Below are 57,671 nucleotides of genomic sequence, written 5' to 3'. Positions count from 1 at the left end.
CCAGGGCCCGGATTACCCGACCGAAGCGGAAATCATCACGCCGCGTGCCGACCTGCTGAAAATGTACGAAACCGGCAAGGGCTCGGTGCGCATGCGCGCCGTTTACCACATCGAAGACGGCGACATCATCGTCACCGCGCTGCCGCATCAGGTGTCTGGTGCCAAGGTGCTGGAACAGATCGCGGCCATGATGCAGGCCAAACCGTCGAAAGCCCCGCAAATCGCTGACTTGCGAGACGAATCCGACCACGAAAACCCGTGCCGGATCGTGATTATTCCGGGCGCACGCAAAAACTTTGACCACGATGCATTGATGACCCACCTGTTCGCCAGTACCGAGCTGGAGTCGAGCTACCGGGTCAACATCAACATCATCGGTCTGGACGGCAAGCCGCAGCTGAAAAACCTGCGTGCGCTGTTGGTCGAGTGGCTGGAATTCCGGGTCCAGACTGTGCGTCGTCGCCTGCAATTCCGCCTCGACAAAGTCGAGCGTCGCCTGCACCTGTTGGACGGTTTGTTGATTGCCTACCTCAACCTGGATGAAGTGATTCACATCATCCGTACCGAGGAGCACCCGAAAGCCGCACTGATCGCACGTTTCGCCCTGAGCGAAATCCAGGCCGACTACATTCTCGACACCCGTTTGCGTCAGTTGGCGCGACTGGAAGAAATGAAGCTGCGTGCCGAGCAGGATGAACTGCTCAAGGAACAGGCCAAGCTGCAAGCCCTGCTGAGCAGCGAAGCCAAGTTGAAAAAACTGGTGCGCACCGAACTGATCAAGGACGCCGAAACCTACGGCGACGACCGTCGCTCGCCAATCGTCGAGCGCGCCGAAGCCAAGGCCCTGACCGAGCACGATCTGCTGCCGAATGAGAAAGTGACGGTCGTCCTGTCGGAAAAAGGCTGGGTTCGTTCCGCCAAAGGTCACGAAATCGACGCCACCGGACTTTCCTACAAGGCCGGGGATGGTTTCAAGGCCTTGGCGCCCGGACGCTCCAACCAGTTTGCGGTGTTTATCGATTCCACCGGTCGCAGCTATTCGGTGGCCGCACACACACTGCCATCGGCCCGAGGCCAGGGCGAACCGCTGACCGGTCGTCTGACGCCGCCGCCAGGGGCGAGCTTCGAATGCGTGCTGATGCCGGAAGACGATTCGCTGTATGTAATCGCGTCCGACGCCGGTTACGGTTTCGTGGTAAAAGGTGAAGACCTGCAAGCCAAGAACAAGGCGGGCAAGGCGCTGTTGAGCCTGCCGAACAACGCCAAGGTGATTCTGCCGCGCCCAGTGGCTGATCGTGAGCAAAACTGGCTGGCCTCGGTGACCACCGAAGGTCGCCTGCTGATCTTCAAAATCAGCGATCTGCCACAATTAGGTAAAGGTAAAGGTAATAAGATCATCGGGATTTCCGGCGAGCGTGTTGCCAGCCGCGAAGAATATGTCACGGACATCGCTGTTCTGCCGGATGGCGCCACATTGGTGCTGCAGGCCGGAAAACGTACCTTGTCACTAAAAGCGGACGACCTCGAGCACTACAAAGGTGAGCGTGGACGTCGTGGGAACAAATTGCCACGTGGCTTTCAGAGGGTAGATGCGCTGCTCGTCGAAAACCTCAATTAAGCGTCCTAGAGCGCTCGATCTACGATTTAACGCGTAGATCGACGCTTTGGCGCTGGAGTCGGAACGCATATTCACGGATGATATGGCCTTTCAAGCGCCGGCGTGGCCGAGCGTTCTTCATATTTATTGAGTATTTTCACTGTGGTTAGCCTTGTGGCAACCACCTGGATGGGACGATGACTGCTCTGCGCCTTCCTTTTATTTTGATGCTCGCTGGCGTTCTTGGCCTGGCGGGTTGCAGCGTTCACCAGCCGGTGTCGCTGTATCAGCTGGACAGCGGAAGTCCGGCTCAGCCTGCGCAAAGCGCGGGCATGGCTGTACTGCTGGGTCCGGTTACAGTAGCTGATTACCTGCAACGCGAAACGTTGTTGCAGCGACAGCCGGATGGCAGCCTGCAAGCGTCGGCTGATGGTCGTTGGGCGGGTAGCCTGTCGTCGGATATCGATCAGTTGTTGCTGCGTCAGGTCGCCGGTCATCTGGACAGCCAGCGCGTGGTGCTGGCGCCAGCGACAGTGGGCTTCACGCCGGATGTGCAGGTTCTTCTGACGATTACTCGCCTGGACTCGGGTGAGGCGCAACCGGCGATCCTTGATGCGCAATGGCGTCTGATCGACCGTCGTGGCCAGGTTCGTGATAACCGCATCATTCACCTGCAGGAACAACATGCCGGTGGCACGGCGGCTCAGGTTCAGGCTCAGGGTGTGTTGCTGCAGCGTCTGGCCGAGCAGTTGTCGACGGCGCTCAAGCCGCTGGCTAATCAGCCGCCGATCGCCGAAGCACCGCGCAAACCGGCGTCTAAGCCTGTGGCACCTGCTGCCGAGCAGGACAAACAGCCGAAGATCCCGATGGCTTCGCCGATCAGGACCGATATGGAAGTGTTCAGGTTCTAAGCCTGGATTGATCCAAGAGCAAAGCCCGCCATGTGCGGGCTTTGTTGTTTCTGCGGGTTGGAGATCTCCTTTGCTGCTGAGGGCCTCATCGCGGGCAAGTCGGGTCGCCGCACCGCTTGCTCCTACAGGGTTTGTATCGTTCATGCGATTGGCGTACGACACCGAACCTGTAGGAGCAAGCGGTGCGGCGACCCGACTTGCCCGCGATGGCGTCAGTGAGGGCAACAAAAAAGCCCGCAGACAATCACTTGTCTGCGGGCTTTTTCATAACGGGGCTATTTACGCCCGTCGTTCGTGCATCCGCGCCAGTTGCCGCTCAAGCATCGACGGATAAGGCTCCATCAGCCGCTCTACGCAGCAAGCGCCTTCCGGGCTGGCGATCGGTCGGATTCGAGCGCGCTGACGGATCAGCGCGTCGTCACCGATCTTGCGCTCCACCAGCAACAGGTTGCGGCTGTGTTGCGACAGGGCCAGCGCATCCTGGGCGGTTTCGGTCAGCAGCAGATCAATCTGGCTCAGGCCGAACAGCTCGTCACCCAGGGTCAGGCCCAGTTGCAATTGCAGGGTGATGCCGCTGTCGGCGACTTCGATCTGCAACTGATGGCCCAGAGCCCGCAACAATTCACCGCAGCAGATGGCATTGGTCAGGTAGTCGTCGCCGCTGTCTTCGGTGTGGAACAGCATCAGCGTGCTGCCATCGTTCAGGGTGTGCAGCTCGCTCTGGTAGAGCGAGGCGGCCTGATCGAGGCAGTCGCGATAGCGTTTGAGCAGTTCTTCCAGGCGTGTGCGGGGCAGGCGACGCAGCTGATCCTGAGCGCCCAGTTGCACGGCCAGCACCGCGCTGTGCTGCGGCACGTTCGACAGTTGCGGTTTGGCTACCGGTTTCGGCGCAGTCGAAGCTGATTCATCACGCAAGTCGGCAAATGCATCGTCGTCCTCATCGTCTTCAACGGTGCTGACAATGCGCCGTGGCGCAGGTTTGAGGCCGGCCACAGGCTTGGTTTCATCGAAACTCGGGTCACGCAAATTGCGCATTTCGAAGGTTGGCTCGTTATCGTCGGCGTCTTCGTAGTCGCTTTCGTCGTATTCAGGCTCGGGAGCGGGCTCCGGCTCGGCGGGTTCTGGCGCGAAGTCGGCGTGCAGCTGACGAGCCAGATCGCCGATCTCATCCTGACGCTCGGTTGCCGGGGTGTGTTCGTCGATATGGCGCAGCCACACCCGCAATTGCAGCAACGGCGTGGAGATGTGCCGACCCAGGCGCAGGCTCAAGGCCAGGGACAGCGCCAGCAGAATCGCGCTCAAAATACCCATGCTTTGCAGGCTGATGGTCATCGGCTGCTGGAACTGATCCATGTCCAGGCTGATGCGCAGTTGCCCGGCGGTCACATCCTGGAAAGTGATCTTGCTCTGGTACATGCCTTCGGCTTCGCCCAGCAGGCTATGCTTGGGGCGCTGACCGGCTTCGGCGAGGATGCGGTTATCCACGCTGTAGATGGCCGCGTGAGCCACCAGCTTGTTTTTGGTCAGGTTGTTGAGCAGCACGTTGAGGCTGAGGATGTCGTTGGACACCAACAGCTCCGTAGCGGACGTGGCAGTCTGGGTGGTCAGGCTTTCGCCCAGCGCATCCGCCTGCTCGTGCATGGCCTGCTTGAACTGCAAACCCATCACGCAGGCATAGATCACCAGGGCCAGAGCGACCAGGATCACGTTATGGCTGGCAATGCGCAATGCAATCGGTACACGGCGGTGGCGCAGTGCACGGAAGATCAGCAGAAAGAAGTTATCGGTTTTTACTGGCGTGGGCCGGTTCACTTGAGCTCGGCTCTTTTGTCCGTGAAGTTGACGCGCAGTATAGCGACAGGCCCTAGACCGTCAAAGCGCTCACGGTGCCCGATGGTCACTGAATGTGGGTAGAATGCGGTTTTTTTCCACCTGCGGGGGTGCGCCTTGCGCGAAATCGTCCTGATAAACATCACGGGAGTCGACCGTCCGGGTCTGACTGCGGCCATTACCGGCGTTCTGGCCCAGGGTGGTGTGAACATTCTCGACATCGGTCAGGCGGTGATCCACGACACCTTGTCGTTCGGCATCCTGGTTGAAATTCCTGACACCGAGCAAGGCAAGTCGGTGCTCAAGGACATCCTGTTCACGGCGTATAAGCTCGATCAGCAGGTGCGTTTCACGCCGGTGTCCGAAGAGGATTACCAGCAGTGGGTTGGCAATCAAGGCAAGAAACGCCACATCGTGACCCTGCTGACCCGCAAAGTGACTGCCGGACAATTGCAGGCCGTGAGTTCGATCACCGCCAAATATGGCCTGAACATCGACCACATCGATCGTCTGTCCGGGCGCATGCCGCTGGACACCCCGGCCGATCAGGGCAAGGGCTGCATCGAGTTTTCCGTTCGTGGCGAAGCGGCTGATCCGCAAGCGCTGCGGGCCGAATTCCTCAGCGTCGCGCAGGAACTGAACGTCGACATCGCCTTCCAGGAAGATTCACTGTTCCGTCGTAACCGTCGCCTGGCGGTGTTCGACATGGACTCGACGCTGATCGAAGCCGAAGTGATCGACGAACTGGCCAAGGCTGCCGGTGTGGGCGATCAGGTATCTGCGATCACCGAGCGGGCGATGGCCGGGGAATTGGACTTCCGCGCCAGCTTCAAGGAGCGCCTGGCCTTGTTGAAAGGGCTGGACGTCAGCGTGCTGGATTCCATCGGCGCCTCCCTGCGTCTGACCGAAGGTGCCGAAACACTGTTCGCCGAACTCAAACGTCTGGGCTACAAGACCGCAATCCTGTCGGGCGGCTTTACCTACTTCGCCAAGCAATTGCAGGCCAAGCTGGGCATCGACTACGTGTTCGCCAACGAACTGGAAGTCGTGGACGGCAAAGTGACTGGCGTGGCGGTCGAGCCGATTGTTGATGCGCAGCGCAAGGCGGATCTGCTGAAGGAACTGGCGCACAAGGAAGGTTTGCGTCTGGAGCAGACCATTGCGGTCGGCGACGGCGCCAACGATTTGCCGATGCTGGCGATTGCCGGGTTGGGCGTGGCGTTCCGTGCCAAGCCGCTGGTGAAACAGTCGGCGAAGCAGGCGATTTCCACCCTTGGGCTGGATGGCGTGCTGTATCTGCTGGGCTTCCGGGATCGCGACGGGCAGCTCTAAGTCTTGTATTGACTGACAGGGCGCCATCGCGGGCAAGCCTTGCTCCTACAGAGGTCGTGTTGTTCAAACGATTAACGCTGAACCTGTAGGAGCAAGGCTTGCCCGCGATGGGGGCGCCACGGTCTTACAGATTCACCTTCAAAGTGTTTTCCACAACGAATCAAAATCCTCCTCAGCGCCGCTCACTGCGGCGTTGTCGTTTCTGGCTGTCTCCAGTGGACGGTAGGCGAACTGATTGAAACTGTTGGTGCTCGCCACCCGCCGCTCCAGCCCGACCCGACGTTCCTCGCCGTGGGTATTGATCATGACCTTGTTGCCCTCCTGAAAGGGTAAGCGCGGCGCGAGCAGGGTGGCCGGCACGTCGATGGCGCTGATTTGCGGCAGCAACAAACCGCGAAGGTATTGGCTGTGGTCATCACGGGTGCGCACCAGTTGCAGGCCGCAAGGCTCGGCGCAGGGCGCAACCTGCTCGATGCCCATTTGCGTGCCGCCGCCGCGCACCTGGCGGATCCAGCGCACCACCGCGATGCTCCAACCCTGACCGGCAGAATCCTCGATACCGACCATCTCACCCGCCTGCAACTCGGCCGGTACTGCGCCGGGCCAGGCCAGGCAGTAACCGCCGGGGCTGTGATTGATCACTGATAGAACATGGGTCGGGAAGTGCTGATTGCGGTCGGATGCTTCGTGGCTGTCGTCATTCTGAAGCTGCGGGTATTCGATCTCTTCGTAGGGCAACAGAGCGTCTGCATTGCCTTGGGGCGCGGCGTCGAAGGCCTCGTGCCATTGGTCCTTTTCCCGGCCAGTCGCTGACGTTACCGAAAATTGTGCAGGCCGGGCGCCGTGGTTTTTCAGGATGTCGCTGAATGAGCGTTGCCCACCCAGATAAAAGTGCAGCGCACTCATGCCTATGCACAGGGTCAACGTGCCTTGGCCGACGGTGCGCTGGAAACTGCGCTCGGCCGTCTGGCCCCAGGCGGCATGAAGGTGTTGCAACGTGTCCAGGCTTAACCCTGTCGACACGGGCAGTGGCGATGAACTGTCATTTTTTTGCAAATGAGCTTCAATTGCCGCGACCAACGGCTGCGGATCAAGCCCCAACAAGCTCTCCTGCTGCTCGGCGCGGAACTTGGTGCGGTAACGCGGTCCGGTGTCGAGGTCTGGCGCGACGGCGAACAGTCCGGTGGCCGGTTTGCCGGGTTGCAGCTTGATCCATTGGCTCCAGGGTTCCAGTACCTCGGCCACCCGGGCAATCTGGTGCTGACGCAGTTGGTTGCAGCGTGAGGCACCCAGCAACAAGGCGACCACGTACGTCTGTTCGATGCTCAGGGTTTGCGTCTGGCTGGCCAGCTCATCGCGCAGGCTTGTGTGTTGGAGCCGGTGCGTGCAGGCGATTCGGTAGAGCTGATGCAGCTCCAGCCACAGGCCTTCCGGCACCGGGCAATAGAGTTTGGTCGCGCGAATCAGCGGCCCGTTCAGGCCATGGATCGCCCGTTGCAGCGCCTGGGTCAGCAGCGGCGCACGGTCCTTGCTGAACTTTGGTGTGATGCGCACGACAATTTGTTTATAACCAATGGCCAAGTGACTTTGCAGCGCCTGGCAGAGGTTGGCGATCTTGCGGGAACGCTCGTCGAGGACAATCGACTGATGCAGGAAATGCTGCTCAAGGTGTTTGCAGACGTAATACACCTCCGGCCGCAGCAGTTCGAGCAATTGCAGGCGATTGTCACTGGGCGTGAACATCTGGTTGAGTTCGCTCAAGCCTTGATACAGCTGGCGAGCGGTTTCACCGATGTTGGCTTTGGGCAGATTGGCGATCCAGCGCTTGAGATCGCGCGGGGTGGCTTCACAGAACGACAGACGCACCTGCAGCGGGATCGGTGCGCGTAGCAGCAAGACAGGATTGGTCTCATTCATGCCGTAGACAAGCTCCGACCGGGAAATGGGCAGTGAATGACTTGACTGTAGCAGCTATGAACGCTGGAGGGAGTATCACGATATTTGCGTCACGCTTGCCTTCGTAGGAGCTGCCGAAGGCTGCGATCTTTTTTCAGCGCGCGCCGTAGATCAAGATCAAAAGATCGCAGCCTTCGGCAGCTCCTACAGAGGGATGCGCCGCCCGGAAGAAATCCTGGGCGGCGGCTCCGGGATCAAGCGCTTGGCAAGCCCATGCCCTGGCCCATCTGCACCGGCGAACCGGCCGCCAGCTCTTCAGCCCACTTGACTTGATCAGGCCCGAACAGCACGACAGCGGTCGAACCCAGTTTGAAGCGGCCCAGTTCTGCACCTTTCTCCAAATGGATCGGCGCACGGGCAGCTTCGTCGTAGCGGAAGGTTTTCAGCTCGCGTTTCGGCGGCGTGACCAACCCGGCCCAAACGGTTTCGATCGACGCAACGATCATCGCGCCCACCAGCACCACGGCCATCGGCCCGCGCTCGGTGTCGAAAATGCACGCCACACGCTCATTGCGGGCGAACAGTTCCGGAACGTTTTCGGCGGTGGTCTGGTTGACCGAGAAGATCCGGCCCGGGATGTAGACCATCTCGCGCAGGGTGCCGGCCAACGGCATGTGCACGCGGTGGTAGTCCTTCGGCGACAGATAAATAGTCGCAAAATCACCGCCCATGAACGGCGCTGCGTTGGCAGCGTCGCCGCCCAGCAATTCCAGCACGCTGAAGCTGTGGCCCTTGGCCTGGAACACGCGACCGTGTTCGATCGGGCCGAGTTGGCTGACCGCGCCGTCGGCCGGGCTGAGGATCGCGCCAGGCGTCTCATCCAGCGGGCGAGCGCCGTCTTTCAAGGCGCGAGTGAAGAACGCATTGAAGTGTTCGTAGGCAGTCAGGTCTTCGACCAGTGCCTGCGACATGTCCACCTGATAACGCTTGGCGAACCAGGCGGTGAAGGCGTTCTTGAACCAGCGCACGCGGCATTCGGCAATGCAGCCGGCCAGTCGCGACAGCAGGTGATGGGGCAGCAGGTATTGGCTGAGGATAAACAAACGCTTATTCATTAACTGTCCTTAAAAACCTTAAATCTCTACGGGGGTATCGGGGTGGTTGCCCCATTCGCCCCAGGAACCGGCGTAGCCTTTGACCCGCGGATAACCGAGGGATTTGGCCACCAGATAGGTGAAGCCAGAACGATGGTGTGTCTGGCAGTGGGTAATCACTTCTTTGTCTTTGCTGATCCCGAGTTTTTCCAGGATCTGCGGCATGTCGGTGCGGATGCGCAGGTTGCGCGCCTGATCCATGCCCGCGGTCCATTCGAAATTGACCGCGCCGGGAATGTGCCCGGCCTTGGCCGCCAGGACTTTCTCGCCGGAGTACTCCAGTGGCCCGCGTGCGTCCCAGATCGCCAGGTCGGCGGCACCGAGACGGCTTTGCAGGTACTCGCGGGTGGCCGTGGGTTCGTCGTGCAGGGTCAACGCAACCGGGCCGCCAACCGCTGCCGGGATCTGGATCGACATGGGCAAGCCTTCTGCCAGCCAGGCCTTCAGGCCGCCGTCGACATAGTGGTACTTGCTGTGGCCGATGACATCCAGCAGCCAGATAAAGCGCCCGGCCCAACCGCCGCCTTCGTCGTCATAGACAACGTAGACCGCATCGGGGTTGTGTCCCAGTTCACCGAACAACGCTTCGAGCGCCGCTTGCGGCGGCATCAGCCCCGGCGCTGGTGCGTGACCGAGTTGCGTGCGTTTCGGATCGACAAAGCGCGCACCGGGGATATGCCCTTCGGCATAGCGGGCGCTGCTGGTCAGGTCCACCAGAATCAGTTCGCGGGCGTCGAGACGAGGGAGCAAGTCGCTCGGCTCGATCACCAGCGGCAAGCCAGAGAAGTCAGACATGTGAGGTCTCCAGAGCACAAAAGGGAGGATTGTATAGCAGCGTCATTGGCCGCGCTGACTAAAGCTGTGCAGGGCTTTCTCGATGCACTGCGCGGTTTTACCGAAGGCTTGTACGGTGATTTCAGAGAACGGTCCGCCGCCCTGATCCGCCACCACAATCATGATCACCCGACCATTATTGACCAGTGAGCGCAGCAGCAAGTGTTCGCCGCCGAACTGTGAGCGCAGGCCGGCCGGTAGCATGGCCGAGAATTGTGCGTTGTTGGCCGGCGTCAGGCGTACCTGGGCCTGTTGCGAGAGCAGGCGTTGCAGCACGGTGCTCTGGCTGACGACGAAGTTCAGACCGGCCACTTCCTTTGGCAGCCCGGCCGTCTGATGCACCCGCAGATTGGCGTGAGTGCGGTCGGCCATCAGGATCATCACCCGACGCATGCCGCATGCGACCAAAGCGTCCCGGGCAGACGTGGTCAAGTGCATGGCATTGGTGAAGCGACTCGGCTCGACCAGCAACTCGGCACACTGGCTGCGCCATTTCGCCAGGTCTTCGGCCGTCGGCGCCGGGGCCGGCAGCAAGCCTGCGTGCACGCGGTTCATACCCCACGGCCAGATCAGTGAAACGGCCGGGTGCCAAAGGTCTGGCATGGCGTGATGGCGGGCGCTGTTGGCGGCCTGTTGGTGCAACTGCTGCTGCACCTCGTCCATCGGCATTTGCAGGTAAAGGCTGGTCAGGTATTGCCAGCGTTCACTGTGCGGACTGTCCCAGGCTTGTTGCGCCGACAGCGCCAGGCCGTTGGCCAGCAGCACCGTATTGGCCGGCTGATTGAGCCAGCGGCGCAGGGTCGGATCGTCATCGAGGCGGTTCTGCTGGCGCAATGGATGATCGCTGTCGCGCGCGATGCGCAGCACTTTCACCAGTTCACGCTGCTCGTTGAGCAGCAGCCGATAACCTTGCTGCACCCAGATCGGCAGGCGCCAGATGTCCACGAGCGCCAGGCAGATATCCAGCAGGCGCACGCCGAACAATTGCTTTTCGACTTTGCGCGCCGACTCACCTTTGTGGATGACCCGCAGCTCCCATTCTTCGAGCAGCTGCGGATGAGTCAACGCCATCGGCCAGAGCGGCGAGAGAAACAAAAGACTGCCCCAATGGATGTCCTGCCATAGCCGCGCCAGGCGACTGGCGAAAAAACCGTTGGCCTGTTGGGTCGCGTGCTGGCTGATCAGCTGCAGCTGACGCAGGGCGATCGGGATCTCCAATTGCGGCTGGGCAGGCAACCGGGCGAGCAGTTCTTCGGTGCGCTTCAAACCGAGGCGATTGATCGCCACCTCAAGGTTTTCTGCAGGCTCGGTCATGCTGCCGTGGGTGTGGCGATTGGCTTCGCGAATCACGCTCAAGGCCAGCGCCGGGCTGTCCTGAATCAGTTCGGCGATATCGCGCAGGGAGCTGCGACTGTTGGCGATGGCCTTGCAGACACGGTCATGACTGGCTTGCGGAACTGGCAGGCGCACGCCATCGAGAAGCTTGACCCAGCCTTCGAGAGTGGTCGGTTTTGGAGTTGGAACGTTCGTTTCGTTAGCCATGGTTGGACGCGATCATCGTCTGCATTACCTATGCCCGGAGCGGGCCAAATTGGCTTTTCGCCTGAACTGGCTATAGTCTGGCGCAGTTTTGCCGATAAGTAGAAGAAGAGATTTTTTAACTTCCGAATATGACCTTGAACCCGACTCAGTAAGTGCTCTCCTACCTATGGCTAAATTAATCGGCATCATCGTCGTATTCGCGAGCGTGCTCGGCGGATACGTGCTTTCCCACGGCAAAATTGCCGCCCTGATTCAGCCCTTCGAGGTGATGATTATTGGTGGTGCGGCACTCGGTGCGTTCCTGCAGGCCAACCCCGGTTACATGACCATGCACGTGCTCAAGAAATCCTTGGGCATGTTCACTTCGCGTTTCAACCACACGTTCTATCTGGAAGTGCTGGGCCTGATCTACGAGATCCTCAACAAGAGCCGCCGCGAAGGCATGATGGCTATCGAGGGCGACATCGAAGACGCTGCTGCGAGCCCGATCTTCGCCAAATACCCTGCGGTATTAAAAGACGAACGCATGACCGCGTTCATCTGCGATTACCTGCGCATCATGTCCTCCGGCAACATGGCGCCCCATGAGCTCGAAGGCCTGTTCGACATGGAGCTTTACAGCCTCAAGGAAGACCTCGAGCATCCATCCCACGCGGTGAACGGTATTGCCGACGCCATGCCTGGTTTCGGTATCGTCGCGGCGGTACTCGGTATCGTGGTGACCATGGCTTCCTTGGGTGAAGGCGATCAGAAATCCATCGGCCTGCACGTCGGTGCGGCCCTCGTCGGTACCTTCTTCGGTATTCTCGCGGCGTACGGTTTCTTCGGTCCGCTGGCCCATTCCCTGGCCCACGATGCCAAGGAAGAGCTCAACGTCTACGAAGCCATCAAGGCCTCGCTGGTCGCTTCGGCTTCCGGCATGCCGCCATCGCTGGCGGTAGAGTTCGGTCGTAAGGTTCTGTACCCGGCGCACCGTCCTAGCTTCGCTGAGCTGGAACAAGCGGTTCGCGGACGTTAAGTCATGGAAAATAACCAGCCGATAATCATCAAGCGCGTCAAGCGCATCGCCGGCGGGCATCACGGGGGCGCCTGGAAAATCGCCTTCGCCGACTTCGCGACGGCGATGATGGCGTTCTTCCTGGTGCTGTGGCTGCTGTCCACCGCAACGCCTGAACAGAAGATCGCCATCGCCGGTTACTTCAAGGACCCGGTCGGTTTTTCCGAAAGCGGCACGCCGTACATCATCGATTTGGGCGGCACACCGACCCTGGCGCCGGAGAACACCCTCAACCCCGAGGTGAAATCTCAGCCGCAGCCAGACAAGGTGACTATCGACGCCGAGCAGGTTGAAGGCATGGCCGAGCAGGTCGAGAAGGAACGTCTCGAGCTGTTGCTGCAAGAACTGCAGAACAAGGTCGAAGAGAACCCGCAACTGAAGAAATTCAAAGACCAGATCCTGTTCGAAATCACCCCGGACGGTTTGCGCATCCAGATCGTGGACGCCGAAAACCGGCCGATGTTCGACTCAGGCTCAGCTCGTCTGAAGCCGTACTTCGAAGACATCCTGCTGGCCATGGCCGACACCATCAAAGCGGTGCCGAACAAGATCAGCATCAGCGGCCACACCGATGCCAAGCCGTATTCGGGCACGGGTGATTTCGGTAACTGGGAGCTTTCGGCCAACCGTGCCAACGCCGCACGTCGTGCGCTGGTGGCGGGTAGTTATCCGGATACTCAGGTGGCGCGGGTCGTCGGTTATGCCTCGTCGTCGTTGTTTGACCGCGAGCACCCGTTCAACCCGGTCAACCGCCGAATCGACATCGTGGTGCTGACCAAGAAAGCCCAGCGTGCCATCGAAGGTTCGCAAGGTGCGGAGCCGGCTCCAGAAACAACGCCGACGCAAGGGCAGGGCGGCCCGGGCGAAGTGCCCGCCACGCCAGCTGATCCGAATGCGTTACCGGCAGATAAAGAGCCGTTGCCGGCGCATGAGCTTCGTGAACGGTTGAATCTGTTCGACAACCCAGCGCCGAAACCGGGTGAGCCGCCGAAGCAGTGACCCATGAAAAAGCCGACAGCGATGTCGGCTTTTTTGTGCCTGTTGTTTGTGAAGTGGGAATTTTCAGCGTGGGCGCGGTCCCTGTGGGAGCTGGCTTGTCGGGTCGCTGCATCGCTGCGATGGCGGCCTTGTGGCTGGCGTAAGTTTTGGGTGTGTACATATCCATTTCTGCGGTAACGGCTGCCTATGGTTCGCTCTTACAGCGAGTCACTTTGGAAAAGCCCCAAAGTAACCAAAGGGCTTTTGCCCCTTTCGTTCGGTGCCTCGCCTAGGCTCGGCATGCCCTCGCTCCGGTCCTGCTCCGTGGGCCCGCCGCCATCGGCCATCCATGGCCGGGGGCGACTAACCCGGCATCCATGCCGGGTTGCCCACTGCGCAGAACCTCCACTCGGCCTCTCGAGGGTGCGACTACCGCCAAAGCAATCGAGGCGGCCTAATAGCCGACCTGATTGCTGGGTGTACGCGTTCCGCTGTAGGAGCCGGCTGCTGGCGATGGTCGTCAACGATAACGTGTGCTGCCTGAATGGACGCGGCGCACTTGAGTCCATCGCCGCAAGAATGAATTTACATCTGCCTGATCACGGTAAAAACCAAGGAATGAGGGCATGTCCGAGAAAGGTGTAGGAAGTCTCCGAGGCGTATAAACCGGGTTTTTCTTCGCTTAAGGCTCGCCTATAGTTTGTCCGTCGCCGACGAATCGGTGATCGACTTTAGCCGGTCGAACCACAGATGAAATCTCTCGAAATTATCCGGAGTTTTGACCCATGGCTAAATACCGCCCCCTCCAAGGCAACTTCAGCATCGGCCCGACGCTGTACATCGACACCGAAGCCCGCGCTTCCGATCTCCTCGAAACCGCCGTCCACCGACTCAAAGCCGCGCGTAATCTACTCAACAGCGTCACCTGCCTGTGCATCAAAAACGCCGAAGGTCATGATCTGGAGCATTTCACCAATGCTGCACATATGTTGATTCAGGACGGCTGCGATGCCTTGGATGTGCTGGGCTGGACGCTGGAAAAAACCGCACGCTGAAAATGAGAAGGCCACGATTTGCGCAGCTTTTTTGTCAGGTTACGCGCGCTGGGACAATTTTTTGACCGCCATCAAGGCGCGCCATAGCCACTGGAATAGAGCCTTCCGATCATTTTCGTGACGTCACGAAAATGATCGAGGTCGGTAAAGGTGGTCAGCGCCCTGTCGAAGACCTCATGCTCACTCGTTATGCCTGCTACTTGATTACCCAGCATGGTAATCCGAGTTGGCAGTCGTGAAATAATACCTTCGGCGTCCATTGATTGGTCAGCATTGAAATACAAAAAAGCCGCGATCGTCGCGGCTTTTTTGTGCCTGTCAGAAACCGCGTCGGATGCGGTTTTTGAGTTGGTCGTGGAACAGGTCGGCATTTCCTTTGTAGGTGCCGCGAACCGACTCACTGATCGAATCCAGTCCTATCGAGCGTTTGGTTAGCACCTCCTCACGATAAGCATCAATGAAAAAATTGATGTCCGTATCGCCGCTCAGTTTCGGCCATTTGTCGAGGTACAACGGTAAAGCGCTTGGGCCAATCTGGTACGAGCAGATGCGGCGATTGCTGATGGTCGCTTCTCCGATCTCGAACGGTACCCACCAGGACTGCGCGGTTTTCTCGGAAACCACGGCGAGCAGATGCGTGCAGTCGGTAATGTTGCGAGTAATCACGCCGGTAATATCGTCAGTAGTCTGCGATTCGGCATCCAGCACATCGAGATAGGTTTTGATGTTCGCCTGTTTCAGGCGCGCATTGATGGCCATTGCCTGGACGCGGTCGGTATGGCGGTAGCTAATAAACACAGGCATCAGAAATGTCCTTTGATCGCGAGTTCGCGGTAATAGGCGCCGAGGGCGGTCAGGCGGCAGCCGGTGGAGTGGATGGCCGCGTAGTACATGTGCTCGGCGTCAACCGGTTCGATCAGGCTGTGGCGGTTGCACTTTTGCAGTTGGGCGAAGACTTCGCCGTGGTCCGGGTCGAACGATGTTTCGGTGGGTTCATAGCTGGGGTCGAGCGCAAAGACGTGGCTGGGCTCCGGGAACCAGTCCTTGAGTTTGCGCAGGGTCTCTTCGGCGATCAGTGGCGTGACCTCGCGCAAGGGGACAAATTGCGAGACGTTGGTCTTGAACACTGGCCGTTGTTCCCACGCGCCCAACGCGTTGTCGACGAACGAATACACGCTGCCGGGAGTGACCTTGCCCAGTACGTTGGCGGCTCCGCCGTGCAGCGCTTGCAGCAGCAGATCGGTAAACACGCCGTGGCTGCGACCTTCGAGCGCAACCTGGTCTTTTTTGCAGGCGGTGAGAATGGTCATGCCTTCGCCGATGACGCTGCTGCCGCCGCGTAACCCGCGCATCGCGGCGGCTGCGCCGGCCTGGCAGCAGTCGAGGATGATGATTTTGTTCTTGATGTGGGGGGCGTTGTCCGCCCAACTCAATATGTCGCTGATGCGAATACCATCGCCACCCGGTGCAAAGTCCTGAGGGATCAGCAGCCCCTCGTCGATGCTGGTGTCGAACTGGCCGTGGCCGGCGAAATACAGCAGCGCCACATCGCAATCGCCGGAAAACAGGCTTTGGATATGCTGCTTCATGGCCATCAGCGAAAGGTCATCTTCGGCTGAGGTCAGCACCTTGCTGCTGAAGTTCGGCCGCCCGTTGGCGTGACGCTCCAGCACCGAGGCCATGGCCATCGCGTCGTTATTGCATCCGCCCAATGGAGAGACGTGGGCGTAATGGTTGATCCCGATGAACAATCCCTTGCGCATGGTTCACCCCGCCGCGTGAGTGCGAATGGCACTGATGATGCTGTTGGTGTTCCACGCACACTCTGCGTGTGCTGCCCGGCGCACCACGGTAGAAATCCGCTCCGCACCAAACGGCTTCACGGCAATGATCACCTTGCCCATGCGCCTGGCGATCGCGATTTCCTTGTTGATCCACTTGCTGTAGGTCGAATACATCCCCGCCATGATCAGCACTGCCGAGCAGGGGCGGATTTTGTTTTCGATGGCTTCTTCCAGCTGTTTGTCGGTTTTCGCGCCGATGATCGGGTTGTCTGGCGGCACTGAAAAATTTTTGAACGTGAAGCCGGGTTCAGCGTTGAGCAGCCGCACGAGGTTGTCATGGGCGTGGGGGTAGTTCCACGAATGGCTGATGAACAAATGATAGGTTTGCATGGGTATCCCTCGGTATCGCCAAAATGCGAAGAGGGTTCGAATGTATGCACTTGAGTGGTCGCAACAAGACCTGCACTGATAAAGAGAATTCCCCTACAAACAGGCGTGCAAGAGCCTTACAGAAGTCTCTGACGTTTAAATGGCGAGGATATTTGTAGGACGCTACAAGCGGCGCGCTGCCCCGTCAGTGTCGAGGCCGCGGGCGCGTCTGTTTAGTAGCTGGTTTCGGGCAAACTGGCGATGATCGAGCGATAGCTGTTCATCCGTTGCTGCTGCACGCGGCCTTCTTCGAGAGCTTTGAGCAGGGCGCAACCCGGCTCGCGGTCGTGCTTGCAATCGCGGAAGCGGCAGGTGCCGATCAAGTCGTTGAACTCGATGAAGCCGGCTTCGACGTCGGCACGGCTGACGTGGCCCAGGCCGAATTCGCGGATACCCGGGGAGTCGATCAACTCACCGCCGCCGGGGAAGTGGAACAACCGCGCGGTAGTGGTGGTGTGAGTGCCCTGGCCGGACAACTCGGACAGCGGGCCGACACGGGCTTCGACTTCAGGCAACAGGCTGTTGACCAACGAGGATTTGCCGACGCCGGACTGGCCGACGAACACGCTGATGCGTCCGTCCAGCTGTTCCTGCAGTTGCTCCATGCCGTTGCCGTGGTGCGCCGAAACCTCCAGCACCGGATAACCCAGCGTGCGGTAAACCGCCAGCAAGGCATTCAACGCGGGGGCGTTCTGCTCGTCGATCAGGTCGAACTTGTTGAGCAGCAGCAGCGGACGAATCCCTGCGTGCTCAGCAGCGACCAGATAACGGTCGATCAAGTTGGCATGAGGCTCGGGCAGCGGCGCGAAGACGATGACGATCATGTCGACGTTAGCGGCTACAGGCTTGAGCTGGCCACGGCTGTCCGGACGGCAGAGCTCGGTTTTACGCGGCAGTTGCGCCACGATCACACCGATACCCTGGTTGCCGGCACGCCAGACCACCTGATCGCCGGTCACCAGCGCCGGCAGGTTGGCGCGCAAGTGGCAACGGAACACCTGGCCAGCCAGATCGCCATCGAGGGCTTCGACTTCGACCTGCACACCGAAGTGCGCGATCACCAGGCCGGTCTGTTCCGGACCCAAGTCGCCACCCTCAAGTGCCTCGACAGCCGAGGACTCGCGTTTGGCGGCGCGGGCAGCGCGTTCGCCCTGAATCTTTTCGATGCGCCAGTTTTGACGACGATTGAGTTGGCGTTTGGCCATGGGTGTTCCGTATCAAGAATGCAGCGATTAGGTAAAACGGCCGCGAGTTTAGCACGCCCGGCCGCCGCCCTAGGCTAAACTGCGCAGCATTGCCTAGGAGCCGACACATGCAAAACCCGCAGAATCTGATCTGGATCGACCTGGAAATGACCGGTCTGAACCCTGATACCGACGTCATCATCGAGATGGCCACCATCGTCACCGACAGTGACTTGAACACCTTGGCCGAAGGTCCGGTGATCGCTATCCATCACAGCGACGAAATTCTCGCTGGCATGGATGAGTGGAACACCCGTCAACACGGCGGCTCCGGGCTGACCCAGCGCGTTCGCGACAGCCGCATCAGCATGGCCGAAGCTGAAGCCGAAACCATCGCTTTCCTGGAAAAATGGGTGCCGAAGGGCAAGTCGCCGATCTGTGGCAACAGCATCTGCCAGGATCGTCGCTTCCTTTATACGCACATGAAATCCCTGGAAAGCTTCTTCCACTACCGCAACCTCGACGTGTCGACGCTGAAAGAGTTGGCCGCACGCTGGGCGCCGGACGTGCGCGACAGCTTCAAAAAGGGCAGCACTCACCTGGCCCTGGACGACATTCGCGAATCGATCGCCGAGCTGCAGCACTATCGCAAGAACTTCATCAAGTTCTGATGGCGCCTCGGGTGACGCCATCGCGGGCAACGCGGTCCAACGCCATGATTGCCCCCTTTTGGTGCCGTCCCTAAATGGCTAGACTGCGCGCCTTCCTGTAAGGACCGCCCCCATGTTGCTGATGCTTTACCTGATCGCCATCACCGCCGAAGCCATGACCGGTGCCCTGTCTGCCGGCCGTCGCGGAATGGACTGGTTTGGCGTGGTGCTGATTGCCTGCGTCACGGCGTTGGGTGGGGGTTCGGTGCGTGACGTGCTGCTCGGCCACTACCCGCTGACGTGGGTCAAACACCCGGAATACCTGGTGCTGACCTCGGTGGCGGCGATGTTCACGGTCTTCGCTGCACGCTGGATGCGCCACCTGCGCTCGCTGTTCCTGGTGCTCGACGCCGTGGGCCTGGTGGCATTCACCCTGATCGGCTGCATGACCGCGCTGGAAATGGGGCACGGCATGCTCGTCGCGTCCGTCAGCGGTGTGATCACCGGGGTTTTCGGCGGCATCCTGCGCGACATTTTCTGCAACGACATCCCGCTGATCTTCCGCCGCGAACTCTACGCCAGCGTCTCGTTCGCTGCGGCGTGGTGCTACATGCTGTGCATTTACCTGCAATTGCCGGGTGAACAGGCGATTTTGATCACGCTGTTTGGCGGCTTCCTGCTGCGGTTGCTGGCGATCCGTTTCCACTGGGAAATGCCCAAATTCGTCTACAACGACGAAGCCTGATATCGCACGGCCCCTGTAGGAGCTGCCGAAGGCTGCGATCTTTTGATTTTGGTTTCCTCAAGATCAAAAGATCGCAGCCTTCGGCAGCTCCTACGCGAGTCCGTGTTGCTTGAGCGCCCACTCGACATGCTCTCGCACCAACTCCGACGGGTAATCCTTGCGAGCCTTCAACGCTTCCAGCACCGGAATGCTCGACGGCGCATTGCCCAGTCCCACCGCCAGATTGCGCAACCAACGCTCATAACCCGCCCGCCGCAGCGGCGAACCTTCAGTGTTGCTGAGAAACTTCTCCTCATCCCACATGAACAGCTCTGCCAACTCCGCGTTGTCCAGATTGTGCCGTGGCTTGAAGTCGCTTTCGCCGGACGGACGGGCGAAGCGGTTCCACGGGCAGACGATCTGGCAGTCATCACAGCCAAATACCCGATTGCCGATCAGTGGCCGCAAATCTTCCGGGATCGCGCTTTTCAGTTCGATGGTCAGGTAGGAAATACAGCGTCGGGCATCCAGCACGTACGGGCCGACGAAGGCGTTGGTCGGGCAGATGTCGAGGCACGCCGTGCAGCGGCCGCAATGTTCGGTGCTGTGTGGCGGGTCAACCGGCAGCGGCAGGTCGACGAACAGTTCGCTGAGAAAGAAGTAACTGCCGGCCTTGCGATTCAAGACCAGGGTGTTTTTGCCGATCCATCCAAGACCAGCCTGTTCCGCGATGGCTTTTTCCAGCACCGGCGCGCTGTCGACGAAGGCGCGGAAACCAAACGGGCCGATTTCGGCCTGAATTTTATCGGCCAGTTGTTGCACGCGTTTACGGATCAATTTGTGGTAATCGCGGCCCAAGGCATAACGCGAGACGTAGGCTTTTTCCGGTTGTGCCAGACGTTTGGCCATTTCGGTGTCGCCCGGCAGGTAGTCCATGCGTAGGGAAACCACCCGAAGCGTGCCGGGCACCAGCTCTTCCGGGTGTGAGCGTTTGCTACCGTGGGCGCCCATGTAGTCCATTTCGCCGTGGTAGCCAGCCGCGAGCCAGCGTTCCAGGTGCTGCTCATGCTCGGCCAGGTCGAGGCCGCTGATGCCGACTTGCTGAAAGCCCAGCTCGCGGCCCCAGTCCTTGATGGATTGGGCGAGGGCGGGCAGGTCTGTGGTAATTGCGGGCATGAGGCGAGAGAAACCGGAGCTGAGGTGCGTATAATTCTGCCAGACATCGGAGCCCGAAGACGCATGCCGCAGACTAAAGATGATTTACCCGACGCGCTGTATAGCGCCGCGCAAGTGCGAGCCCTCGATGCGAACCTGATTGCGGCCGGCACACCGGGCTTCGAATTGATGCAGCGCGCGGCGCGGGCGACCTGGCGTGCGCTGGTCCGCCATTGGCCGTCGGCGAATGAATTGAGTGTCGTGGCCAGTCATGGCAACAACGCTGGCGACGGTTATCTGGTGGCCGTGCTGGCCCGACGTGCCGGCTGGCATGTGCGGGTGTTGGCGGTCGGTGATCCCAAGCGTTTACAAGGTGATGCGGCATTAGCCCATGCTGAGGCCGTGTCCGAAGGTGTCGCGGTGCAAGCTTTCACTGCGCAGTCAGAGTTGCGTGGTGTCGTACTGGATGCCTTGCTCGGCACGGGTTTGACGGGAGAGGTGCGAGCACCCTACGCGGGGGCCATCGCGGCGATCAACGGCAGCGGGCTGCCGGTTGCGGCGGTGGATATCCCTTCGGGGTTGTGCGCTGATACCGGCCGAATACTCGGCGCTGCGGTGCGGGCTGACCTGACGGTGACGTTCATCGGCCTGAAACTGGGTCTGTTCACCGGCGATGCTGCAGACGTGGTCGGCGAGTTGGTGTTCAACGATCTGCAGGCTTCCCCCGAGTCGTTTAACGGAGTCGCTATCAGTGCACGTCGCCTGACGGCCAGTTCCTTGCCGCGTCTGACGGGCCGGGCTCCAACCTCCCATAAAGGCAAATACGGCCACGTCCTGCTGATCGGCGGTGATCGCGGCTTTGGTGGCGCCATCCTGCTGAGCGCGCAAAGTGCCCTGCGTAGCGGTGCGGGCATGGTGTCCGTGGCTACGCGCAGTGAACATGTTTCGGCCGCGCTGGCGAGAATTCCTGAAGCCATGGTGTTGGGCACTTCATCGGCCAATCAGCTGATGGAACTGCTGCAAAAGGTTTCCGTGCTGGTTGTCGGCCCGGGCTTGGGTCAGGCTTCCTGGGGGCGCAGCCTTTTGTCGGCGGCTGCCAATGCGCCGCTGCCGCAAGTCTGGGACGCCGACGCATTGAATCTGCTGGCCACAGAGCACGTGAGCTTGCCCAAGGATTGTGTGATCACGCCGCATCCGGGCGAAGCGGCGCGCTTGTTGGGGATAAGCACTGCCCAAGTGCAGGCCGATCGTCCTGCGGCAGCTCACGAATTGAGCAAAAAATATACAGCTGTCGTGGTGCTGAAAGGCGCCGGCAGCCTGATCGCCAGCCCCGATGGGCGTCTGGCGTTGTGTCATCAGGGCCATCCGGCCATGGCCACCGCCGGTTTGGGTGATGTGCTGGCCGGTCTGGTCGGCGCGTTGCTGGCGCAAGGCATGGAGGCATTCGACGCCGCCTGCCTGGCCGTCTGGCTGCACGCCAATGCTGGCGCGCAAGAAAGTAAATCGGGCCGTGGGCTGGCGGCCAGTGATCTGATTCCAGCCATTCGTCAGTTGTTGGAGGAGCAAGCACCGTGTCTGAAGTAACCCTGTACCTGGCTGATGAAGAAGCGATGACTGCGTTTGGTACGCGCATCGCACAAACCACCGAAGGGCACGGTCTGATTTTTCTCGAGGGGGATCTGGGCGCGGGGAAAACCACGCTGTCCCGGGGCATCATCAGGGGGCTGGGGCATCAAGGGTCGGTAAAAAGCCCTACGTTTACCTTGGTCGAACCCTACGAGATTGGTGACATCCGGGCCTTCCATTTCGACCTCTATCGCTTGGTCGATCCTGAAGAGCTGGAGTACCTGGGTATCCGCGACTACTTTGAAGACGACGCGTTGTGCCTGATCGAGTGGCCCGAAAAGGGTGCAGGCTTTTTGCCAAAGCCCGACCTGACCATTACCATTAGCCCGCAAGATGGCGGGCGTTCGCTGAAAATTTTGTCCCAGGGCTCGCGTGGCGAGTCGTGGTGTGCCGCTTTGGCATTGGAAACCAATTAAATGATGGGGTTAGGTATGCGCTTTCGCGCGATGGTAGCTGCCGTAGGATTGTTGTTTTTGGCGGTGACCGTCGACGCTGTGGCCGAGACGAAGGTCAACAGCGTTCGCCTGTGGCGGGCTCCGGACAACACACGACTGGTGTTCGATCTGAGTGGTCCTGTCCAGCACAGTGTCTTTACCCTGACCGCCCCGGATCGGCTGGTCATCGACATCAATGGCGCGACTCTGGGGGCGCCGTTGAACGTCAACAGCTCGAACACTCCGATCACCGCCATGCGCTCGGCTCAACGTACGCCAACCGATCTGCGGGTGGTCATCGACCTGAAAAAAGCCGTGACGCCGAAAAGTTTTACGCTGGCGCCAAACGCCCAGTACGGCAATCGCCTGGTGGTCGACTTGTTCGACAACGCCGCCGATGCCGCGCCAATTCCGGCGCCGACCAACGTCGCGACGGTAGCCCCGGTACCGGTCACTCCGGTGGAGCCTGCGGTGAAGCTGCCGCCAGCCCCGGCCGGCAAGCGCGACATTATTGTGGTCATCGATGCCGGTCACGGCGGCGAAGACCCGGGTGCCTCCGGCTCCCGCGGTCAGCGTGAAAAAGACGTGGTACTGGCCATCGCCCGCGAACTGCAGCGTCAGGTCAACGGCATGAAAGGCTTCCGCGCCGAACTGACCCGCACCGGCGACTATTTCATCCCGCTGCGCGGCCGTACCGAAATCGCCCGCAAGAAGGGCGCCGACCTGTTCGTTTCGATCCACGCCGACGCCGCGCCTTCGGCCGCAGCCTTCGGTGCCTCGGTGTTTGCCCTGTCTGATCGCGGTGCTACCTCGGAAACGGCCCGTTGGCTGGCCGACAGCGAAAACCGTTCCGACTTGATCGGTGGTGCCGGCAACGTCAGCCTCGACGACAAGGACCGCATGCTGGCGGGCGTGCTGCTTGACCTGTCGATGACGGCTTCCCTGACGTCTAGTCTGAACGTCGGCCAGAAAGTCCTGAGCAACATCGGTCGCGTCACGCCGCTGCACAAACAGCGCGTGGAGCAGGCCGGATTCATGGTGCTGAAGTCGCCGGACATTCCATCGATCCTGGTGGAAACCGGGTTCATCTCCAACGCCAACGAAGCGTCCAAGCTTGCCGCAGCGAATCACCAGCAAGCGCTGGCGCGTTCGATCAGCAGCGGCGTGCGCCAGTTCTTCCAGCAGAACCCGCCACCGGGCACCTACATTGCCTGGCTGCGTGATTCCGGCGGGATCGCCCAAGGCCCGCGTGACCATCGGGTGAACCCCGGCGAGACGCTGGCGATGATTGCCGTGCGATATCAGGTGTCTCCGGCCACGCTGCGCAGCGCCAACAACCTGTCGAGTGATGAGCTCAAGATCGGTCAGCACTTGACCATCCCCGGCACTGAACTGGCGGCCAAAGAATGAACCAGGTGCTGACCAACACGGCTCGCATCGAGCTGCTCAGCCCGCGACTGGCGAACCAGATTGCCGCCGGTGAGGTGGTTGAGCGCCCGGCTTCGGTGATCAAGGAGCTGCTGGAAAACAGCCTCGACTCCGGCGCCAGGCGTATCGATGTCGATGTGGAGCAGGGCGGCGTCAAGCTGCTGCGGGTGCGCGACGATGGCAGCGGCATTTCTGCCGATGACCTGCCGCTGGCCCTGGCGCGACACGCCACCAGTAAAATCCGCAATCTGGAAGACCTCGAGCAGGTCATGAGCCTGGGCTTTCGCGGTGAAGCCCTCGCGTCGATCAGCTCCGTGGCGCGCCTGACCCTGACGTCCCGCACCAAAGAGGCTGATCAGGCCTGGCAGGTCGAAACCGAAGGCCGGGACATGGCGCCTCGCGTGCAACCGGCGGCCCATCCGGTGGGCACTTCGGTGGAAGTGCGTGACTTGTTTTTCAATACCCCGGCACGACGCAAGTTTCTCAAAACCGAAAAAACCGAATTCGATCACCTGCAAGAAGTGATCAAGCGTCTGGCGTTGGCGCGTTTTGACGTGGCGTTCCATCTGCGCCACAACGGCAAGACCATCCTCAGCCTGCATGAAGCCCATGACGACGCGGCCCGTGCCCGGCGTGTGGCGGCGATTTGCGGCTCGGGTTTCCTCGAGCAGGCGCTGCCGATCGAGATCGAGCGCAATGGCCTGCATTTGTGGGGCTGGGTCGGCTTGCCGACGTTCAACCGCAGTCAGGCAGACTTGCAGTATTTCTTTGTGAACGGCCGTGCGGTACGCGACAAACTGGTGGCCCACGCGGTGCGCCAGGCCTATCGCGACGTGCTGTTCAACGGCCGGCACCCGACGTTCGTACTGTTTTTTGAAGTCGATCCGGCAGGCGTTGACGTCAACGTGCACCCGACCAAGCACGAAGTGCGCTTCCGTGACGGGCGCATGGTTCACGATTTCCTCTATGGCACCCTGCACCGCGCCTTGGGCGATGTGCGGCCGGAAGACCATCTGGCTGCGCCTGTCGCGACGGCCATCGTTCGACCCACCGGTATTGATGCTGGCGAGTTCGGTCCGCAGGGCGAAATGCGTCTGGCGGCCAATGCCTTGCTGGAACAGCCTCAGGCTCAGCCGTCGTTCAATACGCCGGCCGGCTCGGGCGCGGGTGCCGGTTATCAATATCAGTACTCGCCGCGGCCTCAGTCCGGCGTGCCTGTTGCTGAGGCCCAGGCAGCTTATCGCGAGTTTTTTGCACCGTTGCCAGAAGCCAACGCGGTAGCGCTGCCGGCCGGCCAGGACGACATTCCTCCGCTGGGTTATGCACTGGCGCAGCTCAAAGGCATTTATATTCTTTCGGAAAACGCCCAAGGGTTGGTGCTGGTGGACATGCATGCCGCTCACGAGCGGATCATGTACGAACGTCTGAAAATCGCCATGGCCAGTGAAGGCCTGAGCGGTCAGCCGCTGCTGGTGCCGGAGTCGCTGGCGGTTAGTCAGCGTGAAGCCGATTGCGCCGAAGAACACGGCGCGTGGTTCCAGCGCCTGGGCTTTGAATTGCAGCGTCTGGGCCCGGAATCCCTGGCGATCCGGCAGATCCCAGCCTTGCTCAAGCAAGCTGAAGCCAATCGATTGGTCAGTGACGTCCTCGCCGACCTTATGGAATACGGCACCAGCGACCGGATTCAGGCGCACCTGAACGAACTGCTCGGCACCATGGCCTGCCACGGCGCGATTCGGGCGAATCGGCGTCTGGCCCTGCCGGAAATGAACGGTCTGCTGCGGGACATGGAAAACACCGAACGCAGTGGTCAATGCAACCATGGCCGACCGACCTGGACCCAACTGGGCCTGGACGATCTGGACAAACTGTTCTTGCGCGGTCGTTGATGAACCAGCTCCCTCCTGCGATTTTCCTGATGGGGCCGACCGCCGCCGGCAAGACCGACCTGGCCATCGAACTCACCAAAGTCTTGCCTTGCGAGCTGATCAGCGTCGATTCGGCGCTGGTCTACCGTGGCATGGACATCGGCACCGCCAAGCCTTCAAAAGAGCTTCTGGCTGAATTTCCACACCGGTTGATCGATATTCTCGACCCGGCAGAGAGCTATTCGGCCGCCGATTTCCGTCGTGATGCCCTCGAAGCCATGGCCGAGATCACCGCGCGGGGCAAAATTCCGCTGCTGGTGGGCGGCACAATGCTCTATTACAAGGCTTTGGTTGAAGGTCTGGCAGACATGCCTGCGGCCGATCCGGACGTCCGCGCACAGATCGAAGAAGAGGCTGCACGCCTTGGCTGGCAAGCCTTGCACGATCAATTGGCGGTCATCGATCCGGAATCCGCTGCGCGTATTCATCCGAACGATCCGCAGCGACTTAGTCGGGCGCTGGAAGTTTATCGCGTCAGTGGTCAGAGCATGACTGCACTAAGGTTGCGACAATCTGCGCAAAGTACTGAAGCAGCCGCCTCGGGACTGCAACAATTGCCCTATACTGTCGCGAACTTGGCCATTGCCCCGGCAAATCGCCAGGTATTGCACGAGCGAATTAAACAAAGATTCACGAATATGTTGGAACAGGGATTCATTGACGAGGTCGTAGCCCTGCGTAAGCGAAGTGACCTGCATGCCGGGTTGCCGTCTATACGTGCAGTAGGCTACCGACAAGTCTGGGACTACCTGGATGGCAAGCTGACGCAAGCCGAGATGCAGGAGCGTGGAATCATTGCCACGCGCCAATTGGCGAAGCGCCAGTTCACCTGGCTGCGCAGTTGGGCTGATTTACACTGGTTGGACAGCCTCGATTGCGACAATCTGCCGCGCGCCTTGAAATACCTTGGGACCATCTCCATATTGAGCTGAGTCCTTGCATTTGCCGTCTATCCTTGGGGGTGTGACGGCCACAAGCCATTTGTTTACCTATTTTTTATATTGAATCCTTAAAGGAGTGCGGCACATGTCAAAAGGGCATTCGCTACAAGACCCTTACTTGAATACTTTACGTAAAGAGAAAGTGGGGGTTTCCATCTACCTGGTCAACGGGATCAAACTGCAAGGCACGATCGAGTCTTTCGACCAGTTCGTTATCCTGCTGAAAAACACCGTCAGCCAGATGGTTTACAAACACGCTATCTCTACAGTGGTGCCGGTTCGTCCAATTCGTCTGCCTAGCGCAACCGAATCCGAAGCAGGTGACGCTGAGCCAGGTAACGCCTGATAGGAGTCTCCTTTGTTCTTTGAGCGCCACGGTGGTGGTGAGCGAGTAATCCTCGTTCACTTGGATGGACAGGACCCTGAGGCGCGCGAAGATCCGCAGGAGTTTCAGGAACTGGCTAATTCGGCGGGCGCCGAGACCGTTGCGTTTTTTAACGTGCCGCGTCATCGGCCAACCGCCAAATTCCTGATTGGCAGCGGCAAGGTCGAGGAACTGCGCGACCTGGTCAAGGCCGAAGAAGCCGATCTGGTGATTTTCAATCACATCCTCACGCCCAGTCAGGAACGTAACCTCGAACGTGTTTTCGAGTGTCGCGTGATCGACCGTACCGGTCTGATTCTCGATATTTTCGCCCAACGCGCCCGTACCCATGAAGGCAAGCTCCAGGTAGAACTGGCCCAGCTTGACCACATGAGCACCCGGCTGGTTCGTGGCTGGACCCACCTTGAGCGTCAGGGTGGCGGTATCGGCATGCGTGGTCCGGGTGAAACCCAACTCGAAACCGACCGCCGTTTGCTGCGGGTTCGTCTGCGGCAGATCAAGGGCCGACTGGAAAAAGTGCGCAGTCAGCGCGAACAGTCGCGACGCGGCCGTTCGCGTGCGGATATTCCTACCGTGTCCCTTGTGGGCTATACCAACGCCGGCAAATCCACGCTCTTCAATAACGTGACGAAATCCGACGTGTACGCGGCTGACCAGTTGTTTGCCACGCTGGACCCGACCTTGCGCCGTCTGGAACTCGACGACCTGGGGCCGATTGTCCTGGCTGATACGGTGGGTTTCATACGCCACTTGCCCCACAAACTGGTCGAGGCATTTCGGTCTACGCTCGAAGAGTCGAGCAACTCCGACCTGTTGTTGCACGTGATCGATGCGGCCGAACCGGATCGCATGTTGCAGATCGAGCAGGTGATGGTGGTGCTGGGCGAGATTGGTGCCCAGGACTTGCCGATCCTCGAGGTCTATAACAAACTCGATTTGCTTGAAGGCGTTGAGCCACAAATCCAGCGCGACGAAAACGGCAAACCCCAGCGGGTATGGCTGTCGGCGCGTGATGGCACTGGTCTGGAATTGCTTGAACAAGCCATTGCCGAGTTACTCGGCGGTGATTTGTTTATCGGTACCTTGCGCTTGCCGCAACGTTTTGCTCGACTGCGTGCGCAGTTTTTCGAACTCGGTGCGGTGCAGAAAGAAGAACACGACGAAGAAGGCATCAGCCTGCTGGCCGTTCGCTTGCCACGGGTCGAGTTGAATCGACTGGTGAGTCGCGAAGGTCTGCAACCGATGGAATTCATCGAACAACACACTTTGCAATAAAAGCCTGAAAAAGCGGTTGTGCCGCGGTGACGGGCATTCTGTAGCATTGGTCGGCGCGCCGTGGGTGCGTCTTTGCTTTATCAGATGGAGAGCGCTATGGCTTGGAATGAGCCGGGTGGCAACTCGAATAATCAGGATCCTTGGGGTGGCAAGCGCCGCAATAACGGCGACCGCAAGGGACCACCGGATCTCGACGAGGCCTTCCGAAAGCTGCAGGAAAGCCTGAACGGGTTGTTCGGTGGTGGTAAGAAACGCGGTGATGATGGTGGCGGTTCGGGCAGGAGTGGCGGCTTCGGCGGTCTGCTCGGCATCGGCCTGGTCGTGTTGGCGGCCGTGTGGCTGTACAGCGCGGTCTATGTAGTCGACGAGCAGGAGCAAGCCGTGGTGCTGCGCTTCGGCAAGTACTACGAAACCGTTGGCCCGGGCCTGAACATCTATTTCCCGCCGATCGATCGCAAGTACCTGGAAAACGTCACGCGTGAGCGTGCCTATACCAAGCAGGGTCAAATGCTGACTGAAGACGAGAACATCGTCGAAGTGCCGCTGACCGTGCAGTACAAGATCAGCAATCTGCAGGACTTCGTGCTGAGCGTTGATCAGCCGGAAATCAGCCTGCAGCACGCGACCGAAAGTGCCTTGCGCCATGTGGTGGGTTCCACCGCGATGGACCAGGTGCTGACCGAAGGTCGTGAATTGATGGCCAGCGAAATCAAGGAGCGTCTGCAACGCTTCATGGATACCTATCGCACCGGTATCACCGTCACTCAGGTCAACGTACAGAGCGCAGCCGCACCGCGTGAAGTGCAGGAAGCCTTCGATGACGTGATCCGCGCCCGTGAAGACGAGCAGCGTTCGCGTAACCAGGCTGAAACCTACGCCAACGGCGTCGTGCCGGAAGCCCGTGGTCAGGCCCAGCGCATCATCGAAGATGCCAACGGTTATCGTGACGAAACCGTCTCGCGCGCCAAGGGTGAGGCTGATCGCTTCACCAAGCTGGTGAGCGAGTATCGCAAGGCCCCTGAAGTGACCCGTCAGCGTCTGTACCTGGACACCATGCAGGAAGTCTTCAGCAACACCAGCAAGGTTCTCGTGACCGGCAACAAGAATGGCCAGAGCAATCTGCTGTACTTGCCGCTGGACAAGATGGTCGAAGGCGGTCGCAACACCAGCACTTCGGTGACCGGTGCGGCAGCCACCAGCAATGAAGCGAATGTGCGTGCAGCCGATCTGCAGCAACAGCAAGCACGTACCAGGGAGAGTCGCTGATGAGCAATAAATCGCTGATCGCCCTTATTGTCGGCGTCGTCGTGGCGATCGCTGCCTGGAACTGCTTCTACATCGTGGCTCAGACCGAGCGTGCGGTGCTGCTGCAGTTCGGTCGTGTGGTCCAGACTGATGTTCAGCCGGGCCTGCATGTGAAAGTGCCTTACGTTAACCAGGTGCGCAAATTCGACGCACGCCTGATGACGCTGGATGCACCGACACAACGCTTCCTGACGCTGGAAAAGAAAGCCGTCATGGTCGATGCCTACGCCAAGTGGCGCGTGAAAGATGCCGAGCGCTTCTACACCGCGACTTCCGGCCTCAAGCAGATTGCTGACGAGCGTCTTTCCCGTCGTCTGGAGTCGGGCCTGCGTGACCAGTTCGGTAAGCGCACGCTGCACGAAGTGGTTTCCGGTGAGCGCGATGCGCTGATGACCGATATCACCGCTTCGCTGAACAAGATGGCGGAAAAAGAGCTGGGCATCGAAGTTGTCGATGTTCGGGTCAAGGCCATCGATCTGCCGAAAGAAGTGAACCGCAGCGTGTTCGAGCGCATGAGTTCCGAGCGTGAGCGTGAAGCTCGTGAGCACCGCGCCAAGGGTAACGAACTGTCGGAAGGCATTCGTGCCGACGCTGATCGTCAACGCCGCGTGTTGCTGGCTGAAGCCTATCGTGAATCTGAAGAGGTTCGTGGTGATGGTGATGCCCAGGCGGCTGCGATCTACTCCAAGGCCTACGGTCAGGATCAGGAGTTCTACGGTTTCTACCGTAGCCTGCGTGCCTACCGTGAAAGCTTCGCGAACAAATCCGACGTCATGGTCCTGGACCCAAGCAGCGACTTCTTCCGTTACCTGGAAAAAGCCAAGCCTTGATACGACGTTGACCTGAATCATCCCCCGCCTGGCGGCTAACGCCTCGGGCGGGGTGATCCTTTGGGAAAACGTGTGTATGATGCGGCAGCCGGGAAATTCCCGGCTTTTTTGCGTCTGCACGTTTGATTGCTGTTTTTTATGCAGGCGTCCGAGTTGAATGACTCGACAGGTTTTTCGAGGAAAGTGGTTGGTGAAGCCGATTTCAGGCTTTTCGCCGTGTCGTCCATGCGCGTTGTTTGTGCGCATGAGCCGATCATTTTCTGCTTCACTCAAGGCTCGCCCAACGGCTTGCCGCCCGGATCATAGGGGAATGGCGTAATGGCAACGGTAGACCGCTGGCTGCTGCCAGATGGCATCGAAGAAGTACTGCCACCAGAAGCGGCGCGCATTGAAGTCGCGCGTCGTCAGGTGTTGGATCTGTTCCAGAGCTGGGGTTACGAGTTTGTCGTGACTCCCCATATCGAGTACCTGGAATCCCTGCTGACCGGCGCGGGCCAGGACCTCGATCTGCGTACCTTCAAGGTCATCGACCCGCAATCGGGCCGGCAGATGGGGTTCCGTGCCGACATTACGCCGCAAGTGGCGCGCATCGATGCGCACACCTTGCGTCGCGAAGGCCCGAGCCGTCTGTGCTATGCCGGTAGCGTGCTGCACGCTCAACCGCGCGCCTTGTCGTCCTCGCGCAGCCCGATCCAGCTGGGTGCCGAGTTGTACGGCGATGCCAGCCCGAGCAGCGACGTGGAAGTCATCAGCCTGATGTTGGCTATGCTGCAACTGGCCGATGTGCCGGATGTGCACATGGACCTCGGTCATGTGGGTATCTACCGCGGCCTGGCTCGCGCCGCCGGTTTGTCCGGTGAAGTCGAGCAACAGTTGTTCGACGCGTTGCAACGTAAGGCCATCGACGAGGTCATTACCTTGACCGAAGGCTTGCCTGCCGATCTGTCGGGCATGTTGCGGGCGCTGGTTGACCTGTGTGGCGGCCGTGAAGTCTTGAGCGCTGCCCGCGAGCGTCTGGCGGATGCGCCGGCGCCGGTACTGGCAGCTCTGGACGACTTGCTGGCGATTGCCGAGCGTCTGTCCACGCGTTTCCCTGAGTTGCCGTTGTATTTCGATCTGGGCGAGTTGCGCGGCTACCACTACCACACTGGTGTGGTGTTCGCGGTGTTCGTACCGGGTGTTGGCCAGTCCATTGCTCAGGGCGGTCGTTACGACGACATCGGTGCCGACTTCGGTCGTGCCCGTCCGGCAACCGGCTTCTCTACCGATTTGAAAACCCTGGTGACCCTGGGGCGTGCTGAGATCGAGTTACCGTCTGGCGGTATCTGGATGCCTGACAGTACGGATGCGGCACTCTGGCAGCAGGTTTGCCAGTTGCGCAGTGAGGGTCAGCGTGTCGTTCAGGCGTTGCCTGGGCAACCTTTGGCCGCCGCCCGTGAAGCGGACTGCGACCGGCAATTGATTCAGCAGAACGGGCTTTGGCAAGTATCGCCACTGGCTTCTTGAGTTTTCCTGCCGGCTGCCGCCGGCACCAAGTTTGCGCGAATGAGGACAAGTGTTATGGGTAAGAATGTCGTAGTCCTGGGCACCCAATGGGGTGATGAGGGCAAAGGCAAGATCGTTGATCTGCTGACCGAACATGCTGCCGCCGTAGTGCGCTACCAGGGTGGCCACAACGCTGGTCACACCCTGGTGATCGATGGCGAAAAAACCGTCTTGCACCTGATCCCGTCGGGCGTGCTGCGCGAAGGCGTGCAGTGCCTGATCGGCAACGGCGTGGTGGTTGCACCCGACGCTCTGCTGCGGGAAATCATCAAGCTGGAAGAGAAAGGCGTACCGGTGCGCGAGCGCCTGCGTATCAGCCCGTCCTGCCCGCTGATCCTGTCCTTCCACGTAGCGCTGGACCAGGCCCGTGAAAAGGCCCGTGGCGAACTGAAGATCGGTACGACCGGTCGCGGCATCGGCCCGGCGTACGAAGACAAGGTTGCACGTCGTGGCCTGCGTGTGGGCGACCTGCTCAACATGCCGCGCTTTGAAGACAAGCTGCGTGAACTGGTGGACTACCACAACTTCATGCTGGTGGGTTACTACAAAGAGCCTGCCATCGAGTTCGAAAAAACCCTGGCCGAGTGCAAAGAATACGCTGAACTGCTCAAGCCGCTGATGCTGGACGTGACGGCCGAGCTCCACGACCTGCGTCGCGCCGGCAAAGACATCATGTTCGAAGGCGCCCAAGGTTCGTTGCTCGACATCGACCACGGTACCTATCCGTACGTGACCAGCTCCAACACCACCGCTGGTGGCGTGGCGACAGGTTCGGGCGTTGGTCCGATGTTCCTGGATTACATCCTGGGCATCACCAAGGCTTACACCACTCGCGTAGGTTCGGGTCCATTCCCGACTGAGCTGTTTGACGAAGTGGGTGCTCACCTGGCCAAACAAGGTCACGAGTTCGGCGCTACCACCGGCCGTGCCCGTCGTTGCGGCTGGTTCGACGCCGTTATCCTGCGTCGTGCTATCGATGTGAACAGCATCTCGGGCATCTGCCTGACCAAGCTCGACGTGCTCGACGGCCTCGAAACCATCAACATCTGCGTCGGCTACAAAGATGCGCAAGGCAATGCCGTTGCCCCGACTGATGCTGACAGCTACGTGGGCCTGCAGCCTGTGTACGAAGTAGTGCCGGGCTGGACCGAGTCGACTGTGGGTGCCAAAACCATGGAAGAGCTGCCAGCTAACGCCCGTGCTTACATCAAGCGCGTTGAAGAGCTGATCGGTGCGCCGATCGACATTATTTCGACGGGCCCGGACCGCAACGAAACCATAGTTCTGCGTCATCCGTTCGCTTAATAAGTCGTTGATGTAAAACACAAAGGCCCCTCATTTGGGGCCTTTGTCGTATCTGCCTGTCGGGCGGCACGACCTTTGCTGTGATGTTGATTAAAAGCATCGCTTCCAGTGCGCCATCAATTTAATGGCGCCAAGCAGAGGGATTTTAAGTGTCAGCCATTCTCTCACTGTTACAAAGCCGTCTTCTGCGGCCGGTGTTCGTTACCCTTGGTATCGCCCTTTTGGTGCAAGTGCTTGTAGCTGTCGCCCTGACCCGGAGCACAGTGACCGCACTGGAAGCGGATCTGGGTGTTCGCCTGGGGGTCGACAGTCAAAAGCTCTCCGGGGAACTTGAGCAGGCAGGGCGTGAAGTCACGTCGAGCCTCGACAGCCTCTCTACCAGCACGCGTCAGCGTCTTACGGCGGGTTTGTCCTCGCGATTGAAGGACGAGCAAGCACAACTGCGTGTGACGCTGGAGAAGGATCTGAAGGACTCCGCCAATGATATGGCGCAGCTTCTGGCTTCAGTCGCACCTCGCGCCATGTGGGACAGCGACGTTCCAACCCTGTCCGAATTCGCCCGCCGGGCCCAGCGCAATCCCAACGTGCTGTTTGTGATCTACGACGACGCTACCGGCCAGCACCTGACGCGCTATCTGAACCGCGAGAACCCGATCAACAAAGCGCTGCTGGAGAAAGGCCAGGGCGAGCGCGCATTGGACAAAGTGCTGGATGCGGCGAAGAACGATCCATCGGTCTACTACCTCGAAGCCTCAATCAGCCCCAATGGCGTGGAAATCGGCAAGGTCTTGATGGGTGTCTCCACCGCTTCCGTGGAAGTCGATCTGGCAGCCCTCGACAAACGCTTTTCGGCTCTGATCGCCAGCAGTGATCAACTGGTCGGTGACAGCCTCAAAGGTGCGGCGGCTGATAGTGCTGCAGCGATGGGCGCGCGCCTGAAGTCGGCGCAGTCCACGGCTTCAGCGATGCAAGCAAACACCACCAGCACTGTGCAGGAAGCGGCAGGCACTTTGCGCTGGCGCATCGGCATGGGTCTCGCGCTGGTCGGTTGCGGTGTGCTGCTGTTGCTCGCGGTGGTGCTGGGTCGTCGGGTGGTCAATCGCTTGAAGCTGCTCATCGCTGCCATGGATGACCTGGCGGCGGGCGAGGGCGACCTGACCAAGCGCGTGCAGATCAACAGTAAGGACGAAATCGGCGACATGGCTTCGGCGGTCAATCGCTTTGTGGATAAGTTGCAGCCGATCGTGCGCGAAGCGGGCGATGTGGCTCAGCGTACCGGTGTGGAAATCGGCGCGATGACCTTGCGCAATGCCGGGGCCGATAAAGCGGCGGGCATGCAGCGCGATGAGGTGGCCGAGAGCCTGCGTGCGTTGTCACAAATGGCTGACGAAGCCCAGTCTGAAAGTCACGCCATGCAGGCAGCCTTGCAGCAAGTGGTGGATATTCGTTCGGCGACGGATGAAAACACGCGGACGTCGGCGAAAGTCGGCAGCCTGATCGAGGCGTTGGCCGGGCAGGTCGACACCGGGGCGAAAGTCATCGAGCGGCTGGCGCAGCAGAGTGAGCAAATTGAAGTGGTGTTGACGGTGATTCACGGGATCGCCGAGCAGACCAACCTGCTGGCGCTGAACGCGGCGATCGAAGCGGCGCGTGCGGGCGAGACTGGTCGCGGCTTTGCCGTGGTCGCTGACGAGGTGCGAGCGCTGGCGAGCAAGACACAGAGCTCCACTGGCGACATTCAGGCGCACATCGTTGCCCTGCAACAAGGTGCGCGTGAGGCGGTGGCCGCGATCGGTCAGGCAGGGCGTCAGGCCAGCGAAGGTTTGCTGGTGCTGCGTGACAGTGCGCGGTTGCAGCAATCGGTGCAGGCGTCGGTCGAGCAGGTTCATGCGGCGATTGGTCTGGCAACGCAGGCAGCGGCGCATCAGGCGCAAGGCGCGCAAGCGGTGCGTGGTCGGGTTGAAACCATTCATGCACAGGCTGAGAAAGCGGCACAAGCGGTGGTGGAAACCACGGCCAGCGGCAAGGTGCTGGATGGATTGGCGGCGCAGTTGAAGGCAAGTCTGGGGCAATTCAGGGCTTAAATTTGTATTGACTGGGTTAGCCTCTTCGCGAGCAGGCTCGCTCCCACATTGGAATGTATTTCCCTGTGGGAGCGAGCCTGCTCGCGATGGCAATCTCAGCGACTCAAATACATCCGAGTCGTCAGCAGATAAACCGGCAGCCCCGACACCAAAATCAACAACGCCGCATAAGGCGCCGCCGCTGCAAACTCCACATTCGCGGTATGCGCCCAGACTTCCGTCGCCAGCGTATTGAGCCCGGTCGGACTCAACAGCAGTGTCGCCGTCAGTTCCTTCATCGCATCCAGAAACACCAGCGCAAACGCTGCGCCCAGCGCCGGGAAAATGATCGGCAACGTCACCCGGCAAAACGCGCTAAAGGACGATGCGCCCAGCGTGCGTGCAGCCTCTTCCAGTTGTGGCGCAGCCTTGTTTAGCGCCGTACGAATCGGCGCCTGTGCCAGCGGCAAAAACAGCAGTGCATAAGCGATCAGCAACAACGCCGAAGTCTGGTACAGCACGGGCACATAGTGCAGGGCGAAATACACCAGCGTCAGCGCGATCACCAGTCCTGGCAGCGCATGCAGCAGATACGGCAAGCGTTCGGCCCAGATCGCCAATTGGCCCTTGTGGCGCACCACCAGCAATCCCACCGGCACTGCGAGCACCAGGCACAGCGCCGCGCCGCCCAGTGACAACGCCAGAGAGGAGAGCAGCGCCTCGCTGATCGCCGCTACCGGGAACGCTGCCGACGAACCCACCGCTAGCCAGTACGCCAGCATCCCGAGCGGAATACCGCTGCCGATGATCGCCAGCGCCAGGCAATAAAGTTGTCCGGCGGCAGCCCAAGGCCCCAGCCGGACCTGTTCCGCCTGCCGAGCCGCGCCCTGGCCGGTGCGCACGTGTCGGCCCTTGCCGCGCGCTCGCAGTTCCAGCCACAACAGCATCAGACACAGCGCCAGCAACACGGCGGAAAGCATCGCCGCATTCGCGTTACTGAATTCCAGTTCGAACTGTTGATAGATCGCGGTGGTAAACGTCTGCAGGCCGATGATCGACAGCGCACCGAATTCCACCAGCATGTGCAGCGCGATCAGCAGCGAACCGGCGAGCAGTGACGGCCAGAGCAGCGGCAGAGTGATTCTGAAAAACACGCCCCAGCGATTCTGCCCCAGTGTGCGAGCGGACTCTTCGAGAGAGGGATCGAGATTGCGCAGGGTCGCAGCAACCGGCAGAAAGATCAGCGGATACTTGGACAGGGTCATCACCAGGATCGCCCCGCCCAAGCCTTCGAAATGAGCGCTCAGCGAGACCCAGGTAAAGCTGCTGACAAACGCCGGCACCGCGAACGGCAGGCACAGAATCACGCCCCACAAGCGTCGCCCCGGCAAGTTGCTGCGCTCAAGCAGCCAGGCCAGCGACAGGCCGATCACGCCGCAGGCGAGCGTCACACCGGCCATCAGCGCCAATGTGTTGCGCAGCAGGCCGAACACATAAGGACGCCACAACAAATGCAGTGCCTCAGCCCAACCGGCTTGCCAGGTCTTGAGCCCGACATACGCCAGTGGCAACAGGCTGAGCACCACCAGCAGCAAAACCGGTAGCAGCAGCCAGATCGATGGCCGCTTGCGCCGTGGTACATAACCCCCGCGCGCGACGGGGGCGGATAACGATGCGCTCATCAGTTCAGGCCAACGTCACGTTCCAGGTCCAGGGCTTGCTCGGCGTTGCCGAGATCGGCTGGCGTGACTTTCGGTGCTTCCAACTCGCTGAACGGCTTGAGCCCACGATCCGATTCCATGCCTTTGTGCAGCGGGTATTCGGCGGTGGTCTGAGTGATCACGCGCTGACCTTCTTCGCTGGCCATGTAGGCAAGGAATTGCTGGGCTTCTTTTGGATGCTTGCTGGATTTCAGCACTGCCGCACTGGAAACAGTGATCAGCCCGCCGACGTCTCCGCCGGTGAAGTAATGCAGTTTCGAATCGAGCTGACCTTTTTCACGCTGCAAGGCGAACCAGTAATAGTTGTTCACCAGCACGGTAGCGACTTCGCCGTTTTCCACGGCCTTCAATGCAACCATGTTGTTGCTGTAGGTCTTGCCGAAAGCACGCAAACCGGTCAGCCACTCTTCGGCCGCGTCCATGCCGTGTACTTTGATGATCGCCACAGCCTGTTCCTGGAACGCGCCGCTGGTGGGCACGAAGCCGACCTTGCCTTGCCATTTCGGATCGGAGAACTCCATGACCGACTTGGGCAGGTCTTTTTCGTCAATCAGCTTGGGGTTGTAGGCGACGACGCGGACTCGCGCGGTGATGCCGATCCAGGTGCCGTTGCCGGCGACGTAGTCTTTGGGCAGAACGGCCAGGGTGGCGGCATCGGTCTGCGCCAGCAGGCCTTGTTCGCCGAGTTTGTTCAGTGGTGGCGATTCTTCGGTGTAGATCACGTCGGCAGGGGAGCGATCACCTTCTTCGACGACCTGGCTGGCGAGCTGGTTGCTGCTGCCTTTGCGCACATTGACGTGAATCCCGGTCTTGGCTTCGAAGGCTTTGGCGATGGCATCGCCGACTTCTTTGTGTTGACCGTTATAGAGTGTCAGGGAAACCGGTTCGACGGCTTGGGTGAGGGGAGTGGCGAGTGCCAGGCCGAGGAGGGTTATGGTCAGGCCGCGGCGCAGGGTATTTCGAAACATCATTCGCAAGGTTCCTCACTGTCGCATTGCAAAAACTTGAAACAATGATAAACGATATTGTTTCTCAAGTGCGCCTTGCGGGGCGAAGACGGCTCTGTTAGAGCGGGCTCGGGCATAACGCTCTACCTGTAGGAGCTAAGCTTGCTCGCGATGGCGATCTCAAGGGCGCCATCGCCGGCAAGCCGTGCTCCTACAGAAGGCGCGCAGGGGCTCTCATAAGATTTTTGAAAGCCAGAAACGCAAAAACCCGCTTTCGCGGGTTTTTGTGAAATTTCAGATCGACTCTGAAATTTGAATTGGTGCCCAGAAGAAGACTCGAACTTCCACGACCTTGCGGTCACCAGCACCTGAAGCTGGCGTGTCTACCAATTTCACCATCTGGGCATAATCTTCAGCGTTGCCGCTGTTGATGTGGCGCACTATACGGAGAGCTTTTTAATCTGTAAACCCCTGATTTAGTTTTAATAATTCAGGGGCTTAGAATGCAAAAAACCCGCTTTCGCGGGTTTTTGTGTGAGCCTTGAAATTGATCTAATCTCAAGCTCGAAATTGGTGCCCAGAAGAAGACTCGAACTTCCACGACCTTGCGGTCACCAGCACCTGAAGCTGGCGTGTCTACCAATTTCACCATCTGGGCATTATCGACAATGCGTCTGCGTCGTCGATGGCGCGCACTATACGGAGCGTCTTTTTAACTGTAAACCCCTGAAGTCGAAAAAACCTGGAAAATTTTACAAGTGGCATTTAATTCAGCTTCGCGCGGTCGATAAAGGGCTTTAGATGGGCTCTCATAGCCTGAAATTTCCCGTTTCATTACGCCTATGCCAAACTAACCCGCATATAGACAAGGTGAAAACTCTCTAATGGCCGATTGGCAGTCCCTCGATCCCGAGGCCGCTCGTGAAGCGGAAAAATATGAAAACCCTATTCCTAGCCGCGAACTGATCCTTCAGCACCTTGCTGATCGGGGTTCGCCTGCTAACCGCGAGCAGCTGGTCGAAGAGTTTGGTCTGACGACAGAAGACCAGATCGAAGCCCTGCGCCGCCGCCTGCGCGCCATGGAGCGCGACGCTCAACTCATCTATACCCGTCGCGGCACCTATGCGCCGGTGGACAAGCTCGACCTGATCCTGGGCCGCATCAGCGGTCACCGTGACGGCTTCGGCTTCCTGGTCCCGGACGACGGCAGTGACGACCTGTTCATGAGCCCGGCGCAAATGCGTCTGGTGTTCGATGGCGATCGTGCCCTGGCCCGTGTTTCCGGCCTCGACCGTCGCGGTCGCCGCGAAGGCATGATCGTCGAAGTGGTGTCCCGTGCCCACGAGACCATCGTTGGTCGTTACTTCGAAGAGGGCGGTATTGGTTTCGTCGTTGCGGACAATCCGAAGATCCAGCAAGAAGTGCTGGTGACGCCGGGCCGTAACGCCAACGCCCAGATCGGTCAGTTCGTCGAAGTGAAGATCACTCACTGGCCGACGCCACGCTTCCAGCCGCAAGGCGATGTGGTTGAGGTCGTGGGTAACTACATGGCGCCGGGCATGGAAATCGACGTTGCCCTGCGCACGTACGACATTCCTCACGTCTGGCCTGAGGCTGTGCTGAAAGAAGCCGCCAAGCTCAAGCCTGAAGTCGAAGAAAAAGACAAAGAGAAGCGCATCGACCTGCGCCATCTGCCGTTCGTGACCATCGACGGTGAAGATGCGCGCGACTTCGATGATGCGGTCTATTGCGAAGCCAAGCCGGGCAAGCTGCGCCTGTTCTCCGGCGGCTGGAAGTTGTACGTGGCGATTGCCGACGTTTCCAGCTACGTGAAAATCGGTTCGGCGCTGGACAATGAGTCCCAGGTTCGCGGCAACTCGGTGTACTTCCCCGAGCGCGTCGTGCCGATGTTGCCTGAGCAGCTGTCCAACGGCCTGTGCTCGCTGAATCCACACGTCGATCGTCTGGCCATGGTTTGCGAGATGACCATCTCCAAATCCGGCGAGATGACCGACTACTGCTTCTATGAAGCGGTGATTCACTCCCACGCTCGCCTGACCTACAACAAAGTCAGCGCGATGCTGGAAACGCCGAAACTCACCGAGGCGCGTCAGCTCCGTGGTGAGTACAACGACGTTCTGCCGCACCTCAAGCAGCTTTACGCATTGTACAAAGTGCTGCTGGCCGCTCGTCACGTGCGTGGCGCGATCGATTTCGAAACGCAGGAAACCCGGATCATCTTCGGGACCGAGCGCAAGATTGCCGAAATCCGTCCGACCGTTCGTAACGATGCCCACAAACTGATCGAGGAATGCATGCTGGCGGCCAACGTGGCCACCGCCGAATTCCTGAAAAAGCACGAAATCCCAGCGCTGTACCGCGTCCACGATGGCCCGCCACCGGAGCGTCTGGAAAAACTGCGCGCTTTCCTTGGCGAGCTCGGCCTGTCCCTGCACAAAGGCAAGGACGGCCCGTCGCCGAAGGATTACCAGGCATTGCTGGCGAGCATCAAGGATCGTCCGGATTTCCATCTGATCCAGACCGTTATGCTGCGTTCGTTGAGCCAGGCGGTGTACAGCGCCGATAACCAGGGCCACTTCGGCCTGAATTACGAAGCCTATACCCACTTCACCTCGCCGATCCGTCGCTACCCGGACTTGCTCACGCACCGGGCGATTCGTAGCGTCATCCATTCGAAAATGGACACCCCGCACGTTCGCCGTGCTGGCGCGATGACCATTCCGAAAGCGCGCATCTACCCGTACGACGAAGCGATCCTGGAGCAGCTCGGCGAGCAGTGCTCGATGAGCGAGCGCCGTGCTGACGAAGCGACCCGCGACGTCGTGAACTGGCTCAAGTGCGAGTTCATGAAAGACCGTGTGGGCGAGTCGTTCCCGGGTGTGATCACTGCAGTGACCGGTTTTGGCCTGTTCGTCGAGCTGACCGATATCTACGTCGAAGGCCTGGTGCACGTCACCGCGCTGCCGGGCGATTACTACCACTTTGATCCTGTGCACCACCGCCTGGCCGGTGAGCGTACCGGTCGCAGCTTCCGTCTTGGCGATACCGTTGAAGTACGCGTCATGCGCGTCGACCTCGACGAGCGCAAGATCGACTTCGAGATGGCTGAAAAGACCATCAGCGCGCCGATCGGTCGCAAGAAGCGCGGGACTGAAACCGCTGCTCCAGCTACCAAAACGGCTGCAGAACCGGCCCCGGCGAAAACCGGTCGTCGTCCTGCCAAGGAAAAAGCTGTAGAGGCCTATCGCCCGAGCGATGCTGCGGCGAAAAATGCCGAATTGCGCAAAAGTCGTGAGCTGAAGCAGGCGTTGTTGTCTGAAGCGAAAAGCGGCGGTAAAGCGGCGTCTGGGGGAAAGACCGGACGGTCGGCGCCTGACAAGGCTCCCGGCGGCAAGCCAGCCAAACCGAGCAAACACCGTAAAGGCCCGCCAAAAGCGGGTTCTGCTCCAGCCGCCAAAAGCGGCGGGGCGCGTAAACCGAAGGTCAAGTCATGAGTCTGGAAAAGATCTACGGCGTGCACGCTGTAGAAGCGTTGCTGCGTCACCACCCAAAACGCGTCAAGCAGATCTGGCTGGCCGAAGGCCGCAGTGATCCGCGGGTTCAGACGCTGATCGAACTGGCTAGTGAAAATCGTGTGGCCGTCGGCAACGCCGAGCGTCGTGAGCTGGATGCCTGGGTTGAAGGCGTGCACCAGGGCGTGGTGGCGGACGTGAGTCCGAGCCAGGTCTGGGGTGAAGCAATGCTCGACGAGCTGCTCGATCGCACCGAAGGCGCGCCGTTGTTGCTGGTGCTCGACGGCGTGACCGATCCGCACAACCTCGGCGCTTGCCTGCGTTCGGCCGATGCGGCCGGTGCGCTGGCGGTGATCGTTCCGAAGGACAAGTCGGCGACGTTGACCCCGACGGTACGTAAAGTGGCTTGCGGCGCGGCGGAAGTGATTCCGTTGGTTGCGGTGACCAATCTGGCGCGCACCCTGGAAAAGCTCAAGCAGCGTGGCTTGTGGGTTGTCGGTACGGCGGGCGAGGCTGAACAGAGTCTGTATCAGCACGACATGACCGGCCCGACCATCCTGATCATGGGTGCTGAAGGCAGCGGCATGCGTCGCCTGACTCGCGATCTTTGCGACTACCTGGTGCACCTGCCGATGGCGGGTAGCGTCAGCAGCCTCAACGTTTCCGTGGCGACCGGCGTCTGCCTGTTTGAAGCCCAGCGCCAGCGCAGCGTCAAGGCTGCCACCAAAAAGTCCTGACACTCTGCCGTCTGTAGGAGCAAAGCTTGCTCGCGATAGCGGTGTAACATTCAGCATCAATGTTGAATGTTGCACCCTCATCGCGAGCAAGCTTTGCTCCTACAGTGGTTTGTGGTGAGGCAGAAATTGGTTAGTGAACGAACTGTTCAAATAATCACCAATTGCCTTGCACCTCTTCTGTCCCTTCTCTACAATTGCGCCCCTTGCTGTGGCGGCAGGCACGCATGTGTCTATCGCAAGCAAGTCCATAAGTGTCATTCACTCCTTGTCTGACCGCTTTTGAGCGGCAGGCTACAACCCGTAAGGAGCATTCATGCGTCATTACGAAATCATCTTTTTGGTCCACCCGGATCAAAGCGAGCAAGTCGGCGGCATGGTAGAGCGTTACACCAAGCTGATCGAAGAAGACGGCGGCAAAATCCACCGTCTGGAAGATTGGGGCCGTCGTCAACTGGCCTACGCAATCAACAATGTTCACAAGGCTCACTACGTGATGCTGAACGTTGAATGCACTGGCAAGGCCCTGGCCGAGCTGGAAGACAACTTCCGCTACAACGATGCAGTGATCCGTAACCTGGTCATCCGTCGCGAAGAAGCCGTTACCGGCCAATCCGAGATGCTCAAGGCTGAAGAAAACCGCAGTGAGCGCCGTGAGCGTCGCGACCGTCCTGAGCACGAAGGCGCTGAAAGCGCTGACAGTGATGACAGCGACAACAGCGATAACGCTGACGAGTAATCCACGGACCTTTTGAGGAGCCTATTACATGGCACGTTTCTTCCGTCGTCGTAAATTCTGCCGCTTCACCGCTGAAGACGTGAAAGAGATCGATTACAAAGATCTCAACACTCTGAAAGCTTATGTATCCGAGACCGGCAAAATCGTTCCAAGCCGCATCACCGGTACCAAAGCACGTTATCAGCGTCAGCTGGCCACCGCTATCAAGCGCGCCCGCTTCCTGGCCCTGCTGGCCTACACCGACAGCCACGGCCGCTGAGACCGGGCAGTCGACACGTAGCAAAGGATTGAAAGCATGCGTGCCATAGCTGAGTTCATCATGCGCGGCCGTATGCAGGCCACTCTCGTAGTGGCCGGATGCGCAATATTGCCGTTGTTGTATTGGTTGGGTGCTGCCGCTGGTTGCCTTGTGCTCCTGCGGCGCGGATTGAAGGACGCCCTGGGCGTTCTTGCTCTGGGACTGCTGCCGGCGTTGATCTGGTGGCTTTACTCCGATGACCCACGGGCACTTCTGGTGCTGCTGGGGTCTTGGAGCCTTGCGTTGGTTTTGCGCGCAAGCGAATCCTGGAACCGCGTGCTGCTGGTCAGCATAGCGATGGGAGTGGTGTTTTCAGTGGTGCTGGGGACGGCTTTTGGTCCCCAAATCGAGATGCTGGCGCAGGCTTTGATAAAAGTCATGCCGTCGCTACTCGGTGATGTCTACCAGAAGTTGTCGGTAGACGAGCAAGCGCATTTTGCGTCCCTGATCGCACCGGTCCTGACCGGCCTGATTGCGGCCTTGTTGCAAATCGTCAGTGTGCTGAGCCTGCTTGTCGGGCGCTACTGGCAGGCGTTGTTGTACAACCCGGGTGGTTTTGGTCGCGAGTTTCGCGCCATCCGATTCCCGCTGGGGCTGGCGATGTTACTGCTGGCGTTCATGCTTCTGGGGCCGAATATCGGTCCGCAGATGGCCATGTTGACGCCGTTGTGCAGTGTACCGCTGGTGTTCGCCGGGCTGGCCCTGATTCATGGGCTGGTGGCGCAAAAGCGACTGGCCAGGTTCTGGCTGGTGGGGTTGTACGTCACGCTGTTGCTGTTCATGCAGCTGATCTATCCGTTGCTGGTGGTCTTGGCCATCGTCGACAGCCTGATTGATTTTCGCGGTCGTTCGACGCCGAAAGACGTCGATAGCGCGAACGGTGAAGGTTAAAAGTTAAGAGGATTTTCACATGCAACTGATCCTTCTGGAAAAAGTCACCAACCTGGGCAACCTGGGTGACAAAGTGAACGTTAAGGCTGGTTACGGTCGTAACTACCTGCTGCCTTACGGCAAAGCTACCGCTGCGACCGCTGCCAACCTGGCTGCGTTCGAAGAGCGTCGTGCTGAGCTGGAAAAAGCCGCAGCAGATCGTAAAACTTCGGCTGAAAACCGCGCTGCCCAACTGGCTGAGCTGGAAGTGACTATCACTGCCACCGCTGGCGACGAAGGCAAGCTGTTCGGTTCGATCGGTACTCACGACATCGCTGATGCACTGACCGCCTCTGGCGTTGAAGTTGCAAAAAGCGAAGTTCGTCTGCCGAACGGCACTATCCGCAACGTAGGCGAATTCGACGTAGCCGTGCACCTGCACGCCGAAGTTGAAGCCACCGTACGCGTTGTCGTGGTAGCAGCTTAAGCAGCACTTGTCGGCTGGCACCCTCGGGTGCTTGCCGGTAACATCGGGCACGATCCTGTTTACAGGTCGTGCCCTTTGTCTTTCTGCAGTTCCTGATTTTCACATCTAATTCCAAGTGGCCATGAACGATATCTCCGCTCCCGAGCAATACGATCTGCAAACTGCTGCCCTGAAGGTGCCGCCACATTCCATCGAGGCCGAACAGGCTGTGCTCGGTGGTTTGATGCTGGACAACAACGCCTGGGAACGCGTGCTTGATCAAGTGTCGGACGGCGATTTCTATCGACATGACCACCGCCTGATCTTCCGTGCGATCGCCAAGCTCGCTGACCAGAACTCGCCGATCGACGTCGTGACCCTTGCCGAGCAATTGGACAAGGAGGGTCAGACCTCGCAAGTCGGCGGCCTCGGATACCTTGGCGAACTGGCAAAAAACACGCCGTCTGTCGCCAACATCAAGGCTTATGCCCAGATCGTCCGTGCACGGGCGACGTTGCGGCAGTTGATCGGCATCGCCACCGAAATCGCCGACAGCGCCTTCAACCCGGAAGGCCGCTCGGCTGAAGAGATTCTCGACGAAGCCGAACGGCAGATTTTCCAGATCGCCGAGGCCCGGCCAAAAACCGGCGGCCCGGTGAGCGTGAATGACCTGCTGACCAAGGCCATCGACCGCATCGACACCTTGTTCAACACGGACAACGCCATTACCGGCCTGTCCACCGGTTATACCGATCTCGACGGCATGACCAGCGGCCTGCAACCGTCTGACCTGATCATCGTCGCCGGCCGTCCATCCATGGGTAAAACCACCTTTGCGATGAACCTGGTGGAAAACGCCGTGCTGCGCAGCGACAAATGCGTATTGGTCTACTCGCTGGAGATGCCAGGCGAATCGCTGATCATGCGTATGTTGTCGTCCCTCGGCCGGATCGATCAGACCAAGGTTCGTGCCGGTCGCCTGGAAGACGACGATTGGCCGCGCCTGACATCGGCGGTCAACTTGCTCAACGATCGCAAGCTGTTCATTGACGATACGGCTGGTATCAGCCCGTCGGAAATGCGCGCACGGACCCGGCGTCTGGTGCGTGAACACGGCGATGTCGCGCTGATCATGATCGACTACCTGCAATTGATGCAGATCCCGGGTTCTGGCGGTGACAACCGGACCAACGAGATTTCCGAGATCTCCCGTTCCTTGAAAGCCCTGGCCAAGGAATTCAACTGCCCGGTGGTGGCGCTGTCCCAGCTCAACCGTTCCCTGGAGCAGCGACCGAACAAGCGCCCGATCAACTCCGACCTCCGGGAATCCGGAGCGATCGAGCAGGATGCCGACGTGATCATGTTCGTGTACCGGGACGAGGTGTATCACCCGGAAACCGAGCACAAGGGCATCGCCGAGATCATCATCGGCAAGCAGCGGAACGGCCCGATCGGTACGTCACGACTGGCGTTCATCGGTAAATACACCCGCTTCGAAAACCTGGCGCCGGGCAGCTACAACTTCGACGACGAGTAACCTGTGGCGAGGGGCTTTTGTGGCGAGGGGGCTTGTCGGAACGCCGCACCGCCCCGTTCGGCTGCGAAGCAGCCCCCAGTTAATTATCCAGTTGAAACAAGTGCTCAGGTTTTGCGACTGCTTCGCAGCCGAACGGGGCGGTGCGGCGTTCCGACAAGCCCCCTCGCCACAGGGGTTATGCTTTGCCCCTGGGGCTTTGGGCAAAGAGCCTTCGACATTTCCGACCATAGCGGTCGGAATTGGTTATTTTTTGTGCTATATTCCGCGCCCGCGATTTTTCATCTCAACACCGGTCATCGTCATGCAAACAGCCAAGCCGTTATTTGACTATCCCAAGTACTGGGCCGAATGTTTCGGTCCAGCGCCATTCCTGCCGATGAGCAGGGAGGAGATGGATCAGCTTGGCTGGGATTCATGCGACATCATCATCGTCACCGGTGATGCGTACGTTGACCATCCGTCGTTCGGCATGGCAATCATCGGCCGGCTGCTGGAGTCGCAAGGCTTCCGCGTCGGGATCATTGCCCAGCCAAACTGGCAGTCCAAAGACGACTTCATGAAGCTCGGCGAGCCGAACCTGTTCTTCGGCGTCGCGGCCGGCAACATGGACTCGATGATCAACCGCTACACCGCCGACAAAAAAATCCGCTCCGATGACGCCTACACCCCTGGTGGCATGGCGGGCAAACGTCCGGACCGCGCGAGCCTGGTTTACAGCCAGCGTTGCAAGGAAGCCTACAAGAACGTGCCGATCGTTCTCGGTGGCATCGAAGCTTCCCTGCGCCGCATCGCCCACTACGATTACTGGCAGGACCGGGTTCGCAACTCGATCCTGATCGACGCCTGCGCCGACATCCTGCTCTACGGCAACGCCGAGCGTGCGATCGTCGAAGTCGCCCAGCGTCTGTCCTACGGTCACAAGATCGAAGACATCACCGACGTGCGCGGTACCGCGTTCATCCGTCGCGACACCCCGAAAGACTGGTACGAAGTCGATTCCACGCGCATCGACCGTCCGGGCAAGATCGACAAGATCATCAACCCGTACGTCAACACCCAGGACACCCAAGCCTGCGCCATCGAGCAGGAAAAGGGCCCGGTTGAAGACCCGAGCGAAGCCAAGGTCGTGCAGATCCTGGCGAGCCCGAAGATGACTCGCGACAAGACCGTGATTCGTCTGCCATCGGTTGAGAAAGTCCGCGGTGACGCGGTTCTGTATGCTCACGCCAACCGCGTGCTTCACCTGGAAACCAACCCGGGCAACGCCCGTGCGCTGGTGCAGAAGCACGGCGAAGTCGACGTCTGGTTCAACCCGCCTCCAATTCCGATGACCACCGAAGAAATGGACTACGTGTTCGGCATGCCCTATGCGCGCATTCCGCACCCGGCGTACGGCAAGGAAAAAATCCCTGCCTACGACATGATCCGCTTCTCGGTGAACATCATGCGTGGCTGCTTCGGCGGCTGCACCTTCTGCTCGATCACCGAGCACGAAGGCCGGATCATCCAGAACCGTTCCGAAGAGTCGATCATTCGCGAAATCGAAGAGATTCGCGACAAGGTCCCCGGCTTCACCGGCGTCATTTCCGACCTCGGCGGCCCGACCGCGAACATGTACCGCATCGCCTGCAAGACCCCGGAAATCGAATCCGCGTGCCGCAAGCCTTCGTGCGTGTTCCCGGGCATCTGCCCGAACCTGAACACCGATCACTCGTCGCTGATTCAGCTGTACCGCAGCGCCCGTGCCTTGCCGGGTGTGAAGAAGATCCTGATCGCTTCCGGCCTGCGCTACGACCTCGCCGTCGAGTCGCCGGAATACGTCAAAGAGCTGGTGACCCACCACGTCGGTGGTTACCTGAAGATCGCCCCGGAACACACCGAGGAAGGTCCGCTCAATCAGATGATGAAACCGGGCATCGGCAGCTATGACAAGTTCAAGCGCATGTTCGAGAAGTACTCCAAGGAAGCCGGGAAAGAGCAGTACCTGATTCCGTACTTCATCGCTGCCCACCCGGGCACCACCGACGAAGACATGATGAACCTGGCCCTGTGGCTCAAGGGCAACGGCTTCCGTGCCGACCAGGTGCAAGCGTTCTACCCGTCGCCGATGGCCACCGCCACCGCGATGTACCACTCGGGCAAGAACCCGTTGCGCAAAGTCACTTACAAGAGTGACGCCGTGACCATCGTCAAGAGCGAAGAGCAGCGTCGTCTGCACAAAGCGTTCTTGCGTTATCACGACCCGAAAGGCTGGCCGATGCTGCGTGAGGCGTTGACCCGCATGGGCCGCGCCGACCTGATCGGGCCGGGCAAGACCCAGTTGATCCCGCTGCATCAGCCGGCAACCGACAGCTACCAGAGCGCCCGTCGCAAGAACTCGACGCCGGCTGGCAGCCACAAAGTTGCTCAGGAAAAGACCACCAAGATCCTGACCCAGCACACGGGCTTGCCACCGCGCGCCAGTGATGGCGGCAATCCGTGGGACAAGCGTGAACAGGCCAAGGCTGCTGCGTTCGCCCGCAACCAGCAGGCGGCCAAGGATCGCAAGGACGCGGCCAAAGGCAAAGGGCCCAAGCCTGCGCGTAAGCCGGTTGTACCGCGCTAAACTTCGCTTGAGCTGAACAGAACGCCAACCTTCGGGTTGGCGTTTTGCGTTCTGGCAGAGCAAAAACCTGTGTTAATTCCGGAAGGTAGGTTGCGGCAACTGGCCTCATCGCGAGCAGGCTCGCTCCCACAGTGATCTCTGTCGTTCACAAATTCTGCATCCTCAGAAATACCCTGTGGGAGCGAGCCTGCTCGCGATGAGGCCGGAACAGCCACTGCAAAACCCGGCTTATGACTCCCGGTCGCAACATTTCCGTGCAACTGCCCCAAACCAAATTCCCGCATCGCCCGATTTTGGTGCTGTACTGCCTCAAGCAAACGGAGAAAGCGCCAGCGCTGCTGGATGGCATAAGTCTTGCGCGCTTTCCAATACGCTTAAGGCTCGCAGGAGGCACGCCGTGTCGATTCATGTCGCATTGCACCACGTCACGCATTACCGCTACGACCGCGCCGTCGAGCTCGGTCCGCAGATCGTTCGCCTGCGCCCGGCCGCCCACAGTCGCACGCGAATACTTTCTTACGCGCTGAAAGTCTCGCCCGAGCAGCACTTCATCAACTGGCAGCAGGACCCCCAGGGCAATTACCTGGCGCGGTTGGTGTTCCCGGAAAAAACCGATGAGCTGCGGATCGAAGTCGATCTGCTGGCAGAGATGGCGGTCTTCAATCCGTTCGACTTCTTCCTTGAACCCTACGCGGAAAAGATTCCGTTCGCCTACGCCGCGGATGAGCGCAAAGAGCTGGCGCCGTACCTGGAAACCTTGCCCCTGACGCCAAAGTTCAAGGCGTATCTGGATGGCATCGACCGCACACCACTGCCCAGCGTCGATTTCCTCGTCGCACTCAACCAGCGCCTGAGCGAAGACATTGGCTACCTGATCCGCATGGAGCCAGGTGTGCAAACGCCCGAACACACCTTGGAACATGCCTCCGGTTCCTGCCGCGACTCTGCGTGGTTGCTGGTGCAGCTGTTGCGCAACCTAGGTCTGGCGGCGCGTTTCGTCTCCGGCTACCTGATTCAACTGACCGCCGACGTCAAAAGCCTCGACGGCCCGTCGGGCACGGACGTGGACTTCACCGACCTGCACGCCTGGTGCGAGGTCTATTTGCCCGGTGCCGGCTGGATCGGCCTGGACGCGACCTCAGGGCTGTTTGCCGGTGAAGGACACATTCCGTTGGCCTGTAGCCCCGATCCGGGCTCTGCGGCACCGATCAGTGGCTTGGTTGAACCGTGCGAGTGCGAATTCACCCACGAAATGTCGGTGGAGCGGATTTGGGAAGCACCACGGGTAACAAAGCCCTACAGCGAAGACCAGTGGCTGGCGATCCAGGCGTTGGGTCGGCAGATCGATGCCGACCTGTTGGAGGGTGACGTACGCCTGACCATGGGCGGCGAACCGACGTTTGTGTCCATCGACGATCCGGACGGCGCCGAATGGAACACCGCTGCGCTCGGGCCGGACAAGCGGCGTCTGTCCGCCGAACTGTTCCAACGCATGCGCAAGCACTACGCGCCCAAAGGTCTGGTGCATTTCGGTCAGGGCAAGTGGTACCCCGGCGAGCAATTGCCGCGCTGGTCGCTGAACTGCTACTGGCGCCGCGACGATGTACCGATCTGGCACAACAGCGCGCTGATTGCCGATGAGCAGCAAGACTACGGTGCCAATGGCGAGTTGGCCGGACGCTTTCTGGCGAGTGTCGCCGAACGCCTGAAAATTCCGACACGTTTTGTGTTTCCGGCCTACGAAGACAATTTCTATTACCTCTGGCGCGAAGGCACTTTGCCGCAGAATGTCAGCGCCGAAGACTCGCGTCTTGAAGAGCCGCTGGAACGTGCGCGCCTGCGCAAAGTCTTCAGCCAGGGGCTGGACAAGGTCATCGGTCAGGTCCTGCCGCTGGCGCGCACCGCGAAGGGTGATCAGTGGCAAAGCGGCCGCTGGTATCTGCGCGATGAGCATTGCCGACTGGTGCCGGGGGATTCGCCGCTGGGCTATCGCTTGCCGCTCGGCTCGCAGCCTTGGGTGAAAGCGGCGGAGTATCCGTTCATTCATCCTGTGGACCCGAATCAGGATTTCCCTGCACTGCCCGACACTGCGCAACTTCAGAGCCAAGGCGAGCCTGCGGTTGCTGATGAGCGCACGCCAAAGATCGACGAATCCGCTGACTGGCTGACCCGCACGGCGTTCTGCGCGGAAGCACGAGAAGGGCGGTTGTACCTGTTCATGCCGCCGCTGGAGCGGGTCGAGGATTATCTGGAACTGGTCAGCGCCATCGAGGCCACCGCCGAGGAATTGCATTGCCCGGTGTTGCTGGAAGGCTATGAACCGCCGAGCGATCCGCGCCTGAGCAACTTCCGGATCACGCCCGATCCGGGTGTGATCGAGGTCAACGTGCAGCCGTCCGCCACATGGGATGAACTGGTCGAGCGCACCGAATTTCTTTACGAAGAAGCGCGCCAGACTCGACTGACCACCGAGAAATTCATGATCGATGGCCGGCACACCGGCACCGGCGGCGGTAACCATTTCGTACTGGGGGGCGCGACTCCGGCTGACTCACCGTTTCTACGCCGCCCCGATTTGCTGCGCAGCCTGATCAGCTACTGGCATAACCACCCGTCCTTGTCCTACCTGTTTTCGGGACTATTCATCGGCCCGACGTCTCAGGCGCCACGGGTTGATGAAGCGCGCAATGATGCGTTGTATGAACTGGAAATCGCCTTTGCCCAGATGCCTGAACCGGGTGAAGAGTGCGCGCCGTGGCTGGTGGATCGGCTGCTGCGCAACCTGCTGATCGACGTGACCGGCAACACGCACCGTGCCGAGTTCTGCATCGACAAGCTTTATTCACCGGATGGCGCGACGGGGCGTCTGGGGTTGCTCGAATTGCGCGCCTTTGAAATGCCGCCCCATGCGCGCATGAGCCTGGCTCAACAGTTGTTGCTGCGGGCGCTGGTGGCGCGGTTCTGGCGCGAACCTTATGCGCCGCCGAAACTGGCGCGTTGGGGCACGGAACTGCACGACCGATTCCTGTTGCCACACTTTATCGAACAGGATTTCGCCGACGTCATCGTCGACCTCAATGCCGCCGGTTATCCCGTGCGCGCCGAGTGGTTTGCGGCGCATCTGGAGTTTCGTTTCCCCAAGGTCGGCGATTACGCGGTCAGCGGGATCGGGCTGCAATTGCGCCAGGCGCTGGAGCCCTGGCATGTGCTGGGCGAGGAGGGCGCAGTCGGCGGCACGGTGCGTTACGTGGATTCGTCGCTGGAACGCTTGCAGGTCAAACTCACGGGCCTGCCACCACAGCGTTACGTGCTGACCTGCAACGGCATTGCGGTGCCATTGCAACCCACCGGACGGGTTGGCGAATTTGTGGCCGGCGTACGATTTCGTGCCTGGCAACCAGCCAACTGCCTGCAACCGACCATCCCGGTCCACGCACCGTTGGTGTTCGACCTGCTCGACACCTGGATGCAGCGCTCGCTGGGTGGTTGTCAGTACCACGTCGCCCATCCTGGCGGGCGCAACTACGACAGCTTGCCGGTGAACGCCAATGAGGCGGAGAGCCGTCGAATGGCGCGTTTTTTCCGCATCGGACATACGCCGGGGAAACTTCCTATACCCAATATGGAAATTAACGACGAGCTACCGATGACTCTCGATTTACGACGTTTCTAAACCGTACGCGACGCTCGGACTTTTCGTATATCCGGGCGTCATGAGCCTGCGTTAGTCTGACCGTTCTTTGCTGTCTGCCGAGCTTTCCATGCCTGACCTGCTTGACCGCTACCCGCTGACGGCGGGCACTTATCACGAACTGCTCGACGACAGCGGCGCGGTGCGCCCGCACTGGCGTCGGTTGTTCGACCAATTGCAACGCAGCACACCAACGCAATTGGTGCAGCGTCAGGCGCTGCTGACCCGGCAGATCCAGGAAAATGGCGTGACCTATAACGTCTACGCCGATCCCAAGGGGGCGGATCGACCTTGGGAACTTGATCTGCTGCCGCACGTGATTGCGGCTGATGAATGGCAGCAGTTATCGGCTGGAATCGCTCAGCGGGCACGCTTGCTCAATGCTGTGCTGGCAGATTTGTACGGCCCGCAACGGTTAATCGCTGAGGGACTGCTGCCTGCCGAGCTGGTTTTCGGTCACAACAATTTCCTCTGGCCTTGTCAGGGCATTACGCCACCCGACGGGGCTTTTCTGCATCTGTACGCCGTGGATCTGGCGCGTACGCCTGACGGTCGCTGGTGGGTCACGGCGGATCGGACGCAAGCGCCGTCCGGCGCCGGTTATGCGCTGGAAAACCGCACCATCGTGTCGCGTGCCTTTCCCGAGCTGTACCGCGATTTGAAAGTGCATCATTTGGCTGGGTTCTTCCGCACGCTTCAGGAAACCCTGGCACGTCAGGCGCCGAGTGATGATGAAGCGCCGCTGATCGTGCTACTGACGCCGGGACGTTTCAACGAAAGCTATTTCGAACACCTCTATTTGGCGCGCCAGCTCGGTTACCCACTGGTGGAGGGCGGCGACCTGACGGTGCGCGACGCTACGGTCTACCTGAAAACCCTGAGCGGATTGCGCCGGGTCCACGCGATCATGCGGCGGCTCGACGATGACTTCTGCGATCCGCTGGAGCTGCGCACTGACTCGGCCCTTGGCGTGCCGGGATTGCTGGAAGCGGTACGCCGAGGTCGGGTGCTGGTGGCCAACGCCCTCGGCAGCGGCGTGCTTGAGTCGCCGGGGTTGTTGGGCTTCCTGCCGAGGATCAATCAATTCCTGTTCGGTGAAGAGTTGATCCTGCCCTCCATCGCGACCTGGTGGTGCGGTGAAGCGCCGGTGCTGGCTCAGGCCCTGGAAAAACTGCCGGAGTTGTTGATCAAACCGGCTTTCCCGTCACAGAGCTTTGCTCCGGTATTTGGCCGCGATTTGAGTGAAAAACAGCGTCAGGAACTGGCTGAGCGCATGCAGGCCCGGCCTTACGCCTATGTCGCGCAAGAATTGGCTCAACTCTCTCAAGCACCGATCTGGCAGGCTGAAGACGGTCATCTGCAACCTCGGGCCATTGGCATGCGCGTGTACGCGGTGGCCAGCCATGAGGGCTATCGGGTGTTGCCCGGCGGCCTTACCCGGGTTGCCGCCGAGGCTGACGCCGAAGTGGTGTCGATGCAGCGCGGTGGCGCGAGCAAAGACACCTGGGTATTGGGCGATCGCCCGCCGAGCGGTGAGCAATGGAAAACCCAGCGTACGATCGGTGTGCACGACCTGGTAAGGCGTGATCCGTACCTGCCGTCGCGGGTGGTGGAAAACCTGTTCTGGTTCGGCCGTTATTGCGAACGCTGTGATGACAGCGCGCGGCTGCTGCGAATCATGCTGGCGCGGTATGTCGATGGCGATGACCCGCAAGCCCTTGAGGCGGCGGTCGATCTGGGCGAACGGTTGATGTTGTTGCCCGATGAAGGCGAGTTGCCGGAGCGTTTGCTGGCGGCATTGCTCGGCGATGACTGGTCGTTCAGCCTGCGCTCCAACCTGCAACGTTTGCAGTGGGCCGCCTCGCAGGTGCGCGGCAAGCTCTCGCGGGAAAACTGGCAAGCGCTGGTGGAGCTGCAGCGCGAAGCCATGGAACTGGAAGCCGAAGCGCCAGACTTCGGCGAATTGCTGGATTTCCTCAACCGTCTGGTGATGTCCCTGGCGGCATTATCCGGTTTCGCCCTCGACGACATGACCCGGGACGAAGGCTGGCGCTTCCTGATGATCGGCCGCCGGATCGAACGCCTACAATTTCTCAGCGCCAGCCTGGCGGCATTTCTGCGCGGTGCCGGTGCTTTCGATCAGGCCGGGCTGGAGTGGCTGCTGGAGCTGGGCAACAGCAGCATCACTTACCGTTCGCGGTATCTGGCGGTGGCGCAACTGATTCCGGTGCTTGACCTGTTGCTGCTCGACGAGCAGAACCCCCACGCCGTGCTGTTTCAGTTGAAACTGGTGACTCGCACCTTGAAACGCTTGAATGACGACTTCGGCGTGCCTCGCGAAGCGGGGTTGCCGCAGTTGGTGGAACGCTTGGCACAGTTCGATCTGGGATGCCTGGAGAATTCTCTGTTCGGTGAAGTCAGCGTTCGGGCCGCCATTGAGGGGCTGGCCGACCTGTTGCAAGAGATCGCCGACGCCAGCGGGCAAGTGTCGGATCGTCTGGCCCTGCGCCACTTCGCCCACGTCGATGACGTCAGCCAGCGCACGGTGTCCGTCTGATGAGCGCCCATTACCAGATTCTCCACGACACCCATTATCACTACGACAGCCCGGTCTCTCTGGCTCAGCAGCTTGCGCACCTGTGGCCGCGGTCGTGTGCCTGGCAGCGCTGCACCGAGCAACAACTGCAGATCAGTCCCGATCCGACGTCGCGTCGCGATGAACTGGATGTGTTCGGTAATCCGCTGACCCGGTTGGCGTTCGAGCGGCCGCATGATGAATTGCTGGTCAACGCCCGGCTCACCGTCGAAGTGCTGGCCCGGCCTGCGCTGGATTTCAATCAATCCCCCGCGTGGGAAGAAACCCGCAACGCGCTGACCTACAGCAGTCAGCCGCTTTCCCCCGAATTGCTGGAAGCGTGTCGTTACCGGTTCGAATCGCCCTACGTGCATTTGAAGCGCAACTTCGTCGAGTTTTCCGAAAGCTGTTTTCCATCGGGTCGGCCGCTGCTGTTGGGTGTACAGGCGCTGATGGAGAAGATCTTCAGCGAGTTCACCTTCGATGCCGAGGCGACCCAAGTGGCGACGCCGCTGGTGGAAGTGCTGGAGCGCCGGCGCGGTGTTTGTCAGGACTTTGCTCACCTGATGCTCGCCTGCGTGCGCTCGCGCGGTTTGGCGGCGCGGTACATCAGCGGCTACCTGCTGACCCAGCCACCACCGGGCCAGCCGCGACTGATCGGCGCCGATGCGTCACATGCCTGGGTTTCGGTGTTTTGTCCGGTGCTCGGTTGGGTGGATTTCGACCCGACCAACAACGTGCAGCCGGCGCTGGAACACATCACCTTGGCCTGGGGCCGGGATTTTTCCGATGTATCGCCGTTGCGCGGGGTGATTTTGGGAGGCGGTAATCATGACCCGGAAGTCCGCGTCACCGTAATGCCACTGGAGTGACCACGATCCACTGTGGGAGCGGGCTTGCTCGCGAAGACGGAGTGTCAGTCGATACTTATTTAGCTGATACACCGCTTTCGCGAGCAAGCCCGCTCCCACAGGGGGATATGCAGTGTTTTTTGGAAAGTAATTCAGAGGGGACTGTGAGGGTCAGCAAAGGAACTGCTGACCCTGGACACAGATCCGGTGGGCCTGATCAGATCATCGGGCCCTGAGGGTCTCAGGCGTCGGGCGCCTGATCTTTCGGTGCTTCAACAGCGTCTTCTGCGGCCACTTCACCTTCTGCATCCGGGTTCAGTGCGGCGGCTTCTTCTTCAGCTGTAGCTTTCTTGCGCTGAAGCTTTTCCTCTTTCTTCTGCTCCTTGGCCAAGTCTCTCTGACGTTTGGCGAAGGAATAATTGGGTTTAGCCATGGGCGATCCTCTGGGGTCGAAGGTGAGGTTGAGCGGCGCGTATTCTGCCCTGTATCGATGCCCAGCCGTTAGCTGGGTTTTTGCTCGATCCACTTTGGCACCACTGTCGGCTGCCAGGCATCCAGCTCATCAAGGAGGGTTTGCGGCGATTCGCTCACTTGCAGCATGTCACGGTGCGGTTCGCGAACGAAGCCTTCGCCGACGATATGATCGAGAAAAGACGTCAACTTGCTGTAGAAACCGTTCACTTCCAGCAGCCCCAGCGGTTTGCCGTGGTAGCCGAGCTGGCCCCAGGTCCAGACTTCGAACAGTTCTTCCAGCGTGCCCAGGCCGCCGGGCAGGGCGATAAAGGCGTCGCTGAGCTCGGCCATCCGCGCCTTGCGTGCGTGCATGCCGTCGACCACTTCCAGACGAGTCAGGCCACTGTGGCCGATTTCCTTGTCTTTGAGGCTTTGCGGGATGATCCCGATCACTTCACCGCCGGCCGCCAGCGCAGCATCGGCGACGATACCCATCAGCCCGACGGCGCCGCCGCCATAGACCAGGGTCAGCTTACGCTCGGCCAATGCTCGCCCCAAGGCGACAGCCGCTTCACGATAAGCCGGGTTGGTGCCAGTGCTGGCACCGCAAAATACACAAACGGACGCTAAAGACATGCCTTACTCCATGGTCAGGATGGTCACAGAGTAAAGGCAGGCACGCGTCGTTCCAAGGTCTACACTTCGCGTTCAGGTGTTTCAAAGGTTCCGCTGGCGCCACAGGCGTAAGCGGCGAGCAAACTGCGCAACAGGCTGTTAAGGGACATGACTGACGCTCCAGATGGGTGAGGACGAGCTGATGATAGGGCCGCCCCAGACGTCTGGCTGGTAGATTGTTTCGATAGGTGTCATAGCCCGAAAGTTGTATACAATTTTTGATTCAGGTCATAGGAACTTGCGAAGTTTTCAGGCAGTCTTCTGTCCATTCGCACTTTTGTTAACCCTGCCTTGGAGATTCACCATGTTTGCCAAACTTGTTGCGGTATCCCTGCTGACACTGGCCAGCAGCCAATTGATGGCTGCCGAGTGCAAGGTCACTGTCGACTCGACTGACCAGATGTCCTTCGATACCAAGGAAATCAGCATCGACAAGAGCTGCAAGACGTTCACCGTGGAGCTGAAACACTCCGGCAGCCTGCCGAAAAACGTCATGGGCCATAACTGGGTGCTGAGTAAAGAGGCTGATATGCAGCCGATCGCCACCGCAGGCCTGGCTGCAGGCATCGATAAGAACTACCTGCCGGAAGGTGACGCGCGCATCATCGCCCACACCAAAATCATCGGCGCCAAGGAAACCGACTCGGTGACCTTCGACGTATCGAAGCTCGATGCTGCCGAGAAGTACGGTTTCTTCTGCTCGTTCCCTGGCCACATCTCGATGATGAAAGGCACTGTTGTTCTGAAGTAATCGAATCGAACGCACAAAAAAAGCGTCCACTTGGGACGCTTTTTTTTT

Annotated in this window: 47 protein-coding genes and 2 tRNA genes (1 of these 49 running past the window's edge); 32 read left to right on the top strand and 17 right to left on the bottom strand. The window is 59.8% G+C overall.

Going from position 1 to position 57,671, the window contains the following annotated elements:
- Positions 1-1,618, top strand: partial view of a DNA topoisomerase IV subunit A gene (gene parC / locus PMI27_RS28580; RefSeq protein WP_008153344.1) — the 3' portion only. 650 nt of this gene lie to the left of the window's left edge; the window shows 1,618 of its 2,268 coding nt (coding positions 651-2,268); its start codon lies off the left edge, out of view; its stop codon occupies positions 1,616-1,618.
- 176 nt (positions 1,619-1,794) lie between these two features.
- A complete protein-coding gene (locus tag PMI27_RS28585) occupies positions 1,795-2,508 on the top strand; it encodes a PqiC family protein (protein ID WP_008153335.1) in 714 nt (237 codons plus the stop codon).
- Between the two features lie 279 nt (positions 2,509-2,787).
- Here the strand turns inward: PMI27_RS28585 and PMI27_RS28590 are convergent, their stop codons facing one another.
- Positions 2,788-4,320: an AhpA/YtjB family protein gene (locus tag PMI27_RS28590; RefSeq protein ID WP_008153334.1), complete on the bottom strand. Its 1,533-nt coding sequence runs from the start codon at positions 4,318-4,320 to the stop codon at positions 2,788-2,790.
- A gap of 135 nt (positions 4,321-4,455) precedes the next feature.
- Here PMI27_RS28590 and serB point away from each other — a divergent pair, with 135 nt between their 5' ends.
- Positions 4,456-5,670: a phosphoserine phosphatase SerB gene (gene serB, locus PMI27_RS28595; protein ID WP_008153333.1), complete on the top strand. Its 1,215-nt coding sequence runs from the start codon at positions 4,456-4,458 to the stop codon at positions 5,668-5,670.
- Between the two features lie 138 nt (positions 5,671-5,808).
- Here serB and PMI27_RS28600 read toward each other — a convergent pair whose 3' ends face one another.
- The 4 genes from PMI27_RS28600 to PMI27_RS28615 all read right to left on the bottom strand — a co-directional run bounded on the left by PMI27_RS28600 (position 5,809) and on the right by PMI27_RS28615 (position 11,096).
- Positions 5,809-7,587, bottom strand: a complete 1,779-nt coding sequence (locus PMI27_RS28600; protein ID WP_008153332.1) for a hypothetical protein — start codon at positions 7,585-7,587, stop codon at positions 5,809-5,811.
- 233 nt (positions 7,588-7,820) lie between these two features.
- Positions 7,821-8,681: an archaetidylserine decarboxylase gene (gene asd / locus PMI27_RS28605; RefSeq protein ID WP_008153331.1), complete on the bottom strand. Its 861-nt coding sequence runs from the start codon at positions 8,679-8,681 to the stop codon at positions 7,821-7,823.
- Between the two features lie 18 nt (positions 8,682-8,699).
- Entirely contained in the window at positions 8,700-9,515 is an 816-nt protein-coding gene (locus PMI27_RS28610; RefSeq protein WP_008153330.1) for a rhodanese-like domain-containing protein, read from the bottom strand.
- A 42-nt stretch (positions 9,516-9,557) separates the two neighbouring features.
- The gene (locus PMI27_RS28615; RefSeq protein WP_008153328.1) at positions 9,558-11,096 is read right to left on the bottom strand and encodes an HDOD domain-containing protein; all 1,539 of its coding nucleotides are present in this window, start codon (positions 11,094-11,096) and stop codon (positions 9,558-9,560) included.
- 166 nt (positions 11,097-11,262) lie between these two features.
- On the opposite strand from PMI27_RS28615, the gene motA reads away from it, so the two are divergent.
- The 3 genes from motA to PMI27_RS28630 all read left to right on the top strand — a co-directional run bounded on the left by motA (position 11,263) and on the right by PMI27_RS28630 (position 14,186).
- Positions 11,263-12,114, top strand: a complete 852-nt coding sequence (motA, locus tag PMI27_RS28620; RefSeq protein WP_008153327.1) for a flagellar motor stator protein MotA — start codon at positions 11,263-11,265, stop codon at positions 12,112-12,114.
- Positions 12,115-12,117: 3 nt separating this feature from the next.
- The gene (gene motB, locus PMI27_RS28625; RefSeq protein ID WP_008153326.1) at positions 12,118-13,152 is read left to right on the top strand and encodes a flagellar motor protein MotB; all 1,035 of its coding nucleotides are present in this window, start codon (positions 12,118-12,120) and stop codon (positions 13,150-13,152) included.
- A gap of 764 nt (positions 13,153-13,916) precedes the next feature.
- Complete coding sequence (locus PMI27_RS28630) at positions 13,917-14,186, top strand: hypothetical protein (protein WP_008153253.1); 270 nt, start codon at positions 13,917-13,919, stop codon at positions 14,184-14,186.
- 71 nt (positions 14,187-14,257) lie between these two features.
- Here the strand turns inward: PMI27_RS28630 and PMI27_RS31715 are convergent, their stop codons facing one another.
- The 5 genes from PMI27_RS31715 to rsgA all read right to left on the bottom strand — a co-directional run bounded on the left by PMI27_RS31715 (position 14,258) and on the right by rsgA (position 17,604).
- On the bottom strand, positions 14,258-14,446 hold the full coding sequence (locus PMI27_RS31715; RefSeq protein ID WP_160171623.1) for a hypothetical protein: 189 nt from the start codon (positions 14,444-14,446) through the stop codon (positions 14,258-14,260).
- 58 nt (positions 14,447-14,504) lie between these two features.
- Positions 14,505-14,990: a toll/interleukin-1 receptor domain-containing protein gene (locus PMI27_RS28635; RefSeq protein WP_008153258.1), complete on the bottom strand. Its 486-nt coding sequence runs from the start codon at positions 14,988-14,990 to the stop codon at positions 14,505-14,507.
- The gene (locus tag PMI27_RS28640; RefSeq protein ID WP_008153259.1) at positions 14,990-15,949 is read right to left on the bottom strand and encodes a caspase family protein; all 960 of its coding nucleotides are present in this window, start codon (positions 15,947-15,949) and stop codon (positions 14,990-14,992) included. The genes PMI27_RS28635 and PMI27_RS28640 overlap by 1 nt, the downstream gene beginning before the upstream one ends.
- Before the next feature lie 3 nt (positions 15,950-15,952).
- The gene (locus PMI27_RS28645; protein ID WP_008153261.1) at positions 15,953-16,360 is read right to left on the bottom strand and encodes a TIR domain-containing protein; all 408 of its coding nucleotides are present in this window, start codon (positions 16,358-16,360) and stop codon (positions 15,953-15,955) included.
- Positions 16,361-16,572: 212 nt separating this feature from the next.
- Entirely contained in the window at positions 16,573-17,604 is a 1,032-nt protein-coding gene (rsgA, locus tag PMI27_RS28650) for a small ribosomal subunit biogenesis GTPase RsgA (protein WP_008153263.1), read from the bottom strand.
- A 107-nt stretch (positions 17,605-17,711) separates the two neighbouring features.
- Here rsgA and orn point away from each other — a divergent pair, with 107 nt between their 5' ends.
- Together orn and PMI27_RS28660 are read left to right on the top strand one after the other, a co-directional pair.
- Entirely contained in the window at positions 17,712-18,254 is a 543-nt protein-coding gene (orn, locus tag PMI27_RS28655; RefSeq protein WP_008153265.1) for an oligoribonuclease, read from the top strand.
- 112 nt (positions 18,255-18,366) lie between these two features.
- Positions 18,367-18,978: a trimeric intracellular cation channel family protein gene (locus PMI27_RS28660; protein WP_008153267.1), complete on the top strand. Its 612-nt coding sequence runs from the start codon at positions 18,367-18,369 to the stop codon at positions 18,976-18,978.
- A 90-nt stretch (positions 18,979-19,068) separates the two neighbouring features.
- Here PMI27_RS28660 and queG read toward each other — a convergent pair whose 3' ends face one another.
- Positions 19,069-20,133, bottom strand: a complete 1,065-nt coding sequence (queG, locus tag PMI27_RS28665) for a tRNA epoxyqueuosine(34) reductase QueG (RefSeq protein WP_008153269.1) — start codon at positions 20,131-20,133, stop codon at positions 19,069-19,071.
- Between the two features lie 63 nt (positions 20,134-20,196).
- Here queG and PMI27_RS28670 point away from each other — a divergent pair, with 63 nt between their 5' ends.
- The 12 genes from PMI27_RS28670 to PMI27_RS28725 all read left to right on the top strand — a co-directional run bounded on the left by PMI27_RS28670 (position 20,197) and on the right by PMI27_RS28725 (position 35,198).
- A complete protein-coding gene (locus PMI27_RS28670) occupies positions 20,197-21,696 on the top strand; it encodes a bifunctional ADP-dependent NAD(P)H-hydrate dehydratase/NAD(P)H-hydrate epimerase (RefSeq protein WP_024164511.1) in 1,500 nt (499 codons plus the stop codon).
- On the top strand, positions 21,684-22,154 hold the full coding sequence (gene tsaE, locus PMI27_RS28675) for a tRNA (adenosine(37)-N6)-threonylcarbamoyltransferase complex ATPase subunit type 1 TsaE (protein WP_008156974.1): 471 nt from the start codon (positions 21,684-21,686) through the stop codon (positions 22,152-22,154). The genes PMI27_RS28670 and tsaE overlap by 13 nt, the downstream gene beginning before the upstream one ends.
- On the top strand, positions 22,155-23,582 hold the full coding sequence (locus PMI27_RS28680; protein ID WP_008156975.1) for an N-acetylmuramoyl-L-alanine amidase: 1,428 nt from the start codon (positions 22,155-22,157) through the stop codon (positions 23,580-23,582).
- Positions 23,579-25,489 (top strand): DNA mismatch repair endonuclease MutL, encoded by a 1,911-nt coding sequence (gene mutL / locus PMI27_RS28685; RefSeq protein WP_008156976.1) that lies wholly within the window; start codon positions 23,579-23,581, stop codon positions 25,487-25,489. The genes PMI27_RS28680 and mutL overlap by 4 nt, the downstream gene beginning before the upstream one ends.
- The gene (gene miaA, locus PMI27_RS28690) at positions 25,489-26,460 is read left to right on the top strand and encodes a tRNA (adenosine(37)-N6)-dimethylallyltransferase MiaA (RefSeq protein ID WP_008156977.1); all 972 of its coding nucleotides are present in this window, start codon (positions 25,489-25,491) and stop codon (positions 26,458-26,460) included. Before mutL ends, miaA begins: the two co-directional genes overlap by 1 nt.
- 94 nt (positions 26,461-26,554) lie before the next feature.
- The gene (gene hfq / locus PMI27_RS28695; RefSeq protein ID WP_007902656.1) at positions 26,555-26,815 is read left to right on the top strand and encodes an RNA chaperone Hfq; all 261 of its coding nucleotides are present in this window, start codon (positions 26,555-26,557) and stop codon (positions 26,813-26,815) included.
- Between the two features lie 12 nt (positions 26,816-26,827).
- Positions 26,828-28,129: a ribosome rescue GTPase HflX gene (gene hflX / locus PMI27_RS28700; protein ID WP_008156980.1), complete on the top strand. Its 1,302-nt coding sequence runs from the start codon at positions 26,828-26,830 to the stop codon at positions 28,127-28,129.
- A 96-nt stretch (positions 28,130-28,225) separates the two neighbouring features.
- Positions 28,226-29,395: an FtsH protease activity modulator HflK gene (gene hflK, locus PMI27_RS28705; RefSeq protein WP_008156982.1), complete on the top strand. Its 1,170-nt coding sequence runs from the start codon at positions 28,226-28,228 to the stop codon at positions 29,393-29,395.
- Complete coding sequence (hflC, locus tag PMI27_RS28710) at positions 29,395-30,264, top strand: protease modulator HflC (protein ID WP_008156983.1); 870 nt, start codon at positions 29,395-29,397, stop codon at positions 30,262-30,264. The genes hflK and hflC overlap by 1 nt, the downstream gene beginning before the upstream one ends.
- A 318-nt stretch (positions 30,265-30,582) precedes the next feature.
- The gene (locus tag PMI27_RS28715) at positions 30,583-31,770 is read left to right on the top strand and encodes an ATP phosphoribosyltransferase regulatory subunit (RefSeq protein ID WP_008156985.1); all 1,188 of its coding nucleotides are present in this window, start codon (positions 30,583-30,585) and stop codon (positions 31,768-31,770) included.
- 54 nt (positions 31,771-31,824) lie between these two features.
- Positions 31,825-33,114 carry an adenylosuccinate synthase gene (locus tag PMI27_RS28720; protein WP_008156987.1) on the top strand — a complete coding sequence of 430 codons (1,290 nt, stop codon included), beginning with the start codon at positions 31,825-31,827 and terminating at the stop codon, positions 33,112-33,114.
- Between the two features lie 149 nt (positions 33,115-33,263).
- The gene (locus tag PMI27_RS28725; protein WP_008156989.1) at positions 33,264-35,198 is read left to right on the top strand and encodes a methyl-accepting chemotaxis protein; all 1,935 of its coding nucleotides are present in this window, start codon (positions 33,264-33,266) and stop codon (positions 35,196-35,198) included.
- A gap of 95 nt (positions 35,199-35,293) precedes the next feature.
- On the opposite strand, the gene PMI27_RS28730 is transcribed toward PMI27_RS28725, so the two are convergent.
- The 4 genes from PMI27_RS28730 to PMI27_RS0228980 form a co-directional block, all read right to left on the bottom strand.
- Positions 35,294-36,859 carry an ABC transporter permease gene (locus PMI27_RS28730; RefSeq protein WP_008156991.1) on the bottom strand — a complete coding sequence of 522 codons (1,566 nt, stop codon included), beginning with the start codon at positions 36,857-36,859 and terminating at the stop codon, positions 35,294-35,296.
- Entirely contained in the window at positions 36,859-37,869 is a 1,011-nt protein-coding gene (locus tag PMI27_RS28735; RefSeq protein ID WP_008156993.1) for an iron ABC transporter substrate-binding protein, read from the bottom strand. Before PMI27_RS28735 ends, PMI27_RS28730 begins: the two co-directional genes overlap by 1 nt.
- A 294-nt stretch (positions 37,870-38,163) precedes the next feature.
- Positions 38,164-38,250, bottom strand: a tRNA-Leu gene (locus PMI27_RS0228985).
- A gap of 166 nt (positions 38,251-38,416) precedes the next feature.
- Positions 38,417-38,503 (bottom strand) — tRNA-Leu (locus PMI27_RS0228980).
- A 226-nt stretch (positions 38,504-38,729) separates the two neighbouring features.
- Between PMI27_RS0228980 and rnr the strand changes: the two genes are divergently transcribed.
- From rnr to PMI27_RS28790, 11 genes are all read left to right on the top strand, one after another.
- The gene (gene rnr / locus PMI27_RS28740) at positions 38,730-41,360 is read left to right on the top strand and encodes a ribonuclease R (RefSeq protein ID WP_008156995.1); all 2,631 of its coding nucleotides are present in this window, start codon (positions 38,730-38,732) and stop codon (positions 41,358-41,360) included.
- The gene (gene rlmB / locus PMI27_RS28745; RefSeq protein ID WP_008156998.1) at positions 41,357-42,115 is read left to right on the top strand and encodes a 23S rRNA (guanosine(2251)-2'-O)-methyltransferase RlmB; all 759 of its coding nucleotides are present in this window, start codon (positions 41,357-41,359) and stop codon (positions 42,113-42,115) included. The genes rnr and rlmB overlap by 4 nt, the downstream gene beginning before the upstream one ends.
- Before the next feature lie 313 nt (positions 42,116-42,428).
- Positions 42,429-42,851: a 30S ribosomal protein S6 gene (gene rpsF / locus PMI27_RS28750; protein ID WP_003217491.1), complete on the top strand. Its 423-nt coding sequence runs from the start codon at positions 42,429-42,431 to the stop codon at positions 42,849-42,851.
- A 28-nt stretch (positions 42,852-42,879) separates the two neighbouring features.
- Positions 42,880-43,110 carry a 30S ribosomal protein S18 gene (gene rpsR, locus PMI27_RS28755; protein ID WP_002551829.1) on the top strand — a complete coding sequence of 77 codons (231 nt, stop codon included), beginning with the start codon at positions 42,880-42,882 and terminating at the stop codon, positions 43,108-43,110.
- Positions 43,111-43,146: 36 nt separating this feature from the next.
- Positions 43,147-44,040 (top strand): hypothetical protein, encoded by an 894-nt coding sequence (locus PMI27_RS28760; protein ID WP_008157005.1) that lies wholly within the window; start codon positions 43,147-43,149, stop codon positions 44,038-44,040.
- A gap of 19 nt (positions 44,041-44,059) precedes the next feature.
- Positions 44,060-44,506: a 50S ribosomal protein L9 gene (rplI, locus tag PMI27_RS28765; protein ID WP_008157007.1), complete on the top strand. Its 447-nt coding sequence runs from the start codon at positions 44,060-44,062 to the stop codon at positions 44,504-44,506.
- A 121-nt stretch (positions 44,507-44,627) separates the two neighbouring features.
- Positions 44,628-46,022 carry a replicative DNA helicase gene (dnaB, locus tag PMI27_RS28770; RefSeq protein WP_008157008.1) on the top strand — a complete coding sequence of 465 codons (1,395 nt, stop codon included), beginning with the start codon at positions 44,628-44,630 and terminating at the stop codon, positions 46,020-46,022.
- A 301-nt stretch (positions 46,023-46,323) separates the two neighbouring features.
- Complete coding sequence (locus PMI27_RS28775) at positions 46,324-48,627, top strand: YgiQ family radical SAM protein (protein WP_008157011.1); 2,304 nt, start codon at positions 46,324-46,326, stop codon at positions 48,625-48,627.
- A 397-nt stretch (positions 48,628-49,024) separates the two neighbouring features.
- Positions 49,025-52,300 carry a transglutaminase family protein gene (locus PMI27_RS28780; protein WP_008157016.1) on the top strand — a complete coding sequence of 1,092 codons (3,276 nt, stop codon included), beginning with the start codon at positions 49,025-49,027 and terminating at the stop codon, positions 52,298-52,300.
- An 88-nt stretch (positions 52,301-52,388) separates the two neighbouring features.
- Positions 52,389-54,875 (top strand): circularly permuted type 2 ATP-grasp protein, encoded by a 2,487-nt coding sequence (locus PMI27_RS28785; protein WP_008157018.1) that lies wholly within the window; start codon positions 52,389-52,391, stop codon positions 54,873-54,875.
- Positions 54,875-55,765 carry a transglutaminase family protein gene (locus PMI27_RS28790; RefSeq protein ID WP_008157020.1) on the top strand — a complete coding sequence of 297 codons (891 nt, stop codon included), beginning with the start codon at positions 54,875-54,877 and terminating at the stop codon, positions 55,763-55,765. The genes PMI27_RS28785 and PMI27_RS28790 overlap by 1 nt, the downstream gene beginning before the upstream one ends.
- Positions 55,766-55,985: 220 nt before the next feature.
- On the opposite strand, the gene PMI27_RS28795 is transcribed toward PMI27_RS28790, so the two are convergent.
- Together PMI27_RS28795 and PMI27_RS28800 are read right to left on the bottom strand one after the other, a co-directional pair.
- Positions 55,986-56,177 (bottom strand): hypothetical protein, encoded by a 192-nt coding sequence (locus tag PMI27_RS28795; RefSeq protein ID WP_008157021.1) that lies wholly within the window; start codon positions 56,175-56,177, stop codon positions 55,986-55,988.
- A gap of 68 nt (positions 56,178-56,245) precedes the next feature.
- Positions 56,246-56,833: a TIGR00730 family Rossman fold protein gene (locus tag PMI27_RS28800; RefSeq protein WP_008157022.1), complete on the bottom strand. Its 588-nt coding sequence runs from the start codon at positions 56,831-56,833 to the stop codon at positions 56,246-56,248.
- A gap of 343 nt (positions 56,834-57,176) precedes the next feature.
- On the opposite strand from PMI27_RS28800, the gene azu reads away from it, so the two are divergent.
- Entirely contained in the window at positions 57,177-57,623 is a 447-nt protein-coding gene (gene azu, locus PMI27_RS28805) for an azurin (RefSeq protein WP_008157028.1), read from the top strand.
- Positions 57,624-57,671: the final 48 nt, after the last annotated feature.

The organism is Pseudomonas sp. GM41(2012) (genome assembly GCF_000282315.2).
GTDB lineage: Bacteria > Pseudomonadota > Gammaproteobacteria > Pseudomonadales > Pseudomonadaceae > Aquipseudomonas.
The sequence above is the reverse complement of the archived record's forward strand: the minus strand, read 5'-3'. Positions and strand labels throughout refer to the sequence as shown.

Bases quoted from the DNA above. Each gene is read 5' to 3' on its own strand.
- mutL (WP_008156976.1), top strand. From the start codon at position 23,579: ATGAACCAGGTGCTGACCAACACGGCTCGCATCGAGCTGCTCAGCCCG.
- PMI27_RS28680 (WP_008156975.1), top strand. From the start codon at position 22,155: ATGATGGGGTTAGGTATGCGCTTTCGCGCGATGGTAGCTGCCGTAGGA.
- hflK (WP_008156982.1), top strand. From the start codon at position 28,226: ATGGCTTGGAATGAGCCGGGTGGCAACTCGAATAATCAGGATCCTTGG.
- PMI27_RS28760 (WP_008157005.1), top strand. From the start codon at position 43,147: ATGCGTGCCATAGCTGAGTTCATCATGCGCGGCCGTATGCAGGCCACT.
- PMI27_RS28670 (WP_024164511.1), top strand. From the start codon at position 20,197: ATGCCGCAGACTAAAGATGATTTACCCGACGCGCTGTATAGCGCCGCG.
- PMI27_RS28715 (WP_008156985.1), top strand. From the start codon at position 30,583: ATGGCAACGGTAGACCGCTGGCTGCTGCCAGATGGCATCGAAGAAGTA.
- rpsF (WP_003217491.1), top strand. From the start codon at position 42,429: ATGCGTCATTACGAAATCATCTTTTTGGTCCACCCGGATCAAAGCGAG.
- rnr (WP_008156995.1), top strand. From the start codon at position 38,730: ATGGCCGATTGGCAGTCCCTCGATCCCGAGGCCGCTCGTGAAGCGGAA.
- PMI27_RS28785 (WP_008157018.1), top strand. From the start codon at position 52,389: ATGCCTGACCTGCTTGACCGCTACCCGCTGACGGCGGGCACTTATCAC.
- PMI27_RS28800 (WP_008157022.1), bottom strand. From the start codon at position 56,833: ATGTCTTTAGCGTCCGTTTGTGTATTTTGCGGTGCCAGCACTGGCACC.
- motB (WP_008153326.1), top strand. From the start codon at position 12,118: ATGGAAAATAACCAGCCGATAATCATCAAGCGCGTCAAGCGCATCGCC.
- rsgA (WP_008153263.1), bottom strand. From the start codon at position 17,604: ATGGCCAAACGCCAACTCAATCGTCGTCAAAACTGGCGCATCGAAAAG.
- PMI27_RS28775 (WP_008157011.1), top strand. From the start codon at position 46,324: ATGCAAACAGCCAAGCCGTTATTTGACTATCCCAAGTACTGGGCCGAA.
- rlmB (WP_008156998.1), top strand. From the start codon at position 41,357: ATGAGTCTGGAAAAGATCTACGGCGTGCACGCTGTAGAAGCGTTGCTG.
- PMI27_RS28790 (WP_008157020.1), top strand. From the start codon at position 54,875: ATGAGCGCCCATTACCAGATTCTCCACGACACCCATTATCACTACGAC.
- PMI27_RS28720 (WP_008156987.1), top strand. From the start codon at position 31,825: ATGGGTAAGAATGTCGTAGTCCTGGGCACCCAATGGGGTGATGAGGGC.
- rpsR (WP_002551829.1), top strand. From the start codon at position 42,880: ATGGCACGTTTCTTCCGTCGTCGTAAATTCTGCCGCTTCACCGCTGAA.
- motA (WP_008153327.1), top strand. From the start codon at position 11,263: ATGGCTAAATTAATCGGCATCATCGTCGTATTCGCGAGCGTGCTCGGC.
- rplI (WP_008157007.1), top strand. From the start codon at position 44,060: ATGCAACTGATCCTTCTGGAAAAAGTCACCAACCTGGGCAACCTGGGT.
- PMI27_RS28585 (WP_008153335.1), top strand. From the start codon at position 1,795: ATGACTGCTCTGCGCCTTCCTTTTATTTTGATGCTCGCTGGCGTTCTT.
- PMI27_RS28635 (WP_008153258.1), bottom strand. From the start codon at position 14,990: ATGCCTGTGTTTATTAGCTACCGCCATACCGACCGCGTCCAGGCAATG.
- PMI27_RS28610 (WP_008153330.1), bottom strand. From the start codon at position 9,515: ATGTCTGACTTCTCTGGCTTGCCGCTGGTGATCGAGCCGAGCGACTTG.
- hfq (WP_007902656.1), top strand. From the start codon at position 26,555: ATGTCAAAAGGGCATTCGCTACAAGACCCTTACTTGAATACTTTACGT.
- PMI27_RS28615 (WP_008153328.1), bottom strand. From the start codon at position 11,096: ATGGCTAACGAAACGAACGTTCCAACTCCAAAACCGACCACTCTCGAA.
- miaA (WP_008156977.1), top strand. From the start codon at position 25,489: ATGAACCAGCTCCCTCCTGCGATTTTCCTGATGGGGCCGACCGCCGCC.
- orn (WP_008153265.1), top strand. From the start codon at position 17,712: ATGCAAAACCCGCAGAATCTGATCTGGATCGACCTGGAAATGACCGGT.
- asd (WP_008153331.1), bottom strand. From the start codon at position 8,681: ATGAATAAGCGTTTGTTTATCCTCAGCCAATACCTGCTGCCCCATCAC.
- azu (WP_008157028.1), top strand. From the start codon at position 57,177: ATGTTTGCCAAACTTGTTGCGGTATCCCTGCTGACACTGGCCAGCAGC.
- queG (WP_008153269.1), bottom strand. From the start codon at position 20,133: ATGCCCGCAATTACCACAGACCTGCCCGCCCTCGCCCAATCCATCAAG.
- PMI27_RS28600 (WP_008153332.1), bottom strand. From the start codon at position 7,587: ATGAATGAGACCAATCCTGTCTTGCTGCTACGCGCACCGATCCCGCTG.
- PMI27_RS28795 (WP_008157021.1), bottom strand. From the start codon at position 56,177: ATGGCTAAACCCAATTATTCCTTCGCCAAACGTCAGAGAGACTTGGCC.
- PMI27_RS28640 (WP_008153259.1), bottom strand. From the start codon at position 15,949: ATGCGCAAGGGATTGTTCATCGGGATCAACCATTACGCCCACGTCTCT.
- PMI27_RS28645 (WP_008153261.1), bottom strand. From the start codon at position 16,360: ATGCAAACCTATCATTTGTTCATCAGCCATTCGTGGAACTACCCCCAC.
- hflC (WP_008156983.1), top strand. From the start codon at position 29,395: ATGAGCAATAAATCGCTGATCGCCCTTATTGTCGGCGTCGTCGTGGCG.
- PMI27_RS28630 (WP_008153253.1), top strand. From the start codon at position 13,917: ATGGCTAAATACCGCCCCCTCCAAGGCAACTTCAGCATCGGCCCGACG.
- PMI27_RS31715 (WP_160171623.1), bottom strand. From the start codon at position 14,446: ATGGACGCCGAAGGTATTATTTCACGACTGCCAACTCGGATTACCATG.
- PMI27_RS28660 (WP_008153267.1), top strand. From the start codon at position 18,367: ATGTTGCTGATGCTTTACCTGATCGCCATCACCGCCGAAGCCATGACC.
- PMI27_RS28730 (WP_008156991.1), bottom strand. From the start codon at position 36,859: ATGAGCGCATCGTTATCCGCCCCCGTCGCGCGCGGGGGTTATGTACCA.
- dnaB (WP_008157008.1), top strand. From the start codon at position 44,628: ATGAACGATATCTCCGCTCCCGAGCAATACGATCTGCAAACTGCTGCC.
- PMI27_RS28735 (WP_008156993.1), bottom strand. From the start codon at position 37,869: ATGATGTTTCGAAATACCCTGCGCCGCGGCCTGACCATAACCCTCCTC.